The organism is Streptomyces sp. NPDC048623 (assembly GCF_040650755.1).
Classification (GTDB): domain Bacteria; phylum Actinomycetota; class Actinomycetes; order Streptomycetales; family Streptomycetaceae; genus Streptomyces.
Window position 1 is genome coordinate 115344 of the sequence record NZ_JBEZHV010000015.1, and the last position, 56720, is coordinate 172063.

At 73.1% G+C, this 56720-nt stretch carries 51 protein-coding genes (1 of these 51 only partly in view); 28 read left to right on the forward strand and 23 right to left on the reverse strand.

The window, feature by feature from the left end; genetic code table 11:
* Positions 1-79: 79 nt before the first annotated feature.
* Positions 80-1555, forward strand: coding sequence for a non-reducing end alpha-L-arabinofuranosidase family hydrolase (locus AB0C73_RS22235; protein WP_362532737.1), 1476 nt, complete (start codon positions 80-82; stop codon positions 1553-1555).
* 137 nt (positions 1556-1692) lie between these two features.
* Positions 1693-2862: an aldose epimerase family protein gene (locus AB0C73_RS22240; protein WP_362532739.1), complete on the forward strand. Its 1170-nt coding sequence runs from the start codon at positions 1693-1695 to the stop codon at positions 2860-2862.
* Positions 2863-2874: 12 nt separating this feature from the next.
* Here the strand turns inward: AB0C73_RS22240 and AB0C73_RS22245 are convergent, their stop codons facing one another.
* Together AB0C73_RS22245 and AB0C73_RS22250 are read right to left on the reverse strand one after the other, a co-directional pair.
* Positions 2875-3852: a PP2C family protein-serine/threonine phosphatase gene (locus AB0C73_RS22245; RefSeq protein ID WP_362532934.1), complete on the reverse strand. Its 978-nt coding sequence runs from the start codon at positions 3850-3852 to the stop codon at positions 2875-2877.
* A gap of 275 nt (positions 3853-4127) precedes the next feature.
* The gene (locus AB0C73_RS22250) at positions 4128-4946 is read right to left on the reverse strand and encodes a VOC family protein (protein ID WP_362532742.1); all 819 of its coding nucleotides are present in this window, start codon (positions 4944-4946) and stop codon (positions 4128-4130) included.
* A 216-nt stretch (positions 4947-5162) separates the two neighbouring features.
* Between AB0C73_RS22250 and AB0C73_RS22255 the strand changes: the two genes are divergently transcribed.
* On the forward strand, positions 5163-5426 hold the full coding sequence (locus tag AB0C73_RS22255) for a hypothetical protein (RefSeq protein ID WP_362532745.1): 264 nt from the start codon (positions 5163-5165) through the stop codon (positions 5424-5426).
* A gap of 129 nt (positions 5427-5555) precedes the next feature.
* Here the strand turns inward: AB0C73_RS22255 and AB0C73_RS22260 are convergent, their stop codons facing one another.
* Complete coding sequence (locus AB0C73_RS22260) at positions 5556-6176, reverse strand: TetR/AcrR family transcriptional regulator (protein WP_362532748.1); 621 nt, start codon at positions 6174-6176, stop codon at positions 5556-5558.
* A gap of 118 nt (positions 6177-6294) precedes the next feature.
* Between AB0C73_RS22260 and AB0C73_RS22265 the strand changes: the two genes are divergently transcribed.
* Positions 6295-6933, forward strand: coding sequence for a class I SAM-dependent methyltransferase (locus AB0C73_RS22265; protein WP_362532751.1), 639 nt, complete (start codon positions 6295-6297; stop codon positions 6931-6933).
* Between the two features lie 9 nt (positions 6934-6942).
* On the opposite strand, the gene AB0C73_RS22270 is transcribed toward AB0C73_RS22265, so the two are convergent.
* Positions 6943-8145 (reverse strand): Glu/Leu/Phe/Val dehydrogenase dimerization domain-containing protein, encoded by a 1203-nt coding sequence (locus AB0C73_RS22270; RefSeq protein ID WP_362532754.1) that lies wholly within the window; start codon positions 8143-8145, stop codon positions 6943-6945.
* Positions 8142-9773: a thiamine pyrophosphate-dependent enzyme gene (locus AB0C73_RS22275; protein WP_362532757.1), complete on the reverse strand. Its 1632-nt coding sequence runs from the start codon at positions 9771-9773 to the stop codon at positions 8142-8144. Before AB0C73_RS22275 ends, AB0C73_RS22270 begins: the two co-directional genes overlap by 4 nt.
* A 145-nt stretch (positions 9774-9918) precedes the next feature.
* Here AB0C73_RS22275 and AB0C73_RS22280 point away from each other — a divergent pair, with 145 nt between their 5' ends.
* Positions 9919-10539, forward strand: a complete 621-nt coding sequence (locus AB0C73_RS22280) for an L-threonylcarbamoyladenylate synthase (RefSeq protein WP_362532760.1) — start codon at positions 9919-9921, stop codon at positions 10537-10539.
* 118 nt (positions 10540-10657) lie between these two features.
* On the opposite strand, the gene AB0C73_RS22285 is transcribed toward AB0C73_RS22280, so the two are convergent.
* On the reverse strand, positions 10658-11659 hold the full coding sequence (locus tag AB0C73_RS22285) for a hypothetical protein (protein ID WP_362532763.1): 1002 nt from the start codon (positions 11657-11659) through the stop codon (positions 10658-10660).
* Positions 11660-11822: 163 nt separating this feature from the next.
* On the opposite strand from AB0C73_RS22285, the gene lexA reads away from it, so the two are divergent.
* Complete coding sequence (gene lexA / locus AB0C73_RS22290; protein WP_362532766.1) at positions 11823-12515, forward strand: transcriptional repressor LexA; 693 nt, start codon at positions 11823-11825, stop codon at positions 12513-12515.
* Between the two features lie 30 nt (positions 12516-12545).
* Here the strand turns inward: lexA and AB0C73_RS22295 are convergent, their stop codons facing one another.
* Entirely contained in the window at positions 12546-13766 is a 1221-nt protein-coding gene (locus tag AB0C73_RS22295; RefSeq protein ID WP_362532769.1) for an FAD-dependent monooxygenase, read from the reverse strand.
* Positions 13767-13780: 14 nt separating this feature from the next.
* Entirely contained in the window at positions 13781-14641 is an 861-nt protein-coding gene (locus AB0C73_RS22300) for an alpha/beta hydrolase (RefSeq protein WP_362532771.1), read from the reverse strand.
* 90 nt (positions 14642-14731) lie between these two features.
* Here AB0C73_RS22300 and AB0C73_RS22305 point away from each other — a divergent pair, with 90 nt between their 5' ends.
* The gene (locus AB0C73_RS22305; protein WP_362532774.1) at positions 14732-15619 is read left to right on the forward strand and encodes a helix-turn-helix domain-containing protein; all 888 of its coding nucleotides are present in this window, start codon (positions 14732-14734) and stop codon (positions 15617-15619) included.
* Between the two features lie 58 nt (positions 15620-15677).
* On the opposite strand, the gene tatA is transcribed toward AB0C73_RS22305, so the two are convergent.
* A complete protein-coding gene (gene tatA / locus AB0C73_RS22310) occupies positions 15678-15902 on the reverse strand; it encodes a Sec-independent protein translocase subunit TatA (RefSeq protein ID WP_362532777.1) in 225 nt (74 codons plus the stop codon).
* 127 nt (positions 15903-16029) lie between these two features.
* On the opposite strand from tatA, the gene AB0C73_RS22315 reads away from it, so the two are divergent.
* The 4 genes from AB0C73_RS22315 to AB0C73_RS22330 all read left to right on the forward strand — a co-directional run bounded on the left by AB0C73_RS22315 (position 16030) and on the right by AB0C73_RS22330 (position 21551).
* Complete coding sequence (locus AB0C73_RS22315; protein WP_362532779.1) at positions 16030-16794, forward strand: HNH endonuclease family protein; 765 nt, start codon at positions 16030-16032, stop codon at positions 16792-16794.
* Between the two features lie 239 nt (positions 16795-17033).
* Positions 17034-17153 (forward strand): class III lanthipeptide, encoded by a 120-nt coding sequence (locus tag AB0C73_RS22320; RefSeq protein ID WP_362532781.1) that lies wholly within the window; start codon positions 17034-17036, stop codon positions 17151-17153.
* A 103-nt stretch (positions 17154-17256) separates the two neighbouring features.
* Positions 17257-20010 carry a class III lanthionine synthetase LanKC gene (lanKC, locus tag AB0C73_RS22325; RefSeq protein ID WP_362532784.1) on the forward strand — a complete coding sequence of 918 codons (2754 nt, stop codon included), beginning with the start codon at positions 17257-17259 and terminating at the stop codon, positions 20008-20010.
* Positions 20007-21551 carry an ABC transporter ATP-binding protein gene (locus AB0C73_RS22330; protein WP_362532787.1) on the forward strand — a complete coding sequence of 515 codons (1545 nt, stop codon included), beginning with the start codon at positions 20007-20009 and terminating at the stop codon, positions 21549-21551. Before lanKC ends, AB0C73_RS22330 begins: the two co-directional genes overlap by 4 nt.
* A gap of 107 nt (positions 21552-21658) precedes the next feature.
* Here AB0C73_RS22330 and AB0C73_RS22335 read toward each other — a convergent pair whose 3' ends face one another.
* The 3 genes from AB0C73_RS22335 to AB0C73_RS22345 all read right to left on the reverse strand — a co-directional run bounded on the left by AB0C73_RS22335 (position 21659) and on the right by AB0C73_RS22345 (position 26582).
* Positions 21659-24547: an AAA family ATPase gene (locus AB0C73_RS22335; RefSeq protein WP_362532790.1), complete on the reverse strand. Its 2889-nt coding sequence runs from the start codon at positions 24545-24547 to the stop codon at positions 21659-21661.
* A gap of 110 nt (positions 24548-24657) precedes the next feature.
* Complete coding sequence (locus AB0C73_RS22340) at positions 24658-25158, reverse strand: response regulator transcription factor (RefSeq protein ID WP_362532793.1); 501 nt, start codon at positions 25156-25158, stop codon at positions 24658-24660.
* Positions 25159-25418: 260 nt separating this feature from the next.
* On the reverse strand, positions 25419-26582 hold the full coding sequence (locus AB0C73_RS22345) for an ATP-binding protein (RefSeq protein ID WP_362532795.1): 1164 nt from the start codon (positions 26580-26582) through the stop codon (positions 25419-25421).
* Positions 26583-26866: 284 nt separating this feature from the next.
* On the opposite strand from AB0C73_RS22345, the gene AB0C73_RS22350 reads away from it, so the two are divergent.
* Positions 26867-28186, forward strand: coding sequence for a YncE family protein (locus AB0C73_RS22350; RefSeq protein ID WP_362532798.1), 1320 nt, complete (start codon positions 26867-26869; stop codon positions 28184-28186).
* A gap of 22 nt (positions 28187-28208) precedes the next feature.
* Complete coding sequence (locus tag AB0C73_RS22355; RefSeq protein ID WP_362532801.1) at positions 28209-30125, forward strand: cellulase family glycosylhydrolase; 1917 nt, start codon at positions 28209-28211, stop codon at positions 30123-30125.
* A 74-nt stretch (positions 30126-30199) separates the two neighbouring features.
* Here the strand turns inward: AB0C73_RS22355 and AB0C73_RS22360 are convergent, their stop codons facing one another.
* Positions 30200-32272 (reverse strand): discoidin domain-containing protein, encoded by a 2073-nt coding sequence (locus AB0C73_RS22360; RefSeq protein WP_362532804.1) that lies wholly within the window; start codon positions 32270-32272, stop codon positions 30200-30202.
* Between the two features lie 150 nt (positions 32273-32422).
* Entirely contained in the window at positions 32423-33016 is a 594-nt protein-coding gene (locus tag AB0C73_RS22365) for a TetR family transcriptional regulator C-terminal domain-containing protein (protein WP_362532807.1), read from the reverse strand.
* A 204-nt stretch (positions 33017-33220) separates the two neighbouring features.
* Between AB0C73_RS22365 and AB0C73_RS22370 the strand changes: the two genes are divergently transcribed.
* The 9 genes from AB0C73_RS22370 (at position 33221) to AB0C73_RS22410 (ending at position 43728) form a co-directional block, all read left to right on the forward strand.
* Complete coding sequence (locus AB0C73_RS22370) at positions 33221-35554, forward strand: collagenase (protein ID WP_362532810.1); 2334 nt, start codon at positions 33221-33223, stop codon at positions 35552-35554.
* 69 nt (positions 35555-35623) lie between these two features.
* On the forward strand, positions 35624-36787 hold the full coding sequence (locus AB0C73_RS22375; RefSeq protein ID WP_362532812.1) for an FAD-dependent oxidoreductase: 1164 nt from the start codon (positions 35624-35626) through the stop codon (positions 36785-36787).
* A gap of 121 nt (positions 36788-36908) precedes the next feature.
* Positions 36909-37241, forward strand: a complete 333-nt coding sequence (locus tag AB0C73_RS22380; protein ID WP_362532815.1) for a (2Fe-2S)-binding protein — start codon at positions 36909-36911, stop codon at positions 37239-37241.
* Positions 37222-38712 carry an NAD(P)/FAD-dependent oxidoreductase gene (locus AB0C73_RS22385; protein WP_362532818.1) on the forward strand — a complete coding sequence of 497 codons (1491 nt, stop codon included), beginning with the start codon at positions 37222-37224 and terminating at the stop codon, positions 38710-38712. Before AB0C73_RS22380 ends, AB0C73_RS22385 begins: the two co-directional genes overlap by 20 nt.
* A gap of 81 nt (positions 38713-38793) precedes the next feature.
* Complete coding sequence (locus AB0C73_RS22390) at positions 38794-39708, forward strand: dihydrodipicolinate synthase family protein (RefSeq protein ID WP_362532821.1); 915 nt, start codon at positions 38794-38796, stop codon at positions 39706-39708.
* 103 nt (positions 39709-39811) lie between these two features.
* Entirely contained in the window at positions 39812-40816 is a 1005-nt protein-coding gene (locus AB0C73_RS22395; protein WP_362532824.1) for a proline racemase family protein, read from the forward strand.
* Positions 40813-41922 carry a proline racemase family protein gene (locus tag AB0C73_RS22400; protein ID WP_362532827.1) on the forward strand — a complete coding sequence of 370 codons (1110 nt, stop codon included), beginning with the start codon at positions 40813-40815 and terminating at the stop codon, positions 41920-41922. Before AB0C73_RS22395 ends, AB0C73_RS22400 begins: the two co-directional genes overlap by 4 nt.
* A complete protein-coding gene (locus tag AB0C73_RS22405) occupies positions 41919-42971 on the forward strand; it encodes an ornithine cyclodeaminase family protein (RefSeq protein WP_362532830.1) in 1053 nt (350 codons plus the stop codon). Before AB0C73_RS22400 ends, AB0C73_RS22405 begins: the two co-directional genes overlap by 4 nt.
* 40 nt (positions 42972-43011) lie before the next feature.
* On the forward strand, positions 43012-43728 hold the full coding sequence (locus tag AB0C73_RS22410) for a GntR family transcriptional regulator (RefSeq protein WP_362532833.1): 717 nt from the start codon (positions 43012-43014) through the stop codon (positions 43726-43728).
* An 18-nt stretch (positions 43729-43746) separates the two neighbouring features.
* Here the strand turns inward: AB0C73_RS22410 and AB0C73_RS22415 are convergent, their stop codons facing one another.
* The 3 genes from AB0C73_RS22415 to AB0C73_RS22425 are packed head-to-tail and all read right to left on the reverse strand — an operon-like array spanning position 43747 to position 46116.
* The gene (locus AB0C73_RS22415) at positions 43747-44178 is read right to left on the reverse strand and encodes a PPOX class F420-dependent oxidoreductase (protein WP_362532836.1); all 432 of its coding nucleotides are present in this window, start codon (positions 44176-44178) and stop codon (positions 43747-43749) included.
* A gap of 8 nt (positions 44179-44186) precedes the next feature.
* Complete coding sequence (locus AB0C73_RS22420; RefSeq protein WP_362532839.1) at positions 44187-44834, reverse strand: phosphatase PAP2 family protein; 648 nt, start codon at positions 44832-44834, stop codon at positions 44187-44189.
* On the reverse strand, positions 44827-46116 hold the full coding sequence (locus AB0C73_RS22425) for a diacylglycerol kinase family protein (protein ID WP_362532936.1): 1290 nt from the start codon (positions 46114-46116) through the stop codon (positions 44827-44829). Before AB0C73_RS22425 ends, AB0C73_RS22420 begins: the two co-directional genes overlap by 8 nt.
* A gap of 320 nt (positions 46117-46436) precedes the next feature.
* Between AB0C73_RS22425 and AB0C73_RS22430 the strand changes: the two genes are divergently transcribed.
* Positions 46437-46880, forward strand: a complete 444-nt coding sequence (locus AB0C73_RS22430) for a GNAT family protein (protein WP_362532842.1) — start codon at positions 46437-46439, stop codon at positions 46878-46880.
* Positions 46881-46967: 87 nt separating this feature from the next.
* On the opposite strand, the gene AB0C73_RS22435 is transcribed toward AB0C73_RS22430, so the two are convergent.
* Positions 46968-47426: a cyclic nucleotide-binding domain-containing protein gene (locus tag AB0C73_RS22435; protein WP_362532845.1), complete on the reverse strand. Its 459-nt coding sequence runs from the start codon at positions 47424-47426 to the stop codon at positions 46968-46970.
* A gap of 207 nt (positions 47427-47633) precedes the next feature.
* Here AB0C73_RS22435 and AB0C73_RS22440 point away from each other — a divergent pair, with 207 nt between their 5' ends.
* Positions 47634-48329 carry an alpha/beta hydrolase gene (locus AB0C73_RS22440; protein ID WP_362532848.1) on the forward strand — a complete coding sequence of 232 codons (696 nt, stop codon included), beginning with the start codon at positions 47634-47636 and terminating at the stop codon, positions 48327-48329.
* Positions 48330-48452: 123 nt separating this feature from the next.
* On the opposite strand, the gene AB0C73_RS22445 is transcribed toward AB0C73_RS22440, so the two are convergent.
* Genes AB0C73_RS22445 through AB0C73_RS22465 form a run of 5 tightly spaced genes read right to left on the reverse strand, consistent with a single transcriptional unit; the run spans position 48453 to position 53716 of the window.
* Entirely contained in the window at positions 48453-49331 is an 879-nt protein-coding gene (locus tag AB0C73_RS22445) for a branched-chain amino acid aminotransferase (RefSeq protein ID WP_362532850.1), read from the reverse strand.
* On the reverse strand, positions 49328-50632 hold the full coding sequence (locus tag AB0C73_RS22450; RefSeq protein WP_362532853.1) for an ATP-grasp domain-containing protein: 1305 nt from the start codon (positions 50630-50632) through the stop codon (positions 49328-49330). Before AB0C73_RS22450 ends, AB0C73_RS22445 begins: the two co-directional genes overlap by 4 nt.
* A complete protein-coding gene (locus tag AB0C73_RS22455; protein ID WP_362532855.1) occupies positions 50632-51744 on the reverse strand; it encodes a DMT family transporter in 1113 nt (370 codons plus the stop codon). Before AB0C73_RS22455 ends, AB0C73_RS22450 begins: the two co-directional genes overlap by 1 nt.
* Positions 51741-53129: a DUF6421 family protein gene (locus tag AB0C73_RS22460; protein ID WP_362532858.1), complete on the reverse strand. Its 1389-nt coding sequence runs from the start codon at positions 53127-53129 to the stop codon at positions 51741-51743. Before AB0C73_RS22460 ends, AB0C73_RS22455 begins: the two co-directional genes overlap by 4 nt.
* Entirely contained in the window at positions 53126-53716 is a 591-nt protein-coding gene (locus AB0C73_RS22465) for a bacilysin biosynthesis protein BacA (RefSeq protein ID WP_362532861.1), read from the reverse strand. Before AB0C73_RS22465 ends, AB0C73_RS22460 begins: the two co-directional genes overlap by 4 nt.
* Positions 53717-54016: 300 nt before the next feature.
* On the opposite strand from AB0C73_RS22465, the gene AB0C73_RS22470 reads away from it, so the two are divergent.
* The 4 genes from AB0C73_RS22470 to AB0C73_RS22485 form a co-directional block, all read left to right on the forward strand.
* The gene (locus AB0C73_RS22470; RefSeq protein ID WP_362532864.1) at positions 54017-54772 is read left to right on the forward strand and encodes an amino acid ABC transporter ATP-binding protein; all 756 of its coding nucleotides are present in this window, start codon (positions 54017-54019) and stop codon (positions 54770-54772) included.
* A gap of 102 nt (positions 54773-54874) precedes the next feature.
* Entirely contained in the window at positions 54875-55711 is an 837-nt protein-coding gene (locus tag AB0C73_RS22475) for a glutamate ABC transporter substrate-binding protein (RefSeq protein ID WP_362532867.1), read from the forward strand.
* Between the two features lie 10 nt (positions 55712-55721).
* A complete protein-coding gene (locus AB0C73_RS22480; RefSeq protein WP_362532870.1) occupies positions 55722-56387 on the forward strand; it encodes an amino acid ABC transporter permease in 666 nt (221 codons plus the stop codon).
* Positions 56384-56720, forward strand: the 5' portion of a protein-coding gene (locus AB0C73_RS22485; protein WP_362532873.1) for an amino acid ABC transporter permease. 578 nt of this gene lie beyond the right edge of the window; only the first 337 of its 915 coding nucleotides appear in the window; its start codon is at positions 56384-56386; its stop codon lies beyond the right edge, outside the window. Before AB0C73_RS22480 ends, AB0C73_RS22485 begins: the two co-directional genes overlap by 4 nt.

A 56720-nucleotide genomic window follows, 5' to 3' on the forward strand; every position in this document is an offset into this window, starting at 1 on the left:
GCAGCACGGAGTTCGAGAGTTTTCCGAAATGTTTTCGGACACGTAGCCGGCGCCCCCACACTCGTAAGGAGTACTTCTGATGCGGTTACGCCACCGGTCACCGATCCAGCTGAAACGCCTGCTCGCCGTCCTTTCGCCCCTGCTGCTCCTGGCCACCTTCTTCGGTGCCCAGCCCGCCGCCGCGGCGACCGTCGACACCAACGCCTGGTACGTGCTGGTCAACCGCAACAGCGGCAAGGCCCTGGACGTCTACAACCTGGCGACCAACGACGGGGCACGCATCACCCAGTGGACGAGGAACGACCAGAACCAGCAGCAATGGCAGTTCGTCGACTCCGGCGGCGGTTACTACCGCATCAAGTCCCGCCACTCCGGCAAGGTGCTGGACGTCCAGAACGGGTCCACCGCCAACGGTGGATCGATCGTCCAGTGGACCGATCTGAACGGCACCAACCAGCAGTGGCGGCTGGCCGACAGCTCGGACAGCTACGTGCGGCTCATCGCGCGCCACAGCGGCAAGGCCCTCGAAGTGCAGGGCGCCTCCACCGCCGACGGCGCGAACATCGTCCAGTACGACGACTGGGGCGGTGCCAACCAGCAGTGGCAGCTCGTCAAGGCCGGCGGCGGCACCCCCGGCGGATGCCCGCTCCCGTCGACGTACCGCTGGACGTCGACGGGCGCGCTGGCGCAGCCCAAGCCGGGGTGGGCCTCGCTCAAGGACTTCACCGTCGTGCCCTACAACGGCCGGCAGCTCGTCTACGCGACGACGCACGGCGCCGCGGGGACGGGAGCGGGCTGGGGTTCGATGAGCTTCAGCCCGTTCACCAACTGGTCGGACATGGCCTCGGCCGGCCAGAACACGATGGCGAACTCGGCCGTCGCGCCGACGCTCTTCTACTTCGCGCCGAAGAACATCTGGGTGCTCGCCTACCAGTGGGGCAGGACCGCCTTCTCCTACCGGACGTCGAGCGACCCCGCCAATCCGAACGGCTGGTCGGCTGAGCAGGAGCTCTTCTCCGGAAGCATCGCCGACTCGGGAACCGGGCCCATCGACCAGACGCTCATCGGTGACGGGACGAACATGTACCTGTTCTTCGCCGGCGACAACGGCAAGATCTACCGGGCCGGTATGCCGATGGGGAACTTCCCGGGCAGTTTCGGCTCGACCTCGACCGTGGTCATGAGTGACACGACGAACAACCTGTTCGAAGCCCCGCAGGTCTACAAACTCCAGGGCCAGGACCGCTACCTCATGATCGTCGAGGCGATCGGCTCGCAGGGCCGGTACTTCCGCTCGTTCACGGCCACCAGCCTGAACGGCTCATGGACACCGCAGGCCGCGACCGAGAGCAACCCCTTCGCCGGCAAGGCCAACAGCGGCGCCACCTGGACCAACGACATCAGCCACGGCGAACTCATCCGCACCAGCGCCGATCAGACCATGACCGTCGATCCGTGCAACCTGCGGTTCCTCTACCAGGGACGCGATCCCAACTCCGGCGGCGACTACGGCCTGTGGCCCTACCGGCCCGGTCTGCTGACGCTGCAGCGCTGACGACGAGACACCTGGACACCTGCCGGCTCGGGAGCGGGCCGGCGCGGCGGGCTCGGCGGGCTCGGCGGACAACCGGGCCCGCCACTTCGAACGTGAACCGACATATCGAATATCGGACGTTGAGGAGCGACGACGACATGACGATCAACAGACGTACGGTGATGGCAGCGGGCGCCGCCGGAGTGGCGGCGGTCGCCGTGGGGACGGCCCCGGCGTTCGCCTCTTCGGGAGGCGCGGAACGACCGGAGGGAAGACCGGCGAAGGAGCTGTTCGGGACCCTGCCGGACGGCACACGCGTCCACCGCTGGACGGTGGCCCAGGGAGGCACCCGGCTGCGCGTGCTGTCGTACGGCGGTATCGTCCAGGCCCTCGAAATCCCCGACCGGAACGGGAGGTACGCGAACGTGTCGCTGGGGTTCGACAACCTCGACGACTACGTGGCGGGCAGCCCGTACTTCGGCGCCGTCATCGGACGCTACGGCAACCGCATAGCGCGCGGCACCTTCACGCTCGACGGCACGACGTACCGACTCCCGATCAACGACGACCCCAACAGCCTGCACGGCGGGGACAAGGGCTTCGACAAGCGGGTGTGGGACGTCGAACCGTACACGCGGGGGCGGGACACCGGCCTCACCCTGCGCTACGTCAGCGCGGACGGCGAGATGGGGTACCCCGGCACCCTGCGCGTCCGGGTCGACTACGTGCTCACCCCGCGCGGCGACTTCCGCATCGACTACGAGGCGGTCACGGACAAGGCCACCGTCGTGAACCTCACCAACCACACCTACTTCAACCTCGCCGGCGAAGGCAGTGGCAGCATCCTCGACCACACCCTGAGGATCGCCGCTTCCCGCTACACCCCCGTCGACTCCACCCTCATCCCGACCGGCGAACTCGCCAGGGTCGCGCACACCCCCTTCGACTTCCGCACCGGCAAGCCCATCGGCCGGGACATCCGCGACGCGCACCCGCAGGTCGTCTTCGGCCGCGGCTACGACCACAACTTCGTGCTCGACAAGGGACTCACCGACGCCCCGCAGCATGCCGTCACCGTGACGGAGCCCCGCTCCGGACGCGTGATGGAGATCGCGACCACCGAGCCGGGCCTGCAGTTCTACAGCGGGAACTTCCTCGACGCCACGCTGGCGGGGACCTCGGGGAAGGTCTACCGGCAGGGTGACGGCTTCTGCCTGGAGACGCAGCACTTCCCCGACTCACCCAACCAGCCGACCTTCCCGTCGACGGTGCTCCGCCCGGGACAGACCTACCGTTCGACGACGGTCCACTCCTTCACCACCCGCTGACACGGGAAGAATCTATGACTCCGGGTCGCGCAGGCGTACGGCGAGAGCGGCGATGTCGTCGTCGAGGCGTCCTCTGCTGTGGCGGAGGAGGTCGCGGTGAAGGGCCGTGAGCAGTTCGCGGGGCGCTGTCGGGGGCTGTCGACGCATCCACGTCGCCAGCGGGAAGAACTCGCCGTCGTGCGCGCGGGTCTCGGCGATCCCGTCGGTGTAGAGGAGCAGCAGGTCGCCGGGGACGAAGTCGTAGGTGTCGACGTTGTAGTGACTGCCGATCAGTTCGGCGAGGCTGAGCAGCGGCGAGGGAAGGGCGGGTTCGAGGACACGGAGCTTCCCGCGGTGCAGGAGCAACGGCGGGGGGTGTCCGCAGTTGAGGATGTCGATATGTCTTCCCTCGTGCGGGATCTCGACGAGAAGGGCGGTGGCGAAGCGCTCCATCGGCCCCTCGGGGGGAAAGGCGGCGTTGTAGCGGGTGCTGCTGGCGTCCAGCCTGCGGGCGACGTCGGTCATGTCGGCCTCGTCGTAGGCCGCCTCCCGGAAGGCGTTGACGATCGCCGCGGCCGCCCCGACCGCCGGCAGGCCCTTGCCCCGCACGTCACCGATGAGCAGCCTGAGCCCGTACGGTGTGTCGGCCGCCTCGTAGAAGTCCCCGCCGATGCGGGCCTCCGCCGCGGCCGCGAGATACAGCGACTCGATCTCGACGCTCCGGAAGCGGCGTGGCAGGGGACTCAGTACCACCTGCTGCGCCGCGTCGGCGACGAGCCGAACCTGGAAGAGGGTGCGCTCCCGCTGGAGCCGGACATGGCTTCCGTACGCGGCGGCCACGGTGACCGCGATGATTCCCGAGGCCGTCCACCACGTTCCCAGATCGGGGAAGACGAGGCTGAGACCGATCATCAGGAGGAGGCAGACCGTTCCGAGCAGCACGGTCGGAAGGACCGGCCACATGGAGGCGGCCAGGGCCGGCGCCGCGGGCAGGAGGCGACTGAAGGCCATCTCCGGCGGAGTGGCGTAGGCCAGGCCGGCGATGACAGTGGTCAGGATGACCGGCGACAACCGTACGAGTTTTCCCGGGCCGGGGAGCCGACGGAGCCGCGGGCGTCCAGACTCGATCACACCTCACAGAATATGCGCGTGACGAATGCGCAGCGCTCTGGCGAATCCGCAGAATGGCCGCCTGGGCCCCGGACCGGCTCGCTGACCTGCGACGTCCCGCGGTTCGACAGGGCCGCCCGGATGCGCGACCGGAGCCCATGGGGCCGCTCGGACCCTCAGGCCTGTTCCGCCGGGGCCAGCACCACGAAGTCGGCGTTCGCGCGGTCCAGGCATACGGCGAGCCGGCCCACACCCTCCGCGTTCTCCGGGCCCATCTGGACCGTGCCGCCGTTTGCGGTGGCCGCCGCGACCGCCGCGTCGCAGTCCTCGACGGCGAAAACGGGATGCCAGTACGGGCGCCCGCCGGCCAGGGCGAGATCGTCCTTGGACAGCTGCATCAGCCCGCCCTGCATCCGCTCCTCGGGCAGCCCGGCGGGCGTGATCAGCGTGTACGTGCCCGGGGTGCCGCCCGGCATCGGCATGTCGCTGAACTGCCAGCCGAAGACGCTTCCGTAGAAGTCCCGGGCCCCCGCGGCGTCGCTCGTGTACAGCTCGGTCCAGTTCAGCGAACCCGCCTTGTCGACCAGCTCCACGCCCGTGTTCTCGCCCGGCTGCCAGACGGCGAACTGGCCGCCCAGGGGGTCGCTGTACTGCGCCATGCGGCCCCATTCGTCGAGGTCCCGGGGCGGTACGCGCACCGTGCCGCCGGCGCGCTCGACGGCCGCGGTCGTCGCGTCCGCGTCGGCGACCGAGAAATAGATCATCCAGGCCGAGCGCGCCCCTTCCTCGGTGAGCTTGCCGAGCCCGGCGACGATCTTGCCGTCCTTCCGGAACATGCCGCCTTCCATCTCCTCCTCGCCCTGCCCCTCGGCGCCGCCCATGGACTCGTAGTCCCAGCCGAGGACGGCGCCGTAGAACGCGGCGGCGGCGCCGACATCGGGTGCGCCGAGGTCGAGCCAGCAGGGGGAGCCGGGAACGAAGTCAGTGGTGATCATGATCCTTGCCTTTCACGGGGCCCGGCGCGCACGCGAGCGACGGCCGGCGCGCGCGGGGGCGCCCCACGGGTGGAATCCGTACCACCTCTCAGCCTGACATCCGGCACTGACAGGCGCCGCTCGGCCGCCGGTCCGGGCTGAGTGTCAGACCCCCCTCGTACCGTCGAAATCGATGGGTCCGGAATCGGCCGGATCCAGGGGAGCGAGGGAGCGGTCATGGGTGAGATCAGTGTGGACAGGCGGCAGCTCGACCATCTGCTCGCGGACAGCGCGAGCGGGTACGCCGTGCCGTACCAGGAGGCGTTCGCGCGGCTCGCCGCCACGCACCGGGGGCGGCCGGTCGAGGTGATCGTGCCGTTGCTGAAGCAGGCGGCGGAGCGCGCGTTGCTCGGGTTCACCGGCGCCGATCTGGTGGATCAGGCGCGCGCGATCAGCAGCGGTGCGCCGTACGAGCTGCGGATCCGGGTGACCGGGAGATAGCGCGGGGCGCCGGCCCGTGCTTTCGCGCCCCGCGGGGCGCGACCGCCCGGGACCGCCCGTCCCCGCCTGCGACCGCCCGTCCCCACCCGGGCCGCCCGGACCCGCGGCGCCCGGACCCGCGGCGCCCGGTCAGCGGGCGGCGCGCAGCCGTTCGTGGTCGATGCCCAGTTCCCGTACGAGCGCGTCGTCGACCCACTCCAGCATCGTGGTCCGGGCGAGCGCCCCGGCGTACGAGGTCATCTGCACGGCGAGTCCGTCGAGCAGGGCGGTGAGCCGCCAGGCCGTGTCCTCTGGGTGCTCGCAGCGGAACTCGCCCGCGGCGACGCCCTCCGCGACGACCTCGGCGATGGCCGCCTTCCACTGCCGGTCGAGATCATGGGTGACCTCACGGAGCGCGGGCTCGCGCAGTGCCGCCGCCCAGCCCTCGATCCACAGGCGCCAGCCCTTGGCCTGCCCGGTCGGCGCGTACCAGCGCACCGCCGCGCGCAGCCGCCGGGTGGCGCTGCTGCGGGGCTTGCCGAGGAGCTCGCGAAGGCGCGCGAGATCGCCGCGGGCGGCGTGGGCGAAGGCCTCGCCGACGAGGAGTTCCTTCGTGGAGAAGTGATAGAGCACCAGGGAGCTGCTGACGCCGAGCTCCTTCGCGACGTCCGCGATGCGCACATTTCCGACACCGCGCGCCGAGATCTGCTCGACGGCGACGCGCAGGATCTCCGCCCGCCGTTCCTCCACGCTCAACCGGACTCTGGCCACGGGCTCACCCTATAACCGGCACGGGCGCCGTCACCGGCGGCATCGTCACGGCCGGCCGCGACCGGGAGGCCGGCCGCGACCGGGAGTCGGGCCGCGCGCGGGTGTTAGGTTCTCCGGCATGGCGGAGCACCAGGACGAGACCAGGGCGGCCTACGACGAGGTCGTCGATCTGTACGCGTCGTTGTTCGCCGACCGGCTGGAGGAACGGCCGTTCGCGCGGGCCATGATCGGCACCTTCGCCGAGCTCGTGCGGGGGACGGGGAATCCACGCGCGGCCGATGTCGGGTGCGGGCCGGGTCATCTGACGGCCATGCTCGCCGAGTGGGGGCTCGACGCCTCCGGGTTCGACCTCTCCCCGGGCATGGTCGCCCACGCCCGCCGGGCCCACCCGGACCTGCGGTTCGAAGAGGCCCGGATGGAGGCCCTGCCGGTCGGGGACGCCGCCCTCGGCGGAGTGCTGTCCCACTACTCCATGATCCACACCCCGCCCGGAGAGCTGCCGGCGCTGCTCTCCGAACAGGTGCGCGTCCTGGCACCGGGCGGCCTGCTCCTGGTCTCGTTCTTCGGCACGGACGGGTCGGACGGACCGGATCCGGTCCGCTTCGACCACAAGGTCACGCCCGCCTACAGCTGGCCGGTGGACCGCTTCGCCGGCCTTCTCGCGGACGCCGGACTCACCCCGTTCGCCCGCCTGGTCCACGACCCGGCCACCGAACGGGGCTTCCTCGACGCCCATGTGCTGGCCCGCCGGGACTAGGACCCCGTCTTACGCGTACCAGCCGAAGCGCTCCGTGATCACCGGCAGGCGGTCGGCCACCAGGCGGTGCGCCGCCACGCGCGGCGTGGTGCCGTCCTGCTCGGCCCGGGTCAGTACCTGCCCGACCAGGGCCCGCATGGAGCGCCGGATGTGGGCGAAGGCCTCGTCCGCGTCGGCGCCGATGTCGCCGAAGAGCGTCCACCACCACCAGGCGTTGGTGGCCGAGTTGACCACCACGTCGGGCAGTACGGCGATGCCGCGCGCGGCCAGCAGCTCCTCCGCCTCGGCCAGGACCGGCATGTTGGCCGCCTCCACCACCCAACGAGCCATGATCCGGGCCTGGTTGTCCGCGTCGATCGCGTACGAGACGGCCGCGGGCACGAGCACGTCGGCGTCGGCCGAAAGCCACGCGTCATCGGGGAGCTCGACGTCACCGGGCCGCAACGCGGTGCGGTCCACCGTGCCGTACGCGTCCCGGGCGGCGAGCAGCGCCTCGACGTCCAGGCCCTCAGGGCACGCCATGGTGCCCTTCACATCGGCGACGGCCACCACCCGAAGGCTGGCCCGGGCCAGGAAACGGGCGGTCGCCCCGCCCATCGTCCCGAAGCCCTGCACCGCCACCCGCGTCCCCGCGTGCGGCACGCCCGCCCGGTCGAGTGCGGTGAGCACGGACTCGGCGACCCCGCAGCCGCCCGCCAGCTCGTCCAGACCGATCCCGTCGACCTCCACCGCGAACGCGTCGGCGAGCCGCCGCCGCGCCTCCGCCTCGTCGTCGAGCAGCGGGAAGACCGCCTGCACCGACGAGACCAGACCGGCCTCCGCGGCGGCCCGGTCGACCAGGTCCTGGGTGAGCCCCAGATCCTCGCCGGTGGTCCAGAACCGCTCGACGTACGGGCCCATCGCCCGCAGATAGCGGACCAGGACGCCGTACGCCTCCGGGTCGCGCGGGTCGCAGTCGATCCCGCCCTTGGCGCCGCCCAGCGGCACGTACCGCGCGCTCGGGTCGTAGTGCAGGGCCTCCTTCATCGTCATGCCGCGGGCCAGCCCGGCGACCTCGTCGAGCGTGCAGCCGGCCCGCATCCGCAGCCCGCCGCTGGACACGCCGCGCACCAACCGGTCGATCACCAGATGTCCTTGACGACCCGTCACATGATCGGTCCAGGTGACCGAGACGAGCGGCGAGCGGGGAGTGGTGGGGGAGGGGGTCGTCATCGGGGGGACTCCTCGGGAACGGTGACGATGGTGGGGCCGGGGGTGACGAGCGCTTCGGCGAGCGCGGCGGACAGTTCCCCGGGGGTACGGGCGACGGTGCCGTGTCCGCCGTACGCGCGGGCGAGTGCGGGCAGGTCCACGGGCGGCAGGTCGACGGCCACGGGCGCGTCCCCGCGTGCCGCCATCTCCTCGCGGATCTCGCCGTAACCGCCATTGTCGAAGACCACGACCGGCAGGGTGAGCCCGAGCTGCGCGGCGGTGGCGAGCTCCTGCACGGAGAACTGCAGCCCGCCGTCCCCGCTCAGGGCCACGACCTGCCGCTCCGGACAGGCCGTCCTCGCGCCGATGGCGGCCGGCAGCGCGTAACCGAGGGTGCCGAAGCCGGTCGGGTGCAGAAAGCGGCCACCGGGGCCGACGGGCAGATGGGGGAGCGCCCCGTAGTAGCAGCACTGGGCGCTGTCGGAGGTGATCACCGCGTCCTCGGCCAGCACCCGCCGCATCGCGCGCAGATACGGCACCCAGCGCGCGTCCCGGTCGCGCGACTCGTCGTCGCGGGCGGTCCGCAGCGAAGTCACGAGCGCCCCGGCGTCCGCCTCGTCGTGACGGCCGGGGTCCACGGACGACTCCGTCCCGGTCCCGCCCATGGTGTCGAGCAGCGCGCCGAGCACCGTCCGCGCGTCGCCGAGCAGCGGGACGTCCGCCGGGAGCCCCGCGTACATCTGGGCCGGGTCGACGTCGACCCGGATGAGCCGCCCGGAGAGGGCCGGCAGCGGTCCCCACACATCGGACTCGGCCAGCTCGGTGCCGACGGCGAGCACCGCGTCGCGGTCCGCCAGCCACTTCTGCACGGCCGGACTGTGCAGGGACACGCCGAGGGACAGCGGGTGCCGCTCGTCGACCACCCCCTTGCCGTTGGCGGTCGTGACCACCGGCGCGCCGAGCAGGGCGGCGAGGGCCCGGCACTCGGCCGCCGCCGGCCGCGCACCGCCGCCGAGCACCAGGGCCGGCCGACGGGCCGCGCCCAGGACCTCCGCCGCCGCGCGCACGGCGGCCGGGTCCGGTGCCGGGGGAGCGGCGGGCGGCGCGAGCCGCGGCGGGCCGGCCGGTTCGCGGGCTTCGAGCAGGTCCAGCGGCACCTCGATGTGCACCGGCCGTGGCCGCCCGGAGCGGAACAGGGTGAAGGCGCGGGCCACCGCCGCGCCGATCTCGGCCACCGACGACACCCGGTGGCTGACCGCCGCCACGCCGCGCAGCGCCTCCGTCTGGCTGCGCATCTCGTGCAGCAGACCGGTGGACCGGCGCGGATGCCGCAGCGGCATGCCCGGCGACACCACGAGCAGCGGCACGCTGTCGGAGTACGCCTGGCCGACCGCCGCCGCGATGTTCAGCAGTGCGGGCCCGGTCGTGGTGATCGCCACCCCGGGGCGCCCGGACACCCGGGCGTACGCGTCGGCCGCGTACCCCGCGCCCTGCTCATGACGTGGCGTCACATGCCGTATGCCGTAAGGCCGGAGGTGCCGGTAGATCTCCAGGTTGTGCGTCCCTGGGATGCCGAACGCGTCCGTGACGCCGTGCGCGGCCAGCGCACGGACCACCGCCTCGCCGCCGGTGAGTACGGGGTCGGACATCGTGCCTCCGGGTGGGACGCGGTGAGGATATTGACTGAACCGTCAGTCAGTATCGGGAGCTGTGGCCGCCGCCGTCAACCGAGCTCCCGTACCGTCGCCCCTCCTCGTGACGGCAGGGGCGCCGGGGATCCCGTAGGGTCGGAAAATGGCCAAGTACTTCGATGTGCACCCGCAGTCCCCGCAGCCGCGCACCATCGGCACCGTCGTCGAGAGTCTCCGGGCCGGAGCCCTCATCGCGTACCCCACCGACTCGTGCTTCGCGCTGGGCTGTCAGATCGACAACCACGAGGGCGTCGAGCGGATCAAGTCGATCCGCAAGCTCGACGACCGGCACCACTTCACCCTGGTCTGTGAGAACTTCGCCCAGCTCGGGCAGTTCGTCCACGTCGACAACAACGTCTTCCGTGCCGTGAAGGCGGCGACCCCGGGCAACTACACCTTCATCCTCCCGGCCACCCGCGAAGTCCCGCGCCGCCTCCTGCACCCCAAGAAGAAGACCGTCGGCGTCCGGATCCCCGACCACAACGTGGCCCGGGCGCTGCTCGCCGAACTCGGCGAGCCGCTCCTCTCCAGCACCCTGCTCATGCCCGACGAGGCCGAGCCGATGACCCAGGGCTGGGAGATCAAGGACCGTCTCGACCACCTGCTCGACGCCGTCGTGGACTCCGGTGACTGCGGCACGGAGCCGACGACGGTCGTCGACTTCTCCAGCGGCGAGGCCGAGATCGTACGGCGCGGGGCGGGCGACCCCTCCCGCTTCGAGTGACCCGCCCGGGCGCCGGGCAGCCCGCGCACCGGCCGGCGCAGCCCCCGCCCGCGCCGTACGGCAGCCGCCGCACCGCCCGGCCGTCCGCTCTCCGAGGGCCCTCACGCGGCCGCTCCCCTCACCCGACCGGTATCGAGAGCGACGGGAAGGCGAAGCGGAACGGATACCGGAACTCGGCCTCGCCGCCCAGGACGACATCGGTCGCGGCGGCCACCCCCGCCGCCCGGGCGGTGCGGACGATCAGGGAGGCGACGGCGCCCGCATCGACCTCGCCCGGGCCGCCCGCGTCCACCCACCAGGGCGAACCTCCGTCGAACTCGGGCGCCCGGTGTCCGGGCGACAGTGCCTCCCGGGGAGTCCAGCCCAGGGCCGCCGCCCGCTCGCCCCGTGCGGCCTCGCCCACCTCGTACTCCGTGAAGTCCACGTACAGCCGGGTGTCGGACACGATCCCGAACAACAGGGGCGCGCCGCTGCCGGCGATCCGCCCGTACAGCCCCAGGTTCAGCGGGACGCCGAGCGCCGTCGTCACCGCCGGCAGGGAGCGCAGGAACGCGGCGAAGGTGAGCTCCAGATCCTCCCAGTTCGTCGGCCCCTCGTGCCGCGGGTGGTCCAGCTCCACGCCGGAGGACTCGCGGGTGCCGGTGACTCCGCGGCCCACGCTCTGGTACCAGTCCTCCCACGAGGCGCTGGGCTGGAGCACCAGCTCCGGGCCCGCCGCGCCCGCCCGCAGTTCCAGGGTGGTCCCGCCCAGGCGCCAGCGCAGGAACGGCCGGCCCCAGCGCGGATCCGTCCGCCGCCCGTACGGCGCGCCGAAACCGTGCGTCCCGAGGAAGGTCGCCTCGCCGAGCACCGCCCGTATCGCGTCCGCGAGACGCCGGAACTCCGCCGCCTGCACGGCCGGTTCGTCCGCCGGAACGCTCAGCGGCACCACCAGCTCCGGCGGCTCCTGAGCCACCACGGCCCGGCCCGTGAAGCCGTCGCCGCCGCCGTCCCCGCCGCCGAACCGCGCCGCGAGCCGGCCCGCCAGGGCGGACGGCCCCGGGTCCTCGGACCAGTGGATCCCGGCGCCCTCGGTGGCCAGCCACCCGGCCAGCTCCCCCGTCTCCTCATTGGTGATCATGACTCATGGATACCAGCGGCCACTGACAGCCGGGACACCCGACCTGCTGCGATGTCGGTGGGCCGGGTTAATGTGCCCTCATAGGACAAGTGGAACGACAGGACGACAAGCCGACAGGGCGCCGACGGCAGGCGCCGGCGACACGGAAGAACGGAGGCCGACCATGGGCAGACCCCGTGCCGGCCGGCCGCCGGGCACCCGGATCAACCACGACGGGCTGACCCAGCGCCAGCAGCAGATCCTCGACATCATCCGCACCCACACCCGGCGGCACGGCTTCCCGCCCTCCATGCGGGAGATCGCCGCGGGCGCCGGCCTGCTCAGCACCTCCAGCGTCTCGCACCAGATCCGGGCGCTGGAGAAGAAGGGCTTCCTGCGCCAGGACCCGCAGCGACCGCGCGCCTATGTGCTCGCGGACCGGCCCGAGGACGAGTCGGCCGAGGGCGGGCGCGAGCGGCGGCTCGAGCGCGAGGGCGAGAAGCAGGCCGTGACGGTGCCGCTGGTCGGCCGGATCGCCGCCGGTGTGCCGATCACGGCGGAGGAGATGGTCGAGGACACCCTCGTGCTGCCGGCCCAGGTCGTCGGCGCGGGCCGCCTGTTCGCCGTGACCGTCGTCGGCGACTCGATGCGCGACGCCCACATCGAGGACGGCGACGTCGTGGTCGTACGCGCGCAGGACACCGCCGACGACGGCGACATCGTCGCCGCGATGCTCGACGGCGAGGCCACCGTGAAGCGCCTGGCCCACGACGGCCCGCACGTCTGGCTGAAACCGGCCAACCCGGACTACGAGCCGATCCCGGGCGACGAGGCGGTCGTGCTCGGCAAGGTGGTGTCCGTCCTGCGCCGCCTCTGAGCCCGGAGGTACGGCTCGGGGGCCGTGGGGCTACCGGGCTACTGGCGTGTGGCTGGGCGGGTAGTCGTCGACGGTCACGGAGTTGTAGAGGCGCGCGCTCCTGGTGGTGAGGCGGACGAGGGCGCGGCTGGGGGCCGTGGGCAGGGCGGAGATCAGGCGGGCGCCCTGGGCCAGTCCCCACACGCCGAGGCGGGACGTGGGGATCAGGGTCTTCGCCGCACTCAGCGCGACCGCGCGGCTGCCGTGCACGAGCGCCGCCATCGCGCGCTCGTAGGCGGGGAAGGCACGCTCGTGGTCGCCGCCCGCCCGTGCCAGTTCTCCGGCCAGGACGTACGCGCCGACGACGGCCAGGGTGGTGCTCCCGCCGACGGCCGGGCCGGGGCAGTAGCCCGCGTCGCCGACGAGCGTCACTCTTCCCTGCGACCAGGTGTCCATACGGAGCTGGGTGATCGAGTCGAAGTAGAACGCCGGGGTGCGGTCGAGTTCGTCCAGCCAGCGGTCCACGTCGGGGTGCATACCGGCGAACGCGCCGCGCAGCAGTTCCTTCTGCCGGGGCACGTCGCGGTGGTGGCAGTCGAGTTCGCGCTCGCTCCGGAACAGGAACAACGCCCGCGCGTCGGCGAGGTGCCGCGCGCCGTACATGCCGGCGGTGCGGCCGACGCCGACGTGCATGAGCAGTTCGCCGTTGAGGCCGGAGACGTTCGGCAGGGTCAGCACCCCGAAATATGCCCCGATGAACGCGTTGCCGCGGGACTCCCCGGCGAACACGAGGCGACGCACGTTCGAGTGCAGCCCGTCCGCGCCGACGACGAGGTCGAAGCGGCGTGGCGCGCCGTTTTCGAAGCGCACCTCGCCGTCGGGCGAGATCGCGGTGATCGAGTCGCCGAAGACGTACTCGACGTCGTCGCGCGCGGCGTCGTGGTAGATCTCGCTCAGGTCGTCGCGCATGATCTCGACGTGGCGGTCGGAGGCGGCGCCGAAGATCTTGGACAGGTCCGCCCGCACGGGACGCCGTGAGCCCTCCGGGTGGACGGTCATCCGGTTCGTGGTGGTGGCCCGCTCCTGCACACGCGGGAGGACGCCCATCTTCTCCGAGATGTCCATCGCGGGCCGGAACAGGTCGACCGCGTGGCCGCCGGTCCTGCGCAGCGCCGGCGCGCGCTCGACGACGGTGACGGAGTAACCGTGCCTGGTGAGCCAGTAGGCCAGCACCGGACCGGCGACGCCGGCGCCGGAGACGAGAATCCGCATGGCACCCTTCCCCTTCACCGGTTCCCCCGTACGGCGTGGACCGCGGTGAAGGCCAGCAGGGGTGTGGCGGTCCGCGGCGGATCCTCGAGCAGGGGCGAGTGCCCGAGACCGGGCAGCAACTCGACCTTCGCGCCGGGAACGGCGTGGTAGTCGGCGGCGGATGAGGAGCGCCACCTGCGGTCGTCCTCACCGAAGATCACCAGGAGCGGTGTGCCCAGGACCGCCAGCCGGTCCGGCAGCGCCCGCTGCTCCAGGAAGGAGCGGGTGGCCGCCATCGTCGCGGTGAACGTGTGGTGGGTCATGCCGCGTACGTCGTCGAGGAGTTCTTCCGGGATCCGGTAGCCCGGACGGCTGAAGGCCGTGCTCGCGAACAGCCGGAGCTGCTCGTCGGTCGGCGGCCACTGCGCGGGGCCGATGGCGGCGGACTCCGTTGCGATGAAGGCGTCCGGGCCGGGTCCGGTGTTGATGAGCGCGAGCGCGGTCACCAGGCCGGGTCGCTGTTCGGCGAGGGCGGTGGCGACGACGCCGCCGCTGGAATGAGCGACGACCACGGCGTGCCCGACGCCGAGCCGGTCGAGTACCGCTCCGGCCCGACGTGCCTGGTCCGGGATCGCGTAGCCGCGGTCGGCCGGTTTGGCCGACCTGCCGTGCCCCAGCAGGTCCATCCGGATGACGTGGTGAGATCCGGTCAGCAGCGGAACCAGCCGGTCCCACGAGCGGGTCGAGGACGCGGACCCGTGGATGAGAAGGAGTACGGGGGCGTCGCGGGGGCCGTCCTGGCACACATGGATGTCACCGTCGTCCAGTGACAGGGTGGAACGCTCGGTGGCCCCGGTGCCGCCGTTCACGTGCGGCCTGCCGTCAGAAACAGTCATGGGCCCACTGTCGCCGCCGGTACGCGCCGCCGGATTGGACGAATGTTCCCGGGCCGTCCTCCAACGATGCCGTACTCGTACGATGGGACGATGCAGACGTTCGTGCACGGCGAGGCCATGTGGGGCGTCGAGTGTCCACGGCGGCCCAGCCGGGTGGCCGGTCTCACCATGGCCGGATTCCGTATCCGTGAACTGGACGCGCTTCGGATGGTCCCGCACCCGGCCGTGACACTGTTCCTGGAGTTCGGCGCCGGCTCGCCCGTCCTCGACTGCGCGTCAGGGCAGCGGCAGCGGGGCAGCGTCGTCGCCGGGCCCGGGCTCGGGGCCGGAGGCGGGGTCCGGGCGCGGGGAGAGAACGTCGAGTGCGTGCAGGTACGCCTGTCCCCGGTGATCGCACGCGCGATTCTGGGTGTCGACCCCGCCGACCTCGACGGCGCCGTGGTGCCGCTGGGCGACCTGTGGGGCCGGGAGGCGTCCCGGATCCGCGAGCGACTCGGTGATGTCCCGTCCTGGCAGGATCGGTTCGCGCTGACGGACGCACTGCTCGCCCGCCGGCATGAGGCGGGGCCGCCGGTGGACCCGGAGGTGGCCTGGGCCTGGCACCGGATCGTCGTCAGCCGTGGCCTGACCCGGGTCGACGGACTCGCGGCCGAGGTCGGGTGGAGCCGCAAGCGGCTGTGGTCCCGGTTCCGGGCGCAGCTCGGCCTGCCGCCCAAACGCGCCGTGAAGCTGGTCCGCTTCGACCATGCCGCCCACCGCCTGGTCGCGGGTGAGGGCGCGGCCCGAGTCGCGGCCGACACCGGTTACGCCGACCAGTCCCACCTGCATCGGGACGTCATGGCGTTCACCGGGGCAACCCCCGCGACCGTGGCCGGCGAGCCGTTCCTCGCCGTTGACCACCTCGCGTGGCCCAGCCGTGGAACAACCGCGTTCTTCCCTTCTCCAGGGAGCCCTGGCCCGGCCGCCGTTCGGAGGTGAGACGGCAAGCGCCCCGGCCGACCGGGTCCAGCCGCTCCTCCCGCGGGTCCCCGCAGTGTCAGCTCCGGGGCGGCTGTCCGGCTTCTGCGGCCGGCGGCTCCGGCTTCACCTGGTACGTGGCGACGGGCCCGGCGTCCTTCTCGTCGTCCTTGATCGCCCGGGCCTCGCTCTTGAGGATCCGGGCGGACTTGCCCGCGCTGCGGGCCAGGTCGGGCAGCTTCTTCGCCCCGAGCAGGACGATGACCACGATCAGCAGGATCGCGATCTCACTTATGCCGAACATGACGGGCGACTCCGAGGGGCTCCGGGCGAGTACTTCTACGTGACTGTAGAGCATCGGGCACCGAGAGCGGGACGAACCGGTACGCTGCCGCGCGTACGGGCAGCAAGCGGAGGGAACGATTCGGCCCATGGGGCGTCAGAAGCACGGATACATATCAGGATTGGCCGCCGTGGCGGCAGCGCTGCTCGTCACCGGCACGGGCTGCTCCGGCCAGAGCGGCGGCGGCCGCACCGGGCCGGACGCGAAGGCGTCCGCCACCGCCACACCCACGCGCGGTGGGACGAAGCCGGCGCCGACCGGCGCACCCGGCGGCGCGGACTCCGGCACCGGCACCGGCACCCTGCCCGGGGTGCCCGCGGCCGCCGAGGCGCGCACCCGGCTCGCCGCGCTCAAGGTCGCCCCGCAGGGCTCGATGACCGGCTACAGCCGTGACAAGTTCCCGCACTGGGCCGAGCAGGGCGAGAACTGCAACACTCGCGAGACCGTCCTCGAACGCGACGGCACCGGCGTCCGCCGCGACTCCCAGTGCCGCGCCGTCTCCGGTACCTGGGTCAGCGTCTACGACGGCAGGACCGTCACCAAGGCCTCCGGCCTCGACATCGACCACATGGTGCCGCTCGCCAACGCCTGGCGCTCCGGCGCGAACACCTGGACCCAGGAGAAGCGCAAGGCCTTCGCCAACGACCTCACCCACCCCCAGCTCCTCGCCGTCTCCGCCGTGACCAACCGCTCCAAGGGGGACCAGGGCCCCGACGAGTGGCAGCCGCCGTCCCGCGCGTACTGGTGCGTGTACGCGCGCGCGTGGACCTCGGTGAAGGCGACGTACGGTCTGACGGTGACCTCCGCCGAGAAGAAGGCACTCGGCGTCATGCTCGACACCTGCGGCTCCTGATCCACACCCGCACCACCCGCACCACCCGCACACCCGCACCCGTACTCCTCCTCGTACGCGGTCCCGCGCCCCCACCCCCACCATTCGCGGCGGGTGGGGGCCGCCGGATTATGGGGGCGGAGCTCCCATGTGCGGGGGCGGCGGATGGCGTTGACTGGCGCATGCCGAACGGCCGGCCGGTACGGACACCATCCACTGCGTGCGCCCCAGGCGCACCGCAACCCGAGGAGACGATCCGCATGAGCAGCGTCCTCAAGCTCCAGAACCTCGAGGCCAAGGCCGCCACCAACGTCGCCGCCGTCCTCAGCCTGACCAGCTCCAGCAGCACCTGCTGCTCCGTGAAGCCCACGGACGCCTGACGCATCGGCCGGTGATCCGCGTGGGGGTGCACGGGGCACCCCCACGCGGATCCCGCGCCTTTCCCGGCACCGCAGGCAACCCCGAGGCTGAGCTGAGGCTGAGATGCGCAACGAACGATGGGTCAACCGGTTCCTCTTCGCCTGGAACGACACGCTGTTCTTCGATCCGCTCGACGTCGACTACATCCCGCGCGAGGACCACTTCCTCGCCGGCCTCGACCAGCGGACCCGGGACCGCTTCGTCCGCAGCGGCATCTGGTGGAGCCACCGCCACGATCCCGAACTGCCCGCCCAGGGCTGGAAGATCCACGTCTCGGCGCACCACCGCAACGTCCGCGAGGTCGCCGCCATCGTGATCGGCTATCTCACCGCCCACGGCCACGACTTCAAGATCGCGCTCGACCTCAACATCTTCGAGATGCTCAACTCCAAGGGCATGTCACGGGGGAGCGGCGGCAAACTCGTCACCGTCTACCCGCGCGACGAGGAGCGCTTCCGCACCTGCCTCGCCGACCTCGCCCGGCTCCTCGAAGGGGCCGAAGGCCCGTACATCCTGTCCGACCTGCGCTACCGCGACAGCAAGGCGCTCTACTTCCGGTACGGGCAGTTCCTCGACACCCACACCGTCGACGTGCTCGGCCGCCGCGTCCCGCACATCACCGGACCCGACGGCGCCCCCGTACCCGACGACCGGCGGCCCGGCCAGGCCCACCCCGGGTGGGTGCCGTGGCCGTTCGACGACTGGAAGCCGGAGGACTACGAGGACGACGACTCCGGCGACGGGCTGCTGGGCGGGCGGTTCCGGGTGACCGGTGCCATCCAGTTCTCCAACAGCGGTGGCGTCTACACCGCCGAGGACACCGCGGACGGCGACCGCAAGGTGGTCCTCAAGGAGGCCCGCCCGCACACCAACCCCAACCCGCGCCAGGACCACGACGCCGTCGACATCCTCGCCCGCGAGTGGACCTTCCTCAACCGCCTCGACGGCACCGGCTTCTTCCCCGCGCCCCTCGCGACGTTCACCCACTGGGAACACCACTTCATCGCCGAGTCGTTCGCCGAGGGCTCCGACATCCGCTCGGTGCTCCTGGAGCGCAATCCGCTCGCCCGCCCCGGCTTCGACGTCGAGCAGTCCAAGGACTTCCTGCGGATCTTCCTCACCGTCTTCCGCAGCCTCGCCCGCGCCGTGCGGGCGGCCCACGACCGGCATGTCGTGCTCGGTGACCTCACGGCCGCCAACCTCCTCGTCGACACCGACACCCACGAGGTGACGATCGTCGACCTGGAGGCCTGCCGGCTCGCCGACGACGCACCCGACGCCGACGCGGACGCCCCGGACAAGGGCACGGACGCCGCGAAACACGGACTCGCCCAGCCCGTCGAGCTCTTCACGCCCGGCTTCAGCCTCTCCCGGCACATCTACCAGGCCCACGGCTACGAGGGCGACCTCTTCGCCCTCGCCACCACCATGGCCTACTTCGTCTTCCCGATCGCGGCCATGTCGTACCTCCGCGCCGACGTCCTCGACAGCTACCGGCTGTACCTCGACGACCTCGGCTGGCCCCGCTCCCTGCACACCCTCATCACCGACCTGGCCGCCGCCCGGATCGGGCTGCCCGAGGTGCTCGACGCCCTCGCCGACCCCGAGGCCCTGATCGACCAGGTCCGTGAGCCCGCGCCCCGTACCGTCGACCCGGCGCCGCTCACCGAGGCCGCGGACGGCGTCGCCGCCTTCATCACCGCCGTCGCCGACACCGGGCGCGCCACGCTCTTCCCCGCCGACCCGTTCGCCCATGTCACCAACCCGCTCAGCCTCGGCTTCGGCGCGAGCGGTGTGCTCTGGGCGCTGCACGCCTCCGGGATCCCGCTGCGCCCCGAGTGGCGCGCCTGGCTGCGCGAGCGGCTGGCCGGAATCGATCCCCGTACCTACCCCGACGGACTGATGAGCGGCCTCGCCGGAATCGCCTGGGCCGCCGACACCCTCGGCCTGCGCACCGAGGCCCGCGAACTCCTCGACCACGCCAACCGCCGCACCCGCACCGCCGGGCCCGAGGCCGCCGACCACACCTTCTACTACGGCCTCGCCGGGCTCGGCATGACGAACCTGCGCTTCCACCTGTACGGCTCCGAGCACGACCCGGCCGACCTGGCCGCCGCCCACGCCTGTGCCGCCGCGCTCCACGAGACCGCCCACCGCGACGGTGAGCGCGCCTACTGGCTCAACTCCTTCTCCGCCAAGGGCCCGTTGACCGGCCTCGGCTTCGGACAGGCCGGCCCCGCCCTCTTCCTGCTGCGCATGTTCCAGGTCACCGGCGAGGAGAAGCACCGGCGGCTCGGCCGGGCCGCGCTCGACTGGGAGATGGCGCACGCCCGGCCCCTCGACGACGAGGGCGGCCCGCTGATGTTCGAGCACGAGGGCACCATGGAGCCGTACCTGGAGGTGGGCTCCGCGGGCGTCCTGCGGGTGCTCCTGCGGTACGGCGACACCGAAGCCGCCCGGACCGTGCTGCGCGGCCTCGACGTCGGCCACTCCGTGCTCCCCGGCCACTCCTTCGGCATGAGCGGGATCGCCGACGCGCTGCTCGACGCCGCCGAGCTCCTCGGCGACCCCCGCCACCGCGAGACCGCGCTGCGCCAACTCGACCACGTCCGGCGGGTGTTCCTCTTCCAGCCCGAGCCGCGCTTCCGCATCCCGCGCGACCCGGCCGGACCCGCCCCGCTCGGCGTCCCCGGCGAAGGACTGCTGCGCTGCGCCACCGACTACCTCACCGGCTCGGCCGGTGTCCTGCGCGTCCTGCACCGGCTCCGGAACGGGGGCCCCGCCGACTTCCTCCTCGACGAGGTGGCCGCCCGGTGAACCAGCTCTGGCACACCCTGCGCGGCCACCGCGGCCCCTTCGCCGCCATCCTCGCCGCCGAGGCCCTCGCCGGCGGCACCGAGGCGCTGCTCCACCCGCTGCTCCTCAAGGCCCTCTTCGACCAGGCCATCCTCACCGCCGACTTCCGCCGTTTCCTCCTCCTCGGCGGCTGTTACCTCCTCCTCGGCCTGACCCTCAACCTCGCCGGCTACGGCACCGCGCTCTGGCGCAAGCGGTTCGAGAACGCCTTCGTCCTCGCCCTGGAGACCGAACTCCTCGCCCACACCCTCCAGTTGGAGGGGCGGAGGCTTGCCGAGCCCGGCAGCGCCTCGTACGTCAGCCGCATCCACAACGACGTACGCGAGGGCGTCCTGCCCGCCGTCGACGTCGCCATCCGCATCGCCCGCCAGGCCGTCGCCTCCACCGTCTTCCTCGGCGTGCTGCTCTATCTGTCCTGGCAGGCCAGCCTGGTGCTCCTGGTGATCGTGCCGCCGCTGGTCCTCGCCAGCAACCGGCTCGCCAAGCGCATCGCCCGCAACACCGACGCGGAACGCGAGGCCGAGGCCCACTACGTCCACGTCCTCACCCGCACCCTCGCCGCCTTCCACGCACTGCGCGGCCTGCCCGCGCTGCTCCCCGGCACCCGGGCCGCCAACCGCACCGCCCTCGGCTCCTTCCTCGGCATCACCTACACCAACCACCGCCTGGAGCAGCGCCAGCGCACCCTCAGCGAGCTGGTGATGAACCTCTCGGACACCGCGTCCATGGTCATCGGCGCCTTCTTCGTCTTCTCCGGCCGCATGTCCTTCGGCAGCTTCCTCGCCTTCGTCAACTCCCTCTGGCGGGCCGTGACCGGCATCTTCGACCTCGTCAACATGATCCCGCAGACCCGCCGCAGCACCGCCGTCCTGCTCCGCATCGAGGCCCTGCGCGAGCCGCCCGCCGGCCCCGCCCACGAGGAGGGCCCGCTGATCCGTGTGCACGGCGCGAGCGTCCGGTACGGCGAAGGCGACGCCCCACAGGCCGATCTTTCCCTGCCCGACCTCGTCCAGCGGCCCGGCGAACACCTGCTCCTCCGAGGCCCCAACGGCTGCGGCAAGACCACCCTCCTCCACGTCCTCGCCGGCACCCTCACCCCCGACACCGGCACGGTCACCCTGCCGCCCCGCGTCGCCGCCCTCACCGCCCCCGTCGACCTGCCTCCGCTGCCCGTACGCGAACTCGTCACCGACCCTGTCCTGCGCACCGCCCTCGACCTCGACGCCCTCGCCGACCGCCGGCCCGCCGACCTCTCCTCCGGCCAGCGCCAGCGCGCCGGCATCGGCGCCCTGCTCTCCGAGGACGCCGACGCCTACCTCGCCGACGAACCCTTCGCCAACCTCGACGACCACAGCCGCGTCCGCGTCCTCCAGCTCCTCCACGAACGCACCGCCGGCCGCGCGCTGCTGGTCGTCCACCACGGCGACGAGTCGCTGGAGGCGACCTTCGACCGGGTGGTACGGGCGGGGGCGGGGGTCCAGGCGGGCGCGGGCTCCGGGTGAGCGGCGCGGGGGAGCGGCCGCCGCGCGTCCCGGCGAAGCCGGGGGCGAGTTCCGGGTACGGCGCAGAGCGCCGCGAGCCCGGCCCCTGGCGCGGACGCGCCCGGCGGCTACGGCGCCGCGTCCGTCACCAGTTCACGGGCCGCCGACGCGAACGCCGCGCGGTTCGGGTGGCCGGTCTTCTGGAGGAGGCTCGACACATGCTTCTCCACCGTGCGGGGGGAGATGTGGAGGCGGCCCGCGATGTCGCGGTTGCCGAAGCGCTCGGCGAGGAGCCGGGCCACCTCGAACTCGCGGGCCGTGATCCCGCAGCGGCGCAGTGGCGCGGGCACCCGGTCGGTGCCGGAGCGGCGCTGGCGGACCGGGGCGCCCATGGTGCGCAGGAGCGCGCGGCAGGCGGCGGCGACGGCCGGCAGGGCGGCGGCGTGGAAGTACTCCTCGGCCTCCCGGGCCCAGTCGGCCGGGGCGCCCCAGCCGTCCTCGTACGCCGCCGCGGCCACCAGGCGCATACCGAGCCGGCCGGCCAGCGGATAGGGCGCCGCCGCGGTCAGCGCGGCCTCGGCCGCGGCCGTCGCCTCGGCGGTCCGGCCCTCGCGGCCGAGCAGCACCGCGTCGGCGAGGCCCGCGAACGGGCGGTTCCAGCGGGCCGCCGCGGCCCCCGCCGCGAGAGCCCGGTCATGGTGCCGCCGCCCGGCCCGCCCCGCGAGCACCCCGCACAGGAGCGCCACTCCGTGCCGCCCGAAGTCACCGGTCGCCGGGTTCTCCGCGTCGTACGCCAGCGCCTGCGCGAACTCGCGCTCGGCCCTCTCGTGATCCTCCTCCAGGAGCGAGCAGAACCCCCGGGCGAGGCCGAACTCCATCGCCCGTAACCCGGGCGCCGCGTCCACCACCGGCGCCAGCCGCCCCAGCGCCTCCCGCAGCTCGTCCCGCCGCCCCCGGTGCGCGGCGCGCACCGTCTCCGCGAGGCGCCACAACGCCACCGCCCGGCCCATCCCCCTGCGCGCCGCGTCGCCCTCCCCGGCCCGGATCAGCTCCCCGGCCGTGCCGTAGGCCCCTCGCCGAACCCCGTCCAGGGCCAGCGCGAACCCCGTCTCGTGCGCCTGCGGCGCGAGCCCGCCCCGTTCGGCCGCCCGCCGGCTCTCCTCCACGGCCGCGGTGAGACCGTCCCGCCGCATCGCGAGCCGGGCGAGACAGCCGTCGGCGGCGATCCGCAACGACACATCGCCGCCCGCCGATCCCGCCAACACCCGTGCCCTGGCGAACCGTTCGGCCGCGCCCGCCCCGTCGTGGTCCTGGGTGAGCCGCCCGAGGGCGAGCAGCGCCCACCCGGTGAGCCCCGGGAGTCCGGCCGTGTGGGCGGCGCCGACCGCCCTGCGGGCGGCCTCCGTGGCGGTGCGCAGCCGCTCGGGCGCGAGGCGGCAGGGCTCGATGTGCGCGGCGACGAGCTCGACCACGGCGGCGGCCGCATGGTCCTCGCCGGGCCCGCCCCGTCCGTCGAGCAGCCAGCGCGCCAGGTCGAGGCAGCGCAGCGCCTCCTCGGGCCGGCCCGCCAGGGCGTGCACCTGGGCGGCGCGGGCCTGCAGGGCGGCCCGGCGGGGCGCCGGGAGCCCGTGGCCGTCGGCCGCGAGTTCCAGCGCGTCGGCGGGAAGGGCGTTCAGGCGCCCGGTGAGCAGTGCCGTGGCCAGGAGTGCCTCCCGCGACTCCGCCCAGAGCTCGGGCGGCACCGACGGGGGCAACAGCCCGTGCACGGTGGTCAGATGGGCCAGGGCCCGGTCCGGGTCGCCCTCGGCGGTCGCCCGTCGCGCCGCCTCCGTGTACCCCCGTATCGCCTCCGCCGCATCGCCCGCGCTCGCGTGCAGCTCCGCCGCCCGCGCACACCACGGCCCGGGCAGCCCCGGGTGGAGTACGGCCACGGCGTGGGCGGCGCGCCGGGCGGCGCTGGTCCGCTCGGCCGGGGTGAGCGAGGCGAGCAGGGCCCGGGCGGCCAGGGGATGCCGGAAGGCGTAGGCCTCGGGGCCACTCGGGTCGGGCACGAGCAGATACGCGTCGGCCGCGGCCCGTAACAGCGTCGCGGTCCCGGCCTCGTCGTGATCCGTGGCGGCGCGCGCCAGCTCGGGCACACCGAACCGCTCCCCGAACAGGGCGGCCGCCCCGAGGAGTTGTACGGCCGCAGGCCCCAACCGCTCGGCCCGCCGCAGGACGTCCGCCGAGACTGCCGCAGGGACACCATCAGGGGCGCCATCTTCCTGACCGTACGCGCGCACCAACTCCCGTACGAGAAAGGGAAGTCCGGCCGACTCGTCGAGCACCCGGCGCAGCAGCGGCTGCGGAACGGGCCGCCCCGTCCCGTACTCCGCGGCCACCAGACGCCGGACCTCGCCGGGGCCGAGCGGCGCCAGGTCGAGGCGCCGGTGGGCACGGGCGGCGAGGGCTGCCGACGGGCCGGGCCCGGGGGCGGCGGTGGCCAGGAGCACCACCGGCAGGGACGGGAGATGGTCGAGGAGGTAGTCGACGACGGCGAGGGTCCCCGGGTCGGCCTCGTGCAGGTCGTCGAGCACCAGCAGGAAGCCGCGCCGTCCGGCCGCCGAGGCGAGGGTGCGGAGCATCGCCTCGGCGGCCGACAGGGGCGGCACGCCGCCCCTCCCCCCGAGCAGCCGGGCGAGGATCCGCCCGTGGCCGCCCGGTCCCCCCGGCGCGGGCAGCCGCTCGGTCCTGGCGAGCGCCAACAGGGCCTCGACCAGGGGCCGGTAGGGGACGGACGGGCCCACGGCCCCCGTCCGGCCGCGCGCCGCACCCATCCCCGCCGCCCGCGCCGTGGCGAGCGCCGCCACCGTGAACCGGGTCTTCCCCACCCCCGGTTCACCGCTGACGAACACCGCCCCGCCGCGTCCCGCGCGGGCCTCCCGCAGGGCCGCGACGAGGCGGCTCACCTCGTCGTCGCGGCCCACGAGCCCGCCGGCGTCCCGGCCCGGGTCGGTACAGGCGTGCGGCCCCGTCATGTGCGCCTCCCGTCCGGCCCCGCCCGGCGGCGTGCCGGGCACGACGATAGGAAGCGGAGGCCCGCCCCAGCAGCCCGCCGTTTGGGGGGCTTGCGGCGGCGTCCCCGCGGTCAGCCGGAGTCGAGACCGTCCTCGCTGACCCGCCGCGCCAGGTCGATCTTGGTGTAGGCGGGGCGGCCGGCCTGCTGGTACTTGGCCTTGACCCGGTCGAGGTAGTCCTTCGCCGTGTACACCGTGATCCCGGCGCGCCGGGCGGCGGACTTGAGGGTCATCCCGGACGCGTAGTCGAGCAGGATCTCCCGCTCGCGCGGGGACAGCCGGGGCCGGGCGGGGCTGCTGTCGTACGCGCAGGCGAAGGCGAGCTCGGGGGAGTGGGCGCCGCGTCCGGCCACGATGTCCTGGATGGCGGCGACCAGGGTCGGCAGGTCGTTGTCCTTGGTCAGATAGCCGTCGGCGCCGGCCCGTAGGGACTCGATGATCCGGGTGCGGTCGGGCACCGTACTGATCACCAGGACCCGGCAGCCCGCGGAGCGCAGCCGCCGGATGTTGTCGGTGGGCGTCGAGCCGTCGCGCAGGAGGAGATCGAGCAGGACGATGTCGGGCGGCGGCACGGAGCCGTCGGGTGCGGGGGAGGCTGTCGTGGGACCTGCGGTCCCGGATCCTACCCTCCCGGGCTCCGCGGTCCGAGGCTGCGCCGGCCCGGGGCCCGTGGTCCCGGGCTCGCCGGTCCGCGGCTCCGCCCTCCCCGTCCCCGCAAGGAGTTCGCCCACCGTCGCCGCCATCCCGACGATCCGTAATTCTGGCACCCCGCCCAGCCACGACCGCATGCCGTCGAGCAGCATCCGGTCGTCGTCGACCACGGCCACACTGATCAGACCGGCCATCTCAGCTCCACCCGTACGCCCTCGCCCGGCGCCGTGTCGACGACGGCCCGGCCACCGACCTCGGTCATCCGGGCGCGTATCGAGCCGCGCAGGCCGAAGCCGGGCACATGGTGCTCGGGGTCGAAGCCGGGGCCCCGGTCGACGACCGTGACGACGGCCCCACCACCGCCCTCCGGGTCGCCGGTCGCGGTCACCCAGGCGTGGCCGGTGCCGGCGTGCTTGCCCACGTTGTTGAGGGCCTCGCGGGTGGCGTCGGCGAACGCGGCGGCGACGGCCGGCGGCACCTCGGGCAGTCCGTGGTACTGCGCGGTGACCCGCAGCCGCAGGCACTCCACGGAGCCGACGGCCTCCTCCAGGGCGGCGCCGAGGCCCGGGTGGTGGATCTCCTCGGCGGTCTGCTGGACGAGGCGCCGGAGGTAGGCGGCCTCGCGGGCGCAGCGCTCGCGGACCTCGGGCGCGTTGGCGTCGACGCCGCCGGCCGCGAGGGTGGTGAGGGTGGCGAGCACGGTGTCGTGCAGGGCCCGGTGGTGGTCGAGCCGTTCGGCGTAACGGGCCTTCTGGGTCTCGGCGGTGAGGGCCCGGGCGTTGGCCTCGTCGAGCAGCCGGCCCTGGCGGCGCAGGTACCACCACATCACCCAGGCCATCGCGGCCGAGGAGAGCAGCGAGTTGAGGTGCCCGCCGAGCACCGCGCGGCCGGCGCCGACGAGGTGGTAGCCGGCCAGGTGGGTCGCGACGAGCAGCACGACGGCGATGAGCGCCTGGACGCGGGGGAGCGCCACGGCGGCGGCGGCGCTGGCCGAGCCGCCGAGCAGCATCGCCCAGCCGATCGCCGGCGTCTCCCGCACGCCGCCCCACGCGTAGAGGACGTACGGCAGCGCGCAGCCGGTGAGGAGGACGTCGGCGCGCACCTGCCGCGGGTCGAACCAGCCGCGGCGCAGCGCCGTCCCGTACACGAGGACGCTGAGCCCGAGCGCGGTGGCGATGCCCAGGTACGGGACGGGGTGCCCGTCGCGGCGCTGGGCGACGGCGAGCACGCCGACGGTGAGATGGCTCGCGCGGTACAGCAGGGTGGTGAGCATCATGAAGGACCGGGCCCGCTGGAGCGCGGAGCCCACCCCCTCCCGTCGGCGCAGCGCGCGCGTCCACCCCATTGCCAAGGACCCCACCGGCAAGACCGTGCCTCCCGTACCACCGTGCCCGACTGCCCCCGCCGACCCGCATTGTGCCCGAGCGGCCACCCGCCGACAGGGCCGCTACCAGCCGTTTTGCGGACGGTGTGAAGACGGTGTGCGTACGGTGTGGCGGACGCTCGTACCGGAGGGTAACAGGCCTGTGTCGAGGTCTTGTTGAGCATGGCTCGTCCGTGCTTCCCTCATGGTGACCGCCCCCCTTACCCCGGGTAATCCCCTGTCCGGAGCCGGAAGAAGGAACCCCCATGCCCTCTCCCCGTGAGTCACGTCCCCACCCCCGGTCCCCGCGCGGCCGGGCCCGCCGGCGCCTCGGCGGCTCCCTCGCCGCCGCGCTCGCCCTGCTCGCCGCCGCCGTCGGCTCCGGTGCCACCGCAGCCCCGGCCGCCGCGGCGCCCGCCCCCGCGGGTACCGCCGCGGCCGGACTGCGTGAGGTGATGTTCGTCGGCAACAACTGGGACGGCACCGCCGATGTCATCGAGTCCGGCGGCGAGTTGCGCAGAATCGGACGGGTCGATGTGATCCCGGACCGCGAGGAGCGGATGCGGGAGATCTACCTCGACCCGATCAAACTGGCCTTCTTCCTCGGCGTGCGCAGCGGTCCCGGCGAGGGCCACGACCAGTTCGTCGACGACATGTACGCCACCCCCGACGGCTCCGCCATGGTGGTCTCGCGGCCCAGCTTCGCCGACGTCGTCTCCGTCGACCTGCGCACCGGACGGATCAACTGGCGCTTCCCAGTGGCCGGTTACCGCTCCGACCACATGGCCGTCTCGCCCGACGGCACCCGGGTCGCGGTGTCCGCCTCCACCGCCAACACGGTGCACGTCCTGGACATCGCCACCGGCCGCCAGATCGGCTCCTTCAAGACCGGCGACAAGCCCCACGAGAACGTCTTCACCTCCGACGGACTGCTCTGGAACATGTCCATCGGCGAGGTCACGACCGCCCTCGACGCGACCTGGCTCGACTGGACCAAGGGCGACCGGAAGATCACCGTCGTGGACGCGAACACCTTCCGGACAGTGCGCGTCATCGACATGCGCGAGCGCCTCGACGCCTTCGGCCGCAGCGACCTCTCCGACGCCGTTCGCCCGCTCGTCTTCACCCCCGACGAGAAGAAGATGTACTTCCAGGTGTCCTTCCTCAACGGCTTCCTGGAGTACGACGTCGCCGGCGACCGGATCACGCGCCTGAAGACCCTGCCCGGCAACCCGGCCCTGAACCCCGACCGCACGACCTGGGTCAACGACTCGCGTCACCACGGTCTCTCGATCAGCCCGGACGGCGACAAGCTGTGCGTCGCCGGGACCATGGACGACTACACGACCGTCGTCGACCGGGCCACCCTCCAGGAGGGCCCGCTGGTCGAGGCCTCGAAGCCCTACTGGGCCACCGTGAGCGGTGACGGACGCTCCTGCATCGTCTCCGAGAGCGGTGCCGACCGGGTGAGCGCCATCGATTTCCGGACCGGACAGCGGGTCGCCTCCGTCGAGGTCGGCGACCACCCCCAGCGGGTCCGGCTCGCCCACGTCCCCGCCGACTGGACCGGCCCCACCGCCGGCTGACCCCTCACCTCCGAAGGACATCGTGAAGAGAACCCTCCTGGGGGCCGCGCTCGCCGCGGCCCTCCTGGCTGCCGGGATTCCGGCCGCCTCCGCGACCACATCCGATCCCGTCCCCACCACCGCCGCCTCGGTCTCCGCGGGCTCCGCCCTCGCCGACAGCTGGCAGCCGCCACTGAGCACCCGCGGCCGCTACATCGTCGACGCGAACGGCGACCGCTTCAAGCTCACGTCGGGCAACTGGCACGGCGCACAGGGCTCGTGGACCGGCTCCGGCGACATCGCCGACCCCGCCAACCACAACGCGGGCGAGAAGTCCGACGAGATGCCCCTCGGCCTCGACCGGGCACCGATCGCCACGATCCTCGCCGACTTCCACGCCCTCGGCATCAACAGCATCCGGCTGCCGTTCTCCAACGAGATGCTGCACGACACGCGCCCCGTCGCGGACACCGCCGTCGCCGCCAACCCCGAGCTCCGGGGCCGTACTCCGCTCCAGGTCTTCGACGCCGTCATCGCGGCGACCACCGCCGAGGGCTTCGCCGTGGTCCTCAACAACCACACCAACACCTCCCGTTGGTGCTGCGGCCTGGACGGCAACGAGCGCTGGAACACCAGCCAGTCCACCGCCCAGTGGGAGGCCGACTGGCTGTTCCTCGCCAAGCGCTACAAGGACAACAAACGCGTCGTGGGCGCCGACCTCTACAACGAGGTCCGCCGCACCGTCATGGACGACGCCAACTGGGACTGGGGAGACGACCACGACTGGTGGGCCGCCACCCAGCGGCTCGGCGACCGACTCCTCACCGAGGCCAACCCCGACCTCCTCGTCATCGTCGAGGGCATCAACTGGCAGGGCATCCCCGCCGACGGCTTCTTCCACTGGCGGCCCACCCTGGAACCCGCCCGCACCCTCTCCCACACCCTCGTCGCCGCGAACAAGCTGGTCTACTCGGCCCACTTCTACGGCTACACCGGGCCGAACCACACCGGTGCCACCGGCATGGGCGAGACCCACGACTGGCGCTACCAGGAACTCTCCCGCGACGACCTGTACGCCACCCTGCGCCGCCAGGCATTCTTCGTGTCCGCCGACACCGGCCGGCACTACACCGCACCTGTGTGGATCAGCGAGTTCGGCATCGGCGCCGACGAGACCAACCCGCAGGCCCGTGCCTGGTTCACCAACTTCGTGGACTACCTGATCGCCAACGACACGGACTTCGCCTACTGGCCGCTCGTCGGCTTCACCGGCCACGGACGCTGGAAGCTCCTCGACTACGACGCCGAGGGGCGCCGCTCCGGCATCCTCGACGGAGACGACTGGCGGGCCCCCGACTGGCACCGTCTGGTCACCGCCCCGGCGGCGACCGGGCCCGTCCCCGTCACCGACACCTGGGACATGCTCAACCTGGACCACGCCGACGCCGTCCAGTCTCTTCGCACCCGGGCCGGCGGCGACTGGGACTCCGGCGCCCGCAAGGGCGTCTGCCCCGACGGACAGCGGCTCATCGGTCTGTCGCACCACGACGGACGCGGCCTGTGCACCGACGCCGGAGCGCGCGGACTCACCGCTCCCGGCGGACCGGTCACCGTCGTCCACGACGAGCGCTATGTGAAGGAGGGCGACTGGGCCGGTGGCTACACCAAACTCCAGTGCCCACAGGGCCAGTTCGCCATCGGCTACAGCCTTCGCGGTCAGGCCGTCTCCGGACTGCTGTGCACCGGGGCGTCCCGCGCCCTGCCGCTCACCGGCCGCACGCTGTGGTTCGACCGCGGTGACAACCGGCCCGCCGGACCCGACGGGGCCCCGGGCGGCGAGTTCGCCGAGGGCAACTACAAGGGCCAGTGCGCGACCGGCGAGTACATCGCCGGGATCGCCTTCACCGGCGCCTGGCTGAAGGGCAAGACCCCGGACGCGCTGCTCTGCCGCACCCTGTAGAGCGCCCGGACACGACGGAGGGGCCCGCCGGACACCTGCCGGCGGGCCCCTCCGCAATGCGACCGGTCAGCGCATCAGGACCGGGTCACCTTCACCTCGTACAGCGAATAGCCCCAGCCGGTGCCGCGCCTCTCGCCGTGCACCCGCAGATAGCGGGCCGGCTGGGAGGCGAACTCGGCCGTGTCGTAGCCGCCGTCACCGGCGTCCGTGGACCACACCGAGCGCCAGGTGCCGCCGTCGTCCGACAGCTCGATCCGGTAGGCCTTCCCGTAGGCCGCCTCCCAGTCGAGCGTGACCCGGCCCACCCGGCGCTCCGTGCCCAGGTCCACCTGCCACCACTGGTCGTCGTTCCACTCGCTGGCCCAGCGCGAGCCGGTGTCGCCGTCCACGGCGCGGCCCGGCGAGAAGTCGACGAACGGGTTCCACCACTCGCTCGTGGAGGCCGAAGTGGGCTGCCCCGAGGCGAGGTTGACACCCATCTCGTGGTCCTCGGTCGCCTTCCAGGTGCGCAGGTACGACTCCGCGCCGTGGGCGAGCTCGTCCACGACGGCCGGGCCGCCCGGGGTGAGCCGGATCTGCTCGACCCAGTCCGGCACCATGCCGTTGTGCGCGGCGCCGTCCTTGTTCAGGTCCCAGGTGCGCTCACCCGTCACCTGCCGGTCGAGCACCGAGCCGCCGTCGAAGCTCTTGAACGGGTACCTGACCGCGTTCGCGGCGGTCTCGCCGACCGGGCCGGGCCAGCCGCCGACGCCGTTCATGTCGGTGCCGTAGCCGAGCCCGACCCCGTACTTCTTGCGCAGGTCCGCCTTCTGCGCGGCCTCGCCGATGAAGCCCTCGGCGCCGTGCATGTACTCGGCGACGAATCCGCCGAGCCGGTAGACCCGCTCGGTCCAGTCCAGGTCCATCCAGCTGTGGCTGGAGATGACGCCCGGGTACTCCTCGGCCTCCAGGATGTCGAGCGCCCGGCCCGCGGCCTTCACGCTCATGTGGTCGAGCTCCAGCATCATCCCGCGCTGCATCATGCCCTTCAGGGCGTGCTCGCCGAGCCGGGTCAGGCCGCGGGTGTTGCACTGCGCGTCCGAGGCGTACGAGGGGACGCTCACCCCGGCCGGCAGCTGCTCGGCCATCGCGGGCGGGGCCGCGGCGAGCCCGATCGGGTTGTCGTGCTGCGGACCGGCGCACTTCTCCGTCGCCCAGAAGGTGCCGGTGGACAGGAACTGGCCGATGTTCACCGCGACACCGGTCGTGCCGCTGTCGAAGCGCACGCCGCACAGCGCGTTGTCGAACTTGTGGCACAGGAACATGCTGCGCACGCCGAGCCCGTACAGCTCGTCCAGACCCTTGTCGATGTCCGCCTGGCTGCACTGCGGGACGTCGAGGATCATCTTGCAGCCGAACGGCTCCGAGGTCTCCACGCCGAGCACGACCGCGAGCTTGCCCTGCTGGATCACCGAGCGGGCCTGCGCCGCGTCCGTGACGATACGGAACCAGCCCTTGCCGGGGCCGCCGTACATCGAGTCGACGTAGTCCTGGAGCTCGTAGGACTTACGGGCCTCCAGGCGGATCGCGTCCATCTCGTCGCAGCCGCGGTCGCGCGGCAGGAGCGAGCAGATGAGGCCGTTGGTCACCAGGTCGTTGACCAGGACCCGCTGGCCGCCGCGCCAGGCCCGCTCGACCCACGCGTAGTAGTTCTGCTGGTGGCTCAGCGAGTCGTTGGCGGGCCAGTCCTTGAACGTGGGCCAGCCGACCGGGTCGTGCTTGCCGTTGTCACCGCCGGTCAGATGCTCGAAGAGGGCACCGGAGCCGTCCGGGTAGTGCTCGGGGCAGTCCTTCAGCGCGTCGGCGATCCCCGCGGCGGAGAAGGTCTGGCCGCAGATCATGCGGCCGCCGAAGCCCTCGTTGGACATCAGGTGGTTGTGCGCGTCGACGAAACCGCGCACCTTGCCGGAGGCGTCGGTCCCCGTGAACGGGGCGCCGGTGACGTTGATCTGCGAGTCGGGCGCCGGCCGTGCGGTGGGCTCCCACCACGTGCCGCCGGTGTCCGCGGCGGGGACCGGGCCGGCGCCGAAGACGACGGTGGCCAGTGCGATGAACAGGGCCGCGAGGGCGAATCGGCCGCCCGGCCCGCGTGTTGAGGGTCGAATCATGGTCAGCGATGCCTTCGGTCATGGGGGATACCGGGCTGAGCCTCCTGGGTGTTTCTGGCGGTAACAGTTGGCTCGCGCCGAGGATCGCGGTGAACCATCAGTGAGTCAATAGTCCGGGTCAAATGACCTGTTGACGATCGAGAGGCGCCCTCAGCCGTCGATCAGCGCCACCAGCTGATCCGCCGTCACATCGAGCAGCGCCTCGGCCGCCCGGTCGTCTCCCAGTACCAGATACTGCAGCGTCAGCCCGTCGATCGTCGCCGCGAGCACCCGGGCGATCAGGTCCACCGACACCTTGGGTGTCACGCCGCGGACCGCGCACACCTGCTCGACCAGGACCGCGGCGGACGCCACGTACCGCTCGTACTGCGCCCGCGCGAGGTGCTCGAAACCCTCCTCGCGCAGCGCGTACTGGGTGAGTTCGTAGGTCAGCATGTGTTCCGCCGGGCGGTCCGTCACATGGTCCCAGTACGACCCGAGCGCGTCCCGCACCGTCTCGCGCAGCGTGGCCCGGGGCTCGACCGCCGACATCACCCGGGCCACGTAGCTCCCGGTGATCGAGCCGATCGCCGCCTCCAGGAGCTCCTGCTTGGAGTCGAAGCAGTAGTGGAAGACGCTCAGCGACACCTCCGCCTCGGCGCAGATCGCCCGCGTCGTCGCCCGCGCCACACCGTCCCTGGCCATGACCCGGACCGCCGCCTCCACCAACTGCCGGCGCCGTTCCGCCGACGGCATCCGTGCCATGCTGCCTCCTCGCGTCGGGCGCCAGGGTAACCGCCCGGGCGGTCACTCCACGGGTGCCGCGAACTCGTAGGCGCACAACCCTTGTCAGTGCAATTTCACATTACTATTTTACTGCTCATGCGGTGAGTCCGACATCCGTCAACTCCCTTGTGAGCCATGGGAGTTCGCCGCGCGCCAGCCCCCACACCCTTTCCAGGAGCCCAGGTGTCCCAGCGCAGAGTCGTGCGTACCTCCCTCCTCGCCACCGCCGTCGCGGTGACGCTTCTCGCCACCGCGGGCCAGTCCGCGACCCAGGCCGCCGAACCCCCGGCCGCCCCGGCCCCCGCCCAGCTCCCCGCCGCCTTCGGCGCACCCGGCCAGAACCCGTTCGACGAGGTCGCGCACCTCGCCAACCCGCGTACGGCCGAGCCCGCCCCGGCCCCCGCCCCCGGCGGCACCGGTGCCAAGGCCCGCATCCCCGGCCCCGCGCCCAAGGCCAAGGGCGCGAAGGCCCGCAGCGCCTTCGCCGCCGGTGTGCCCTGCACCCTCGACGGCGTCACCGGCCTCGCGCCCGAGCAGTTCGCGGACTTCCTCGCCGACCCGGCCGTCACCTCCGACGGCTGTCTGCGCGACCTGATCTGGACCTGGGACGCCCGGCTCGCGCCGGTCATGTCCGACGCACACGTCCAGGCCGTCGCCCGCCGCATCTCCTCGCTCGCCCCGACGCACGACGGGCACAACTCGACCCACCTGGAGGAGATGTTCACCTACCTCCACGCCGTCGCCTACCACGACTTCTCCCGCACCGAGATCGACATCACCGACGCGCCCACCGTCGACGCCGTCCGCCGCGCCCTCGCCGACTACGGCAACGCCGCCCGCACCTTCGACGTCACCGCCACCAACGCCGCCACCCTGCGCGAGGCCCTCTACATCGGCAGCGCCCCCGGACTGCGCCAGTACCAGCTCGGCCTGATCGTGAAGGTGCTCGCCACCATGGACGGCGCGCACCCCGCGACCAACCAGGACCCCACCTGGGCCGGCGCCGCCCTCGCCGCGCTCTCCGTCAACTACCTCGGCGTCTACCCGGGCAACCAGGACACCGCCTTCCACGCCGCCGCCAAGGCCGACCCCGGTTACCGCGCCGCCTTCAAGGCCTTCGCCGGCTACACCCACCTCAAGGGCACCGCCAACGCCTGGGTGGCTCGCGACGCGCTCTCGGAGTACGGCCGCTTCGGCCAGATATCCGGCCTCCAGCCGACCATCGTCACCGACCTCGGAGCGGTCCTCGCCCCCGTCGAATCCGGCTTCGGCTACGGCAGCCAGCAGTGGGCCACGGTCGTCACCTGGCTCAACTTCTACGACGCCTGCGCGCCCTACGGCGTCTGCAAGGCCGACATCGAGAAGCGCCTCTTCCCCTACACGTACAGCTACGACAACGGCGGCATCAAGGTCCGCACCGCCCTCGACCGGGCCACCGTCGACCAGCTCTACTACGCGAGCAAGCAGGTCAAGGCCCAATTCCACCGCGTCCTCGGCACCGACACCCCCCTCGCCGGCGACCCCAACAGCACCCTGAACATCGTGCTCTACGCCTCGCGCGCGGACTACGAGAACTACCACCCGCTCCTCACCGGGTACGGCACCAACAACGGCGGCATCTACATCGAGAACGGCGCGACCTTCTACACCTACCAGCGGCGCGTCCCGCAGGACTCCACGCTCACCCTCGAAGAGCTCTTCCGGCACGAGTACACCCACTACCTGAACGGGCGCTTCGCCGTCCCCGGCTTCTTCGGCGAGGGCCCCTGGTACCAGGGCGACCGCACCACCGCCATGGACGAGGGCACCGCCGAGTTCTTCGACGGCGCGACCCGCGACGACGGCATCGCCGTCCGCAAGTCCCTGGTCCGCGGCATCATCAACGACACCGCCCGCGGCGGCCCCCGGATGAGCGTGCGTCAACTGCTCCACGCCACCTACGACGGAGACGGCTTCCGCTTCTACAACTACGCGGGCACCTTCTTCGAGTTCCTCTGGACCGAACGCCCCAGCCTGCTCCGCGAGATGTACGGGCGCCTGCGCGCGAACGACGTCGCCGGGTACGACGCCTGGCGCGAACGCCTCAGCGCCGACCCCGGCCTCCAGGCCGCGTACGACCGCTTCCTGGACGCGCAGATCGCCAAGGTCGACGACCTCTACGTCCCGAACACCACGTTCACCCCCAACGAGCAGCTCGCCTACTCCACCGTCGTCGGAGTGAAGACCGCCTTCGCCAACGCGACGTACAACACCCCGGACTGCGTCGAGAACGGCGAACCCGGGAAGCGCCGCTTCGTCTGCACCGGCCGGATCACCGCGAACCTGGCGAACGCGAACAGCGAGGACCAGAACTTCAAGGACATGTCCGAGACGGTCGACTACTTCATCCTCGACCGCGCGGGCGAAGCACTGAACAACCTGGCCGACATGAACTGCAGCTTCGGACCGATCGAGATCTGGTCCAACAGGGTCGCGGGCACGTCGAGCTTCCGCTGCGAGGGCCCGCTCCGCAGCTGACCCACCGTCCATCGTGCCCAGGGGCAGCGGCCCCTGGGCACCATCTTAAGAATGTGACATATTACTGCCGTGCCCAAGAGACACTCCCTGGACGCCGTGATCATCGGTGCCGGCGTGATCGGAGCGGCCTGCGCGTACTACGCGGCCCGCTCCGGACTCTCCGTCGCCGTCGTCGACCGCGGTCCCGTCGCGGGCGGCACCACAGGTGCCGGGGAAGGCAACCTGCTCGTCTCCGACAAGGGGGCGGGCCCCGAGCTCGACCTCGCGCTGCTGTCCACGAGACTCTGGCGCGACCTGTCCGCCGCACTCCCGCAGGACATCGAGTACGAGCCGAAGGGCGGGCTCGTCGTGGCGCCCGACGAGCCCACCCTGAAGGCCCTCCGCGCCTTCGCCCAAGCTCAGCAAGAGGCGGGCGTACGGACCGACGAGATCCCCTCCGACCGGCTCCGCGACCTCGAACCCCACCTCTCACCCACCCACGCGGGCGGCTTCCTCTACCCGCAGGACGCCCAGGTCCAGCCGGCCAAGGCGGCGGCTCACCTGCTCGCCGCCTCCGGCGCCACGACCTACCTCGGGGAAGAGGTCACCGAGATCCTCCGCACCCCCTCCGGCACCGTCACCGGCGTCCGCACACCCCGCCGTGAACTCCTCGCGCCCGCCGTGGTCAACGCGGCCGGCACCTGGGGAGGCGAGGTCGCCGCGCTCGCCGGGGCACACCTGCCCGTACTGCCGCGCCGGGGCTTCGTCCTCGTCACCGAGCCGCTGCCGCCCCTCGTGCGCCACAAGGTGTACGCGGCCGACTACGTCGCCGACGTGGCCAGCGACTCCGCGAGCCTCCAGTCCTCCGCCGTGGTCGAGGGCACCCCCGCGGGCCCCGTCTTGATCGGCGCCACCCGCGAGCGCGTCGGCTTCGACCGTACGCTCTCCACCGAGGCCCTCCAGCGCCTGGCCGCGCAGGCGGCCGCGCTCTTCCCGGTCCTGGCCGACGTGGACGTCCTCCGCGCGTACCACGGCTTCCGCCCGTACCTCCCGGACCATCTCCCGGCGATCGGCCCCGACCACCGGGTCCCGGGCCTGTTCCACGCGTGCGGCCACGAGGGCGCGGGCATCGGTCTGGCCCCGGCGACGGCGGCTCTGATCGCGGCGGCCCTCACGGGCTCGGAACCGCCCCTCGGCCTGGCACCCTTCGCTCCGCACCGAGATTTTGACGTGCACGGCGGGGGCGCGGAATGACGGACGGGAGTGGGGGACGTGCAGGGGGTCGCGTCCGGGACGTAAAGCGTGATTTGTGGCGCGGTTCTCGGGACCTCGATCGAACCAGGGCCCGCCCGCGCCGTAAATCATGCAGTCCCGGATGCGGCCACCGGAGCGGCCCCCACGCACCCACCCACACCCCCGACCCCCGGAGCGCCCCGTGTCCTACACGCTGACCTTCGACGGCCGTGAACTCCCGGCCCAGGAGGGCCAGTCCGTCGCCGCCGTCCTCTGGTCGGCCGGCATTCTCGCCTGGCGCACCACCCGCGCCAACGGCGCGCCGCGCGGCGCGTTCTGCGGCATCGGCCAGTGCTTCGACTGCCTCGTCACCGTCAACGGACGCCCGAACCAGCGCGCCTGTCTGCTGCCCGCCCGCCCCGGCGACACCGTCACCACCCAGGAGGGAACGGGCCGTGCAGAACACCACCACTGACCTCGCCGTCATCGGAGCGGGCCCGGCCGGCCTCGCCGCCGCCGTCACGGCCGCAGACCTCGGCCTGACCGTCACGCTGCTCGACGCGGGCGCACGCCCGGGCGGCCAGTACTACCGCCACCCCGCGCCCGCGCTCGCCGCGACCCGCCCGCAGGCGGCCCCGCACTACGACCGGCGCGCCTTCACCGCGTTGCTGCGCCGCCTCCAAGCCCACCGAACGGCGGCCCGCATCCGCTACCTGCCCCACCACCACGTCTGGTCCGTCACCCACGCGGACCCCACCTGGACCCTCCACGCCCGCACCACCGAATCGGCCCCCGCCACCCAGAAGCCCACGACCCCCGTCACCGCCCGCGCCCTGCTCCTCGCCACCGGCTCGTACGAGCGCCAACTGCCCTTCCCCGGCTGGACCTTGCCGGGCGTGGTCGGCGCTGGCGGCGCGCAGGCGATGCTGAAGGGCGGCCTGGTTCTCCCCGGCCGACGGATCGTGGTGGCCGGCAGCGGCCCGCTGCTGCTCGCGGTCGCCCGCTCGCTGGCCGGCGCCGGGGCCCGCGTCCCGGCGGTCGTGGAGGCCGCCGCGTACACCGGCTACGCGAGCAGCGCGGCCAACACGGTCACGCTGCTCCGCAACCCGGCGAAGCTGACCGAGGGCGCCCGCCACGGCGCGGCGCTGCTCCGGGCGCACACTCGGCTCCTCACCCGGCACGCCGTGGTGGAGGCGCACGGCACCGACCGGGTGGAGGCCGTCACGGTCGCCCGCCTGGACCGCGACTGGCGCCCGCTCCCCGGCACCGCCCGCCGCATCCCGTGCGACGCGCTCGCCGTCGGGCACGGCCTGGTCCCCGAACTGTCCCTGGCGACCGCCCTGGGCTGTGCCACCCGTACGGCCCCGGACGGCACGGTCGCGCTCGCACTCGACGAGGATCTGCGCACATCCGTGCCGGGCGTCTGGTCGGCGGGGGAGACGGGCGGCATCGGCGGCGCGCAACTCGCCCTGGCCGAGGGCGCCTTGGTGGCGCACTCCATCGCCGCGACGGTGACCGCCGCCGCCACCTCCGGCCCCGCCCCCACCCCCCTCCGCCGCACCCGCACCCGCCTGCGCGCCTTCGCCGACGCCATGGGCGCCGCCCACCGCCCCGGCCCCGGCTGGCCGGACTGGCTGCCCGACGCGACCGACGTGTGCCGTTGCGAGGAGGTGCCGGCCGGCCGGGTCCGCGAGGCCCTGACGGAACTCGGCGCGCGCGACGCGCGGACCGTCAAGCTGCTGACCCGTGCGGGCATGGGCTGGTGCCAGGGCCGCATGTGCGGCCCGGCCGTCGCGGCCCTCTGCGGAACGGCCAAGGGCGCAACCACGGCCAAGGGCGCAACCACGGCCACGGGCACAGACATGCCCGCCCCCGACCGCCGCCCCCTCGCCTGCCCCGTCCCGCTCCGCGACCTCGCCCAACTACCGCCGCCCGCAGCGGATTGATCGCGTCCAACCCCCCCGCCCGCCCTCTTGTGGCCGACCCGTACCCACCAATAAAATGTCACACACTACTAAGGAGCTGTCATGAGCGTCACCGCCTCCCACTGGAGCCCCACCCGTCCCTGGCGCGGCATCATGGTCGCCACCGCCCTTCCCCTCCGTGCAGATCTGTCCGTCGATTACGACGCCTATGCCGACCACGTGCGCTGGCTGCTCGACAACGGCTGCGACGGCGTCGTGCCCAACGGCTCGCTGGGGGAGTACCAGACCCTCACCGCCGAGGAGCGGGCCCGCGTGGTCCGTACGGCGGTCGAGGCGGCCGGTGACGGGGCACGGGTGATGCCCGGCGTCGCCGCCTACGGCAGTGCGGAGTCCCGGCGCTGGGCGGAGCAGGCCGCCGAGGCCGGCGCCGGATCCGTTCTCCTCCTGCCGCCGAACGCGTACCGCGCGGACGAGCCGGCCGTGCTCGCCCACTACGCGCAGGTCGCGGGCGTCGGCCTGCCCGTCGTCGCGTACAACAACCCCATCGACACCAAGGTCGACCTCGTCCCGTCCCTCCTGGCCCGGCTGCACTCCGCCGGCCACATCGTGGCGGCGAAGGAGTTCAGCGGTGATGTGCGCCGGGCCTACGAGATCGCCGAACTCGCCCCGGAACTGGACCTGTTGATCGGCGCCGACGACGTCCTGCTCGAACTGGCCCTCGCCGGGGCGGTGGGCTGGATCGCCGGCTACCCCAACGCCCTGCCCGCCTCCTGCGCCACCCTCTACCGCGCCGCCGTCGCCGGGGACCTGGCCACCGCCCGGCCCCTCTACCAGGCGCTGCACCCACTGCTCCGCTGGGACTCCAAGACGGAGTTCGTGCAGGCCATCAAGGCCTCGATGGACCTCGCCGGGCGGCCCGGCGGCCCCACCCGGCCGCCCCGCCTCCCGCTCACCGGCGCGAAGGCGACCGCCGTGCGCGCCGCGACCGAGAAGGCCCTGGCCGACGGCCACCACTGAGCCGCCCGCACGGACCGTCACCACCACACCGCACTGTCACCACCACACCGCACTGTCACCACCACACCGCACCGTCACCACCACACCGAGAGGCCGGGGATCCATGCGCACCCGTCACATCTTCCACGCGGTGGACTCGCACACCGAGGGCATGCCCACCCGCGTGATCACCGGCGGCGTCGGGGTGGTCCCCGGCGCCACCATGGCCGAGAAGCGCCTGCACTTCACCGAGCACCTGGACGACCTGCGCACCCTCCTCATGTACGAGCCGCGCGGCCACGCCGCCATGAGCGGCGCGATCCTGCAGCCGCCCACCCGCCCCGACGCCGATTTCGGCGTGCTGTTCATCGAGGTCTCCGGACTGCTCCCGATGTGCGGCCACGGCACCATCGGCGTCGCCACCGTGCTCGTCGAGACCGGCATGGTGCCGGTCACCGAACCCGTCACCACGGTCCGGCTCGACACCCCGGCCGGCCTGGTCAGCGTGGACGTACGGGTGGAGGACGGCGCCGCCACCGCCGTCACCCTCACCAACGTGCCCGCCTTCTGCGTCGGCCTCGACCTCAAGGCCGAGGTCCCCGGACTCGGCACCGTCACCTACGACCTGGCCTACGGCGGCAACTTCTACGCCTTCGTGGAACTCGACGCCCTCGGCCTGCCCTTCGACCAGGCCCGCAAGGAGGACCTCCTCGCCGCCGGGCTCGCCCTGATGGACGTGGTGAACGCGGGCCCCGACCGCCCGGTCCACCCGGAGGACCCGGCCGTCTCCGGCCTCAAGCACGTCTACCTCGCCGCCCCCGGCTCGGACGCCCGCCGCTCCCGGCACGCGATGGCCATCCACCCCGGCTGGTTCGACCGCTCCCCGTGCGGTACGGGCACCAGCGCGCGGATGGCCCAGCTGCACGCGCGCGGACTGCTGCCGCTGGACACGGACTTCGTCAACGAGTCCTTCATCGGCACCGAGTTCACCGGGCGCCTGATCCGCGAGACCACGGTCGCCGGCCGGCCCGCCGTCGTCCCCACGGTCACCGGCCGCGCCTGGCTCACCGGGACCGCCCAGTACTTCCTCGACCCCACCGACCCCTTCCCCGCCGGATTCCTCCTGTGACGCCGACCTCCACCTCCACCTCCACCTCCTTCCTCCCGCCCCTCACCGAGGTGCGCACCACCGACTACCACACGGCCGGCGAGCCCTTCCGCATCGTCGACCTCGCCGCCGCCGGCCTCCCGCCGGTGCCCGGCGACACGGTCGCCGAACGCCGCGCCACCCTCCTCACCCCGCCCCGCCCCGGCGACGAGACACGCACCGGCGGCGGTACGAACCCGCGACCGGGCCCGTACGACGACCTGCGCCGGCTGCTCGTCCAGGAGCCGCGCGGCCACGCCGGGATGTACGGCGGGCTCGTCGTACCGCCGGACGACGACGGCGCCCATCTGGGCGTGCTGTTCTGGCACAAGGACGGCTGGTCCACCGCCTGCGGGCACGGCACCCTCGCCCTCGGCGCGTGGGCGGTCGACTCCGGCCGGGTCGCCGCCCCCGCCGACGGCGACGCGCAGGTACGGATCGACGTGCCGTCCGGCCGGGTCACCGCGACCGTCCACCGCGCCGCCGGCCGCACCACCGGCGTCACCTTCCGCAACGTGCCCGCCCGGGTGACGGCCCGCAAGGTGAAGGTCGCCACCGGGCTCGGCACGGTCGAGGCCGATCTCGCCCACGCCGGCGCCTGCTACGCCGCCCTGCCCGCCGCCGCGCTCGGCCTCACCGTCGACCGGGCCGGCCTCGCCGCGCTCACCCGCGCCGGCCAGGAGATCCGCACCGCGCTCGCCGGCCACCCGGCGACCCGCGACCCCGAGGACCCGCGGCTCTCCGGGGTGTACGGGGTGATCCTGTACGAGGAACTCCCCGACCTCCCGGGAGGCGGCCTTCACCAGCGCAATGTCACCGTCTTCGCCGACGGCCAGATCGACCGCTCGCCCTGCGGCTCCGGCACCTCCGCCCGGCTGGCCCTGCTCGCCGACGAGGGCCGTCTCGCCCCGGGTGAGGTACTGACCCACACCTCGATCGCCGGCACGGTGTTCACCGGTCGCGTCCTGCCCGGCCGGCCCGGAGTCGCGGGTAGGGTCACCGAGGTGACCGGCACCTCTCATCGCACCGGCGAGCACCGCTTCGTGCTCGACCCGGACGACACCCTCGGCACGGGATTCACCCTGTGAGCCCCGCACCCGCCCCCGCCCCTGCCCCCGTCCCCGACCGCGCCCCGGTTCCTCCCGACTCCCGGATCGCTCCCGATTCCCCGAGCGGCCTCCCCGACTCCCCGATCTCGCTCGACGCCGCCGCCGTGGCCCGGCTGCTGCCCCCGGCCGCGGCGGCCGACGCGCTCGCCGCGGTGCTGCGCGACGGGCTCGACCCGGAGTCCGCCCCGCCGCGCACCGCCGTGCCGGTGCCGGCCGGTGAACTCCTCCTCATGCCCGCCGCGTCCGCGTCCTGGGCCGGTGTGAAGATCACCGGCGTGGCCCCCGGCAACCCGGACCTCGGCCTGCCCCGCATCACCGGCAGCTACCTCCTCCTCGACGGCCCGACCCTGCGGCCGGTCGCCGTCCTCGACGGCGCCGCGCTCACCGCGCTGCGCACCCCGGCGGTCTCCGCCCTGGCGATCCGTCACCTCGTCCCGCCCGGCCGCCCGCTGCGGCTGCTCCTCTTCGGATCCGGCCCCCAGGCGTACGGGCACCTGGCGGCGGTGCTCGCCGAGCACGAGGTCACGGAGGCCGTGGTGGTCGCCCGCGACCAGGACCGGGCCGCCCTGCTCGCCGCGCACGCGCACGACCTCGGCGTGCCGAAGGCCCGTACGGGCACGGCGGCGGACGTGCCGGACGCGGACCTCGTGGTGTGCTGCACCACCGCCCGCACCCCGCTCTTCGACGGGCGGCTCGTCGCCCCCGGCGCCACGGTCGTCGCCGTCGGCTCGCACGAGCCGGACGCCCGCGAGACCGACACGGCCCTGGTCCGGCGATCCGCCGTCTACGTCGAGTCGCGGGCCGCCGCGGCCCGCGAGGCCGGCGACCTGCTGATCCCGCAGGCCGAGGGGGCGATCGGATCCGGCCATGTGTCCGGGACGCTGGCCGAGCTCGTCACCGGCCGGGCCGCCCCGCCCGCCGAGGACGCGCCGCGGCTCTTCAAGAGCGTCGGCATGGCCTGGGAGGACCTCGCCGTGGCCGTCGCCGTCCATCGCGCGCACCGCGCCGGGACCGACTGCGAAACGTGACATTGTACGCTGGCCTTCTGCGAGTTCTCGGAGGATCAGCGTGGGTGACCTGAAGCAGCACAGTCTCATCAAGGCGCAGGAGCGGCTCCGCGACCAGGTCGGCCACGCCCTGCGCGCCGCCCTGATAGCGGGCGAACTCCGGCCGGGCAGCGTCTACTCGGCGCCCGGCCTCGCCGCCGAGCTCGGCGTGTCGGCCACCCCGGTCCGCGAGGCGATGCTCGACCTGGCCCGCGAGGGCCTGGTCGAGCCCGTCCGCAACAAGGGCTTCCGCATCACCGAGGTCAGCGAGCGCGAGCTCGACCAGTGCACCGAACTGCGCACCCTGATCGAGGTCCCCACGGTCGGCCGGGTCACCGAGCTGGCCACCAGGGAACAGCTGGAGGCGCTGCGCCCGCTGGCCGAGGAGATCGTCACCAACGCGCGCGAGCACAACCTCATCGGCTATCTGGAGGCCGACCGCCGCTTCCATCTCACCCTGCTCGGCCTGGCCGGGAACGACCGCCTCGTGGAGACCGTGGGCGACCTGCGCAAGCGCTCCCGGCTGTACGGACTCACCGGCCTCGACGAGGCCGGCAAGCTCGTCTCCTCGGCGGAGGAGCACAGGGAGCTCCTCGACCTGATGATCGCGGGCGACCGGGCGGCCGCCGAGGAGTGCATGACCCGTCACCTCGGCCATGTGCGCTCGCTGTGGGCCGAGGCCCGCGACGAGCCGGTCGAGCGCCCCGCCGGCCGCCTCGGCCCGGTCCGCAAGAACTGACCCGCCGCCGCGCGGGACTCAGCGCAGGGACTGCCCGTAGACATGGTCGACGGGCATCCGCATCAGCACCCGCCGGTCGGCCACCATCGCCGCCCGGTACTCCTCCCAGTCCGGGTGCTCGCCCGCGGCCAGCCGGTAGTACGCGACGAGCGCCTCGACCTCGGGCCCGTACGGGTCGGTGCCCGGCCCCGTCAGGGTGACCGTGCCCTCGGCCGTCGCCCACGCCCGGCCGTCCGCCGCGGTCACCTCAAGGGCCGCGCGCGGGTCGCGGCGCAGATTGGCCGTCTTCGCCCGCCCCTCGGTCATCGACACGTACAGGGTCTCGGTCCCGGGGTCGTAGTACGGCATCACCGGGGACAGCTGCGGGCGTCCGTCGGTCTTCAGCGTGGCCAGGACGCCCAGCCGGCTCGCGGCGAGGAGGGCGCGGGGGTCGAACGATGAGGTCGTCATGCTTCTTCTCAAGTCCCTTGCGGTGTCCCGTTGTTCCGGCCGCGCGCCGTCAGTTCCGTTCCGGGGAGCAGCCGGTCGGTCAGGGTGAGCGAGACGACCGCCGCCGTCAGGCCGAGGACCGCGCCCGCCGCCACGTCGCCCGGGTAGTGGACGCCGGTGTGGACCCGCGAGTAGCCGACGGCGCTCGCCAGGATGCCGAGCGGGACCGCCGCCGGGGGCAGCACCACGCCCACGGCCGTGGCGAAAGCGACCGCCGACGCCGTGTGCCCCGAAGGGAACGAGGCCGACGCGGGCATCGGCACATGGCGGGCCACCGTGACCCGGGCCGCCTCCCGGTCCGGGCGCGGCCGGCGCACGAGCCGCTTGCCGATCAGGTTCGCCGACGCCGAGGCGATCGTGACCGCGCCGACCCCGGCGAGGGCCGCCCGGCGCGCCCGGCCGCCCGCGAGGGCCAGCGCCGTGGCCACCGCGAACGAGATCTTCGAGTTGTCGGCCGCGGCCGAGAGCAGCCGCAGCCCCCGGTCGAGCGTCGGGGTGGGCGTGGCGGCGACCGCCGCGTACAGCGCACCGTCCACCGCGCGCAGATCGGCGAGCACGGCCCGCAGGCTGTCCTCCTGCGGCGGCCGTACGGTGTCCGGGGGAGCGGTGTCAGCCATCGGAAGCAGTCCTTTCTCGGCGTCGGCCGAACGCGAGCACGAAGACCCGGCGCCAGCTCAGCGGCGGTGCGGCCGGCAGCGTGCCGGGCCGGTCGCGCGGCACCAGGACCCGCAGCGCCTTCGGCCGCAGGGTGCAGACCACGGGCGTCGGCAGCGTCAGGGCCTCGCCGTCGACCGCCACGGCCAGCTCGGGGGAGTCGGAGACGACCTCGACCCGGTGGGCCGTCAGCACGTTCAGACCGGCCGACATCGCGCCCCGTACCGCGAGATCGGCGGCCTGCGCCGCGCCGTCCACCCGGATGCCGACCACACCGAGCCTGCCCCGGTCGAGCCGCGGCCGTTTGGCGCCACCGAACGGGTCGGGCGAGTTGTAGGGGTTGTTGCTCACCAGGAGCGCCTGCTGGGCGGGCAGGACGGCTGCGTCGACCCGCGCGTCGAACCGCCGGGCCGAGCTGCCCGCGAGCAGGTCAGGCATCATGTTCAGCGCCGTCTCCGCCTTCGCGTCCCGGTACTCGGGGTGCTGCACCACGTCCGCGTACACCCCGAACGACACCGTGTTGACGAACGGCCGCCCGTCCACGTCCCCGAGGTCCACCCGCAGTTCCTCGCCGTCCGTGAGGGCGTCGAGGCAGCGGGCCGGATCGGCGCGGTCCAGACCGAGGTCCATCGCGAAGTGATTGCGGGTGCCCGCGCTGATCACCAGGAACGGCAGATCGTGCTCGGCGGCCACCGCCGCCACCAGGGCCTGGGTGCCGTCGCCGCCCGCCACGCCGAGCAGGTCCGCGCCGTCGGCGACCGCCTCACGGGCGAGTTCGGCCGCGTCGGGGAACGCCCCGCCCGGCTCCGAGGGGGCGAGCAGCAGCACCCGCGCGCCGAGCCGTTCGGCCTTGCCGACCAGGCCGAACGTCTCGACCTTGCCGCCGCCGGACTTCGGATTCATCAGCAGCACCGGCCGCTCGGGACGCGCCGCCGGCCACGTACGGGTGCCGAGGGCGGGCCGGTGCAGCGCCCGGCGCGCGCAGAACAGCGCCAGGCCCCACAGCAGCACGGCGGTCAGCGCCGACGGCCACAGACCGCCCGCGATGTAGAGGAGCAGCACGCCCACCGGCGTGCCGGCCGCGAGCAGCGCGCCGAGGAACCGCACCGGACCGCGGTGCGCCAGGAACCACCAGACGCCCGCCGCGCACAGCGCGAGCCCCACCAGACCGCTCACGACGATCAGGACCCCGCCGTCGCCGAACGGCAGGAAGAGCGAGAGCACGGCGGCGACGGCCGCCAGCATCGCGCACCGCGCGAGCAGCCGGGACCGGGACGCGGCCCGTACCCGCTCGAGGTCGTCCGTACTCACCGTCAGCCTCCCCGTGTCGACGGAACCGGTCCCGGACCCGGTCGCGGTCCCGGTCGTGGACCCGAACCCGGTCCTGGGACCGGTCTTCCCGATCCCGCCGGGGCCGCGACCCGGAAGACACGGCCAAGACTGCCGCTCCGCCGGGGCCCGCACCGCCCCGGGCGCCCGTTCGGGTGACTGCCTGGCATGATGCCTCCGCGTGTCCGTCCGGATACCGATTGTGGCACGGGCCGATTGGCGACAAGATCGTTCGGGTGCGTGATGATGCGAAACTCTCGGACGGGGTCGTCACCCTGTCGCCGCTCGGCCCCGACGAGCCGGGCCGGACCCCTGCGCACCATCCCTGGGAGCCGTGGCGCGCCCACGGCCCCGTGCGGATCCTCGGCATCCGCGCCGGACGGCTCGTCGGCGCCGTCGAGCTGCGCCCGGCCGCCGCCGGGTTCGCCCGGGGCGACGTCGACCTCTCCTTCGTCCTCGACCCGGACGCGCGCGGCCGCGGCCTGGCCACCCGGGCGGTGCTGCTCGCCTGCGACCACGCCCGCGCCCAGGGCGCCCGCCGCGCCGTCGTCCTCGTGTCCTCCGCGGCGCCGGCCACCGGCGCCGTCGCGCGCCGGGCGGGCTTCACCCGCCGCGGCCAGATCAGCCGCGCGGACGGCGCCCTGCTCGACTGGCACGTCAAGGAACTCGGCAGACCGTAGGACCCGTCCGGCGGCGCGGGGCGCGGGGCGCGGGGCGCGGGGCGCGGGGCGCGGGGGCCGGGCGCGGGGCGCGGGGGCACAGGGGCGTCAGGCCAGGATCCCGCTGCCGTGCGGCGCGTACAGGTCGAGCAGCCGGACCCGGGTCACCTGGAGCCGGTGGGCGAGGATCTGGCCGACCCAGAACATCACCGAGGCACCGAACTCCGGATCCGTCCGGCACATCGACCGGACCGCCGCGCCGTCGAACTCGTACGCCCTGACCGGCGTCATCGCCTCCGCGCCCGACTGGCACAGATACGGCGGGAACAGCCACGACAGGCCCACCAGCTCGCCGTGCCGCAGCGTCTCGATGACCGGCGCGCCGCGCCCCGGCACCTTGGCGTCCAGGGTGACCGCGCCGGTCTTCACGATCCAGAACCGGTCGGCACGCTCCTGCTCCTCGAACAACCGGTCCCCGGCCTCGAAGTACACGTCCTCGGCGAAGGCCATCAGACGTTCCCGGTGCTCGGGCGGCAGCGTGCTGACCTTGGGTGCGGCGGTGCTCATGGCGGGGCCTCCTCGGAGCGGCGGCGGCGTGCGTCCCGCCTCCAGTGTCCGCCGCCCGCGCCCCGTACGCAGGCACCGCACCCCACCCGTCACACGGACGCCGTAAGCGATCCGCGAAGCCCCCGAACGGCCGGTGGCGCCCCGGTCACCCCGCGCATACGGTGAGGGCGTCCCGGGGGGACCCCACGCAGAACGGTGCCCTTTCGCATGGCCGAGAAGCCCTCCGTCGTCCTGGTCCACGGATTCTGGGGCGGCGCCGCCCACTGGTCCAAGGTGATCGTCGAGCTGGACAAGCGTGGCCACGACAAGCTGCACGCCGTCGAGAACCCGCTCACCTCGCTCGCCGACGACGCCGAGCGCACCCGCAGGATGATCCGGCAGATCGACGGGCCCGTGGTCCTCGTCGGGCACTCCTACGGCGGGGCCGTCATCACCGAGGCCGGCGACCTGCCGAACGTCGCCGCGCTCGTGTACGTCGCCGCCTTCGCGCCCGACGCGGGCGAGAGCCCCGGGCAGATCAGCCAGGAGATGCCGTCGGCGGGCATGGGCAGCATCGTCCCCGACTCCGACGGCTACCTCTGGATCAAGAAGGACGAGTTCCACCAGACCTTCTGCGCGGACCTCACCGCCGACGAAGCCCTCGTCATGGCCGTCACCCAGAAGGCCCCGGTCGGCTCGGCCTTTGGCGACACCGTCACCGCGCCCGCGTGGCGCACCAAGCCGAGCTGGTACCAGGTCTCGACCCAGGACCACGCGATCCACCCGGACAACCAGCGCCGGATGGCGCGGCGGATCAACCCGCGCAAGATCGTCGAACTCGACGCGAGCCACGCCTCGTTGGCCTCGCGGCCCGCAGAGATCTGCGACCTGATCGAGGCCGCCGCCCGCGAGACCGTCGGCTGAGCGTCCGTCTCCAGGACCCGGCACCACGGACCCGGCCCGCCCCGTCGGCCGAACGGGGCGGGCCGGCACACGTCCGAGGCCCGCGCCCCGCGCCCCGCGTCAGTCGGCTCCTCGCGGCTCGGTTCACTCGCCCCGGCGGACCAGCTCCCCGTACGCCTCCGCCAGGCGGAGCGTCGTCTTGCCCACCGCGAACTCCCGGTCGTCCACCGCACGCACCGGCTGCACCTCGTACGCCGTGCCGGTGAGGAACACCTCGTCGGCCAGGGCGAGTTCGGCCGGGTCGATGCCGCGCACCCGGACCGGGAGGCCCAGTTCCCCGGCCAGAGCGATCACCGTCTGCCGGGTGATGCCGTCCAGGAAGCCGTCCGGGACCGGGGTGTGCAGCTCCCCGTCGATCACCAGGAAGAGGTTGGCGCCGGTCGCCTCGCCGAGCCGCCCCCGGTGGTCCAGGAGCAGGGCGTCTTCACAGCCCGCCGCCTCCGCCTCGTCGCGGGCCAGGGTGCCGATCGCGTACAGCGACGCGGCCTTGGCCCGTACCGGGGCGGTGTCCGGCGAAGGGCGCCGCCAGCGCGAGGTCTTGAGGCGGATGCCCCGCTCCCGCGCGCCGTCCGCGAAGACATGCGGCCACTCCCAGGCGGCGACCGCGACATGGACGCTGTTGCCGGTCCCGGAGACGCTGATCTGCTCGGTGCCGCGCCAGGCCACCGGCCGCACATAGCCCTCGGTGATGCCCTCACGGGCCACGATCTCCCGGGTGACGGCATCGAGTTCGGCCGCCTCGTACGGGATCGCGAAGTTCATCTCGCGCGCCGAGGCCCGCAGCCGCTCCGCGTGCTCGACGGACTTGAACGGGCGCCCGCCGTACACCCGCACGCCCTCGAACACCGCGCCGCCGTAGTGCAGTCCGTGCGAGAGAACGTGCAGCCGGGCCTCCCGCCACGGCACGAACGCGCCGTCCAGCCAGATGGTGCCGTCCCGGTCGTCGAACGGTACGGAGCTCACGCGATGCCCTCCTCGGCGTAGTCGATGCGGATCTCCCGCTCCAGACGGGCGTGGAACTCCTCGGCCTCCGCCGTGCTGCCGTGCCGGGAGATCACGAAGGCCGGATAGCCGGTGAAGTCGGGGTACGGGCGGACCTCGTCGCCCGGGAACAGCATCTGCACCACGTGGTCGACACGCGGGTCCTCCCGCAGCTCGTCCAGACCGTGCACGGCGCTGATCCGGCCGTGCCCGCCGCACGGCACGATGTAGTTGGCGGCGGCCCCGACCGGCTCGGCGAGCCCCGCCGCGTGCCCCGCGGACGGCGCGCCGCCCACCGCGATCCGCAGCGCCTCGGCGGCCAGATCGACCCCGCTGACGTGCCGGGCCACATAGTGGGACACCCCGGAACCGCCGATCCGCGCCCCCATCTCCAGGAGATACGGCTTCGTGCCGCCGCGCAGCCGCAGTTCGGTGTGGGTGGGCCCGTCGGCGATGCCGAGCGCCGCGTGGGCGGCGGTCACCTCGCGCACCACCGCGTCCCGCACCTCCACCGGGAGCACGGCGGGCGCCCGGTAGACGCTCTCCTCGAAGTACGGACCCTCCGGCTCGCCCTTGTAGCCGATCGACAGGACCCGGACCACGCCCCCGTGCACCAGGGACTCCACGGCGAACTCCGGCCCGTCCAGATACTCCTCGACCACGAGCGCCGCGTCCGTCACACCCAGCTTGGCCGCGCACACCCGGCGCACCTCGGCGACCGTGCCGCGCAGCGCGTCCGGGGTGTCGGCGCGGGTCACACCGAGACTGGAGTAGCCGTGCGCGGGCTTCACCACGACCGGGAAGTCCAGGCCGCCCTCGGCGGCGGCGGCCGTGAGGCCCGGCTCCGGGTCCGGACCGTCGATCCGCACGAAACGCGGCACGTTCAGCCCGGCCGCCGCGAGCCGCTCCCGCATCACCCGCTTGTCCTGGGCGCCGAGCGCGGTGTCCCGCCCGATCCCGGGCAGGCCGAGCAGCTCGGCGACCTCGGCGACGAACGGCACCAGCGGGTCGTACAGCGTGGCGACGCCCTGGAACGGACGCGCCTCGTGCCGCTTCCGCAGCGCTTCGAGCGCGCCCGCGGGGTCGCCCTCCACGTCCAGCGGCAGCAGCTCGACGACGGCGGTCGGCAGGGCGTCCGCCCGTACCTCCTCGTCGGGCCGGGGGACGAGCACCACGTCGATGCCGGCCCGCGCGGCGCCCTCGAAGATCCAGGGGAGGGAGACGCGCTGGTGGAGCAGGACGAGAGTGGGGCGGGTGGGGCGGGTGGGGCGGGCCTGGGGCATCAACGGTTTCCTTGACTGGGTGTTCCCTGACGGGGTGTTCCTCGACCCGGACTTCCCTGACCGGGTGTGGCGGTCTCGGCGTCCGGGTGGCCGGGACGCGGGACCGTCGCGGGCCGCGGCGCCGCGGCCGGACCGCCGACCGTCAGCCACACGCCCGCCGCGCACACCGCGATCAGCGCCACGACCAGCTGCCCCGGCGGGCCCGCCGTGCCGAGCGCCCACTCGCCGAGCCGTACCAGGAACGGCACGGCGAGGGCCACCGCCGAGGTGAACAGGGGGCCCTTGCGCAGGATCAGCTCGTGCGAGATCACGAACACCGGAGCCGTCAGCACCGCCCCGAGCACCGCGATCCCCGCCCAGTCCGCCGCGTCGACGGAGCCGAGCGGCACGAAGAGCAGCGTCGCCGCGCCCAGCATCACGGTGCCCGCGCCGGTGATCGCGGGCAGCGCGGCGAGCGGCGGCACGTCGGCCATCCGCTGCCGGTACACATAGCCGTACAGCGCGTACGCGAACGTGCCGCCGAGGGCCATCAGGCCGCCGGTGAGCAGCGCACCCGTGCCCACCGCGGCACCGCCCGCCCCGCCGTCGGCGACCGCGTACCCGCAGGCCGCGGCCACCGCGAGCAGGGTGCCGAGTAGCTTGCGGCGGGTCGAGGGCTCGCGGAAGGCGGCGATCCCGATGAGGAAGGTGAGACACGGAAGCAGCGACACGATCAGACCGACCCGGGAGGCCCCGATCCGGCTGGTGCCGAGCAGCGTCCCCGAGTAGTACGCGAAGAAGCCGAGGAACGCGAGGACGGCCACGGCGCCCGGGCGGGCCGTCGCGGTACGCACCCCGGGCCGGGCGCGCGGCAGCAGCGCCGCGACCGCCGTGATCACCGCGAAGCTCGCCGCGGTGCGGCCGGCCGCGACGGCGAGGGCGGGCGCGCCGCTGACCAGATGCCCGGACAGCAGCCAGCCGGTCGCGAGCAGCAGCACCATCAGCGTGGCGAGCCCCGGGACGACGAGCCGCCCGTCCCGCTCCCCGCCCCGCTCCTCGCCCCGCTCCTCGGTCCGCATTTCGCCCCGCTCCCCGGTCTGCTCCCCGCCCCGCCCGGCGTCGTGGTCCGTCACCACTCCGCCCGCGCGAACTCCAGCGGCGGCAGCCGGTCGAGACCGCCCTTGGCGCGCCGCAGCACCTCCTGATCCGCGGTGAACGCGTACCGCAGGCGCCGTCCCGACGCGTCCCGGTCCGACTCCGGCGCCGGCAGATACTCCCGTACCAGCTCCCGGGCCCGGGACCGGTATGCGGCGTCCGTACCCACCTCCGCCTCCAGCTTCTCCATCGTGGTGACGAAGTCTCTCAGCGCCTCGACCGCCCGCTCGGGGTCCAGACGGAGCAGCCCGCCGCCCGCCGGGTCGCCGGTGAGCGCGCCGTGCTCACGGAACCAGGAGTAGAGGAAGACGCCGGTGCCCGAGTCGAAGTTGCCGGTGGCGTCGTCGGCCTGGGGGTAGCGGAAGACCCGCTCCACCAGGATCATCGCGATCTGCTCCGCGGCGTACGGCACGAGCCCGCTGTCCGCGCAGGCGAGCACGGTCTTCGCGTCGACCTTGATCTCCTCCAGGAGGCCGACGAACCAGTTCATCTTCAGCGCGATGTGCTCGTCGAACGGCCACAGGCCCTGGTAGTGCATCGCGTCGTGCAGATAGCCCCAGATCGCGCGGGCCTCGAAGCACACGTCCGCCGCGAGACCACTGGAGGCGCGGGGGAGCGAGTCCGCGGTGAGCACCGCGGCGGCGGCCGGCAGCGCATAGGTCTCGTGGATCTTCCGCATCTTGTTGAAGAAGAACATCGCGTACGGCTGCTCGGTGACCTTGTCGTGCGCGGCCACGTTCTCCGGGAAGAACACGATGCAGGAGCCGTGCGCGAAGCCCGCGCTGCCGGTGATCAGGATCAGCGACTGACAGTTGTTCTTCGGGTGCGGGAAGGACTCGGCGAGCACCGGCAGCGCGTCGGGCTCCTTGCGCAGCGCGAAGAAGCAGTCCAGGCGCTTGCCGACGGGCGGCGCGCTGTTGGTCGTCTGGATCGGGGCCAGGAAGAACACGGTCTCGCCGTCGGCGGGCGCGGCGAGGGCGTCCCGGGAGCGCCCGAAGTGGGGGCGGCTGTCGAGACCGGCGGTCAGCCAGCCGTCGATGTCCGCCTCCAGGGCCGCGGCCTGCCCGTCGAGCGCGTGCCGCCGGTACCAGGCCGCGCCCTCCTCCCGTATCCGTACGAGCAGATCCCGGTCGGCGGCGTCCGGCGCGGGCACCGTGCCGTCGTCGGCCTGCCGCGCCCGGAAGCGGTTCACCAGCGGGATCAGCGAGTCCGTGAGCACGGCCGCCTCGGCGAGCAGATACTCCGGTACGGGCGCGGTGGCGGCGCCTCGGGCGGGCCCGGCACCCCCGGCGGGCCCTCCGGCGGGGGTGGCACCCTCGCCGGGCCCGGCCGCGCGTCGGCCGCCCGCGGCGCGCGGGCTCATCGGGCGGCCCCCGCGAGCGGCGCGGCGGCGTCGGCCGCCGGGTCCACGGCGCGCACCTGGTGCACGGTGAACACCATCGGCACCGGCCCGAAGTCGCGCAGCACCCGCAGTCCGTGGCGCTCGGCGGCCACGATCGTGGTGATGCAGCCGTCCACCCGGCCCTCCGCGCAGTCGATCGCCGCCTGCGCGTTGCTCAGCACCTCGCGCACCTCGGCGCTCGCCGGGGCGAGGGCGCGCGGCACCAGACCGCGCGGCGCGGGGTGCGAGGCGACCACGGCCGGGGTGTCCGGACCGCGGCTGGCGAGCACCATGTTGTGGGTCGGCATCACAAAGCTGTCGATCATGTGCAGCCGGTGCAGATTGGCGAAGACCAGGGTGTGCAGTGCGGGATAGACGGCGCACGCGGTCAGCGCGTGCCGGCCGTCGTCGGGCACGGCCTCCAGGGCCCCCTCGATGGAGGCGTGCAGGGTCACGGTGCCGTCCGCGACTCCGCGGCGGCGCAGCCATTCGTGGGACGCGGCCTCCAGGTTCGTCCCGTGCGGTCCCAGCGTGTGCAGGTGGCGGACTTCGTCCGGTCGCGCGTGCATCGGCGTGGAGGAGCCTTTCTGTGGGCTGTGCGTGACACCGGCCAGATCGTGCGCATTTCCTGTGAGCGGTGAAGATCCAATCAAGCGCGGGCGGGCGGGGGCAAGGCTTTCCGGGGCTTCCCGGACGGCGAGATCCGGACGACGTCCCTCCGCCACCCGTCGTTCATGTCACGCCGTACGGGTGCCACGCCACCCTCCGTGTCCCTACCGGCCCATCCGGCGTGCGTCCGCCGGGTGGAGGGCGGAGCATGAACCTGGGGAGGGAACGGCGATACGGGGGCGGTGACCCAGGAGGGTGTCATGGCCGTCCCGGACGGAGGCGACGCACTCGTCGTCCTGCAAGACGTCGACAAGCACTTCGGCACGCTCCACGTGCTCCAGTCCATCGACCTCACCATCCACCGTGGGGAGGTCGTGGTCGTCATCGGGCCCTCCGGCTCCGGCAAGTCCACGCTCTGCCGCGCCATCAACCGCCTGGAGACCATCGACTCCGGCACCATCAGCATCGACGGCCGGCCGCTGCCCGACGAGGGCAAGGCCCTGGCCGCGCTGCGCGCCGACGTCGGCATGGTCTTCCAGTCCTTCAACCTCTTCGCCCACAAGACCGTGCTCGCCAATGTCACCCTCGGTCAGATCAAGGTCCGCAAGAAGGACCGCAAGGAGGCCGAGCAGCGCGCCCGCACGCTCCTGGAGCGGGTCGGGGTGGCCAACCAGGCGGAGAAGTACCCGGCGCAGCTGTCCGGCGGACAGCAGCAGCGGGTCGCCATCGCCCGCGCGCTCGCCATGGACCCGAAGGTGATGCTGTTCGACGAGCCGACGTCGGCGCTCGACCCGGAGATGATCAACGAGGTCCTGGAGGTCATGCGGCAGCTGGCCCAGGACGGCATGACGATGGTCGTCGTCACCCATGAGATGGGGTTCGCCCGCTCGGCGGCCAACCGGGTGGTGTTCATGTCCGACGGCCGGATCGTCGAATCGGCCACGCCGGACGAGTTCTTCAGCAACCCGCGCAGCGAACGCGCCAAAGACTTCCTGTCGAAGATCCTCAAGCACTGACCCCGGACCCGGACCCGGACGTGAACCGGACCGAACCCGGATCTGAACCCGTTCCCGTACCCGTAGCCGTATCCGTATCCGTACCACCGTGGAGTGAAGACCATGAACCCGCACAGGAACCGCAGGATCACCGTCGCCGCGGCCGCCGCGGTCGTCCTCGCCTTCACCGGCGCCGCGTGCAGCGACGACGGTGGCGGCGGGGGTGGCGACAACAAGATCACCGTCGGCATCAAGTTCGACCAGCCCGGCATCGGCCTCAAGACCCCGGACGGCAAGTACACCGGCCTCGACGTCGACGTCGCGACGTACGTCGCGAAGGAACTCGGCCACGATCCGTCCGACATCGTGTGGAAGGAGGCGAAGAGCGCCGACCGCGAGACCCTGCTCCAGCGCGGCGACGTCGACTTCATCGCCGCCTCGTACTCGATCACCGACAAACGGGCCGAGAAGGTCGACTTCGCCGGTCCCTACCTGCTCGCCCACCAGGACGTGCTGATCCGGGCCGACGACAACTCCATCACCAAGCCCGAGGACCTCAACAACAAGAAGCTCTGCTCGGTCACCGGCTCGACCTCCGCCCAGAACGTCAAGACGAAGATCGCCCCGAACGCCCAGCTCCAGGAGTACGGCGGCTACTCCGAGTGCCTCACCGGCCTGGAGAACAAGGTCATCGACGCCCTGACCACCGACGACACGATCCTGGCCGGCTATGCCGCACAGCCCGAGTTCAAGGGCAAGTTCAAGCTCGGCGGCTTCAAGATGAGCAACGAGAACTACGGCATCGGCGTCCAGAAGGGCAGCGAACTCAAGGCCGAGATCAACACGGCCCTGGAGAAGATGGTCGCCGACGGATCCTGGCAGGCCGCCGTGGACAAGAACCTCGGCCCGGCCGGATACCAGAACGAACCCGCCCCGAAGATCGGCGTCATCGTCAAGTGAGCAGGCCGCCGTGTTCGACTTCCTCGAGGGCTACGACATCCTGGGCGCCTTCTGGACCACCATCCAGCTGACGCTCTACTCCGCCGTCGGCTCCCTGATCTGGGGGACGCTGCTCGCCGCCATGCGCGTCAGCCCCGTCCCCCTGATGCGGGGCTTCGGCACCGTGTACGTCAACATCGTCCGCAACATCCCGCTCACCGTCATCATCGTGTTCACCTCGCTCGGCCTCTTCCAGACCCTCGGCGTCAACATGGGCGCCAAGGACTTCACCACCATCAACTTCCGCCTCGCCGTCCTCGGCCTCACCGCGTACACCTCGGCCTTCGTCTGCGAGGCGCTGCGGTCCGGCATCAACACCGTGCCCCTGGGCCAGGTCGAGGCAGCCCGCGCGATCGGCCTGAACTTCACCCAGACCCTGCGGCTGATCGTGCTGCCGCAGGCCTTCCGCTCGGTCGTCGGGCCGCTCACCAACGTCCTGATCGCCCTCACCAAGAACACCACCGTCGCCGCCGCGATCGGCGTCGCCGAAGCCGCGCTGCTGATGCGCGAGATGATCGAGAACGAGGCACAGCTCCTGCTCATCTCCGCGATCTTCGCCTTCGGCTTCATCTGTCTCACCCTGCCCACCGGACTGTTCCTCGGCTGGATCGCCAAGAAGGTGGCGGTGAAACGATGAAGGACAAGCCGACCATCCTCTACGACGTCCCCGGGCCGCGCGCCCGCCGCCGGAACGTCCTCCTCACCGTGCTCTTCCTGGTCGCCATCGCCGCCCTCGTGTGGTGGGTGGTGGACAGCCTCGCGGCCAAGAACCAGCTCGACGGGACCAAGTGGGATCCGTTCTTCACCGACCCCCGGATCTGGACCACGTACGTCCTTCCGGGCCTGCAGAACACCGTCATCGCCGCCGCCCTCGCCATGGTCATCGCCCTGCCGCTCGGCGCGCTGTTCGGCATCGCCCGGCTCTCCGACCACGGCTGGGTGCGGTCGGCGGCGGGCACGGTCGTGGAGT

Excerpts from the sequence above, each read along its gene's own strand:
- AB0C73_RS22235 (WP_362532737.1), top strand. The coding sequence starts at position 80 with ATGCGGTTACGCCACCGGTCACCGATCCAGCTGAAACGCCTGCTCGCC.
- AB0C73_RS22240 (WP_362532739.1), top strand. The coding sequence starts at position 1,693 with ATGACGATCAACAGACGTACGGTGATGGCAGCGGGCGCCGCCGGAGTG.
- AB0C73_RS22245 (WP_362532934.1), bottom strand. The coding sequence starts at position 3,852 with ATGGCCTTCAGTCGCCTCCTGCCCGCGGCGCCGGCCCTGGCCGCCTCC.
- AB0C73_RS22250 (WP_362532742.1), bottom strand. The coding sequence starts at position 4,946 with ATGATCACCACTGACTTCGTTCCCGGCTCCCCCTGCTGGCTCGACCTC.
- AB0C73_RS22255 (WP_362532745.1), top strand. The coding sequence starts at position 5,163 with ATGGGTGAGATCAGTGTGGACAGGCGGCAGCTCGACCATCTGCTCGCG.
- AB0C73_RS22265 (WP_362532751.1), top strand. The coding sequence starts at position 6,295 with ATGGCGGAGCACCAGGACGAGACCAGGGCGGCCTACGACGAGGTCGTC.
- AB0C73_RS22270 (WP_362532754.1), bottom strand. The coding sequence starts at position 8,145 with ATGACGACCCCCTCCCCCACCACTCCCCGCTCGCCGCTCGTCTCGGTC.
- AB0C73_RS22275 (WP_362532757.1), bottom strand. The coding sequence starts at position 9,773 with ATGTCCGACCCCGTACTCACCGGCGGCGAGGCGGTGGTCCGTGCGCTG.
- AB0C73_RS22280 (WP_362532760.1), top strand. The coding sequence starts at position 9,919 with ATGGCCAAGTACTTCGATGTGCACCCGCAGTCCCCGCAGCCGCGCACC.
- AB0C73_RS22285 (WP_362532763.1), bottom strand. The coding sequence starts at position 11,659 with ATGATCACCAATGAGGAGACGGGGGAGCTGGCCGGGTGGCTGGCCACC.
- lexA (WP_362532766.1), top strand. The coding sequence starts at position 11,823 with ATGGGCAGACCCCGTGCCGGCCGGCCGCCGGGCACCCGGATCAACCAC.
- AB0C73_RS22295 (WP_362532769.1), bottom strand. The coding sequence starts at position 13,766 with ATGCGGATTCTCGTCTCCGGCGCCGGCGTCGCCGGTCCGGTGCTGGCC.
- AB0C73_RS22300 (WP_362532771.1), bottom strand. The coding sequence starts at position 14,641 with ATGACTGTTTCTGACGGCAGGCCGCACGTGAACGGCGGCACCGGGGCC.
- AB0C73_RS22305 (WP_362532774.1), top strand. The coding sequence starts at position 14,732 with ATGCAGACGTTCGTGCACGGCGAGGCCATGTGGGGCGTCGAGTGTCCA.
- tatA (WP_362532777.1), bottom strand. The coding sequence starts at position 15,902 with ATGTTCGGCATAAGTGAGATCGCGATCCTGCTGATCGTGGTCATCGTC.
- AB0C73_RS22315 (WP_362532779.1), top strand. The coding sequence starts at position 16,030 with ATGGGGCGTCAGAAGCACGGATACATATCAGGATTGGCCGCCGTGGCG.
- AB0C73_RS22320 (WP_362532781.1), top strand. The coding sequence starts at position 17,034 with ATGAGCAGCGTCCTCAAGCTCCAGAACCTCGAGGCCAAGGCCGCCACC.
- lanKC (WP_362532784.1), top strand. The coding sequence starts at position 17,257 with ATGCGCAACGAACGATGGGTCAACCGGTTCCTCTTCGCCTGGAACGAC.
- AB0C73_RS22335 (WP_362532790.1), bottom strand. The coding sequence starts at position 24,547 with ATGACGGGGCCGCACGCCTGTACCGACCCGGGCCGGGACGCCGGCGGG.
- AB0C73_RS22345 (WP_362532795.1), bottom strand. The coding sequence starts at position 26,582 with ATGGGGTGGACGCGCGCGCTGCGCCGACGGGAGGGGGTGGGCTCCGCG.
- AB0C73_RS22350 (WP_362532798.1), top strand. The coding sequence starts at position 26,867 with ATGCCCTCTCCCCGTGAGTCACGTCCCCACCCCCGGTCCCCGCGCGGC.
- AB0C73_RS22360 (WP_362532804.1), bottom strand. The coding sequence starts at position 32,272 with ATGATTCGACCCTCAACACGCGGGCCGGGCGGCCGATTCGCCCTCGCG.
- AB0C73_RS22365 (WP_362532807.1), bottom strand. The coding sequence starts at position 33,016 with ATGGCACGGATGCCGTCGGCGGAACGGCGCCGGCAGTTGGTGGAGGCG.
- AB0C73_RS22380 (WP_362532815.1), top strand. The coding sequence starts at position 36,909 with ATGCGGCCACCGGAGCGGCCCCCACGCACCCACCCACACCCCCGACCC.
- AB0C73_RS22390 (WP_362532821.1), top strand. The coding sequence starts at position 38,794 with ATGAGCGTCACCGCCTCCCACTGGAGCCCCACCCGTCCCTGGCGCGGC.
- AB0C73_RS22395 (WP_362532824.1), top strand. The coding sequence starts at position 39,812 with ATGCGCACCCGTCACATCTTCCACGCGGTGGACTCGCACACCGAGGGC.
- AB0C73_RS22415 (WP_362532836.1), bottom strand. The coding sequence starts at position 44,178 with ATGACGACCTCATCGTTCGACCCCCGCGCCCTCCTCGCCGCGAGCCGG.
- AB0C73_RS22420 (WP_362532839.1), bottom strand. The coding sequence starts at position 44,834 with ATGGCTGACACCGCTCCCCCGGACACCGTACGGCCGCCGCAGGAGGAC.
- AB0C73_RS22425 (WP_362532936.1), bottom strand. The coding sequence starts at position 46,116 with ATGCTGGCGGCCGTCGCCGCCGTGCTCTCGCTCTTCCTGCCGTTCGGC.
- AB0C73_RS22435 (WP_362532845.1), bottom strand. The coding sequence starts at position 47,426 with ATGAGCACCGCCGCACCCAAGGTCAGCACGCTGCCGCCCGAGCACCGG.
- AB0C73_RS22440 (WP_362532848.1), top strand. The coding sequence starts at position 47,634 with ATGGCCGAGAAGCCCTCCGTCGTCCTGGTCCACGGATTCTGGGGCGGC.
- AB0C73_RS22450 (WP_362532853.1), bottom strand. The coding sequence starts at position 50,632 with ATGCCCCAGGCCCGCCCCACCCGCCCCACCCGCCCCACTCTCGTCCTG.
- AB0C73_RS22460 (WP_362532858.1), bottom strand. The coding sequence starts at position 53,129 with ATGAGCCCGCGCGCCGCGGGCGGCCGACGCGCGGCCGGGCCCGGCGAG.
- AB0C73_RS22465 (WP_362532861.1), bottom strand. The coding sequence starts at position 53,716 with ATGCACGCGCGACCGGACGAAGTCCGCCACCTGCACACGCTGGGACCG.
- AB0C73_RS22470 (WP_362532864.1), top strand. The coding sequence starts at position 54,017 with ATGGCCGTCCCGGACGGAGGCGACGCACTCGTCGTCCTGCAAGACGTC.
- AB0C73_RS22475 (WP_362532867.1), top strand. The coding sequence starts at position 54,875 with ATGAACCCGCACAGGAACCGCAGGATCACCGTCGCCGCGGCCGCCGCG.